Source organism: Brevundimonas sp. ABV4_179, from assembly GCF_056311945.1.
In genome coordinates, this window is the sequence record NZ_CM149976.1 from 3124454 (window position 1) to 3181067 (window position 56614).

Genomic DNA, 56614 nt, shown 5'->3' on the forward strand with positions numbered 1-56614 from the left:
CCAGCAGCACCGTCGGAAAGATGGCGAAGTCCAGCGGCCGCTTCATCATCACGGCCGTCATCAGGATCAGCACGGACGAGACCAGCGAGATCGCCAGCAGCAGGTCCAGCAGCATCTTCGGGACCGGCAGGATCAGCAGCATGATCACGCCGATCACGCCGACCGCCATCAGCACTTCGCCGCGGTTGACCCAGCCCAAGACATCGCGCCCGGTGGGGCGCGCCATCCCGTCCTTCATCATCACGGGCGTATCAGTCACGGCCCAACGCCTTGAAGGCGCGACGGGTCGCCTCGGCGATCACGGCGTCGCGTTGATCGTCGCTCGCCTGCGTCGCCCCGGTGAAATAGGTGGCCAGGATCACCGGCGCGCCAGACAGGGGGAAGGCTACACCGATATCGTTGGCGGTTCCATTCGCGCCCGTGCCGGTCTTGTGGGCGACGGTCCAGCCCTGCGGCGCGCCAGCCTTGATGCGGTTCGGGCCGGTCGGCGAGGCCGTCATCCAGCCCTGGATCATCTGATCGTGGGTCGGGATCAGCCGGTCGCCAAAGGCCAACTCGCGAATATTGGCGATGCTCTGATCCGGCAGGCAGGTGTCGCGCGGGTCGTCAGGCAGGGCGGTGTTCAGGTCCGGCTCCAGGCGCGAGATCAGGGTTGTGGTGTCGCCGAACGTGGGCCACCACGAACGCCATACTGCGATTCCACCCATTTCACGGATCAGGATATTGGCGGCCGGATTGTCGCTGACCTCCACGGCGGCCTGAATCAGCTCGCGGATGGTCAGGGTGCGGCCGATGGCCTTTTCGGTCACGGGGGCATGGGGGATCATGTCGGTGCGAACGATAGGCACGGCGCGGTCCAGCTGCTCCTCGTCGCGCTGCACCCGTTCCAGAATAGCGACAGCCAGAAAGGCCTTGAAGGTCGAGCAGAAGGGGAACCGCTCCTGCCCGCGCCAGGACACGCGGCGCTGGCTGCCCACGTCGAGCGCCGCGACGCCCAGCCGACCGCCGTGGCGCGCTTCCAGATCGGCCAGCAGAAACTCCGGCTGGTCGTCCTCGGCCTGAGGCTTCTCGCGCTTCGGATAGCAGCCGACGAGCGTCATCGCGCCCACGCCGCCGATCAACGTCCTGCGATCGAAACCCCGGCCCATCCGTCAGGCCGCATAGCCCGAGGCGGAAATCCCGCTCTGAGGCGCCGGGATGGCCGCGCCCTCGTCGGCGTATTCGTTCAGCTTGTTGCGCAGGGTGCGGATGGATATCCCCAGGATGTTGGCCGCATGGGTGCGGTTGCCCAGACAGTGGGTCAGGGTGTCCAGGATCAGGGTCTTCTCCATCGCCGCCACCGTCTGTCCGACGAAGCTGCGGGTCACCGCGTCGGCGGCCTGGGCCGCGCGGGCGGCCACCCCGCCCAGCGGCGCCTCATAGGCCTGGCCCGCCGTCATGGCGGCGCCCATGCCGCCCAAGGGCTGACCGTCCGGCAGGCGGATGGCGTCAACGTCGATCTCGGGCCCGACCGCCAGCAGCACCGCCCGGTGCATGGCGTTTTCCAGTTCGCGAACGTTGCCAGGCCAGCGATGGGCGACGATGGCCTGTCGCGCGGCGGCCGACATGGGGCGCACCGGAACGCCGTTGGCGGCGGCGTATTTCTTGATGAAGTGATCGGCCAGCACGCCGATGTCGCCGGGCCGTTCGCGCAGGGACGGCAGGCGCAGGTTCACCACGTTCAGCCGATAGAGCAGGTCTTCGCGGAACACGCCCTCCGCCACGGCCTTGGACAGGTCGCGGTTCGAGGTGGCGATGATGCGGATGTTGACGGAGACGGGCTTGGAGCCGCCGACACGGTCGATGACCCGCTCCTGGATGGCGCGCAGCAGCTTGGCCTGCAGCCGGGCGTCCATCTCCGAGATTTCGTCCAGCAGCAGGGTGCCGCCGTCGGCCTCTTCGAACTTGCCGATCCGGCGCGCGACGGCGCCGGTGAAGGCGCCCTTCTCATGGCCGAACAGTTCGGATTCCAGCAGATTGTCGGGGATGGCGGCGCAGTTGACGCTGATGAAGGGGCGTTCCGATCGGCGCGAATGCTCGTGCAGATACCGCGCCATCACCTCCTTGCCGACGCCGCTTTCGCCGGTGATCAGGATGGAGGCTTCCGAGCGGGCGACCTGATCGGCCAGTTGAAGCACCGCCTTCATCGACGGATCGGCCGAGATCATCGGCTTTTCGTCGTCGGCGACGGCCGACAGGACGGCGGCGATCAGTTCGGCGTCGGGCGGAAGCGGAATGAACTCCTTGGCCCCGGCCTTGATGGCGGCGGCGGCCTCACGCGCGTCGGCGTCGACGCCAAAGGCCACCACCGGAATGGTGATCCGCTCCGCTTCGTTGGCGGCGATCAGGGCGGCGATGTCGAGCTGATAATCGACCATGAGCAGGTCGGCGCCCTGCCCGCGCCGCAACTGTTCGGTCGCCTGATCGGCGCGCTCGACGTGATTGACCTTGGCGCCGTGCGCCATGGCCATCTTGACCGCCGAAGCCAGCTGGCCGCTCAGTCTGCCTACCACCAGAAGACGCATCGTTCTTCTCCTCTAATTCCTGTTTCGAGCGCGTCGCCGATCAGGCGCCGCTGTCCTCGCTCTTGATGATTTCCGTCATGGTCACGCCCAGCCGGTCATCGACAACGACGACCTCGCCGCGCGCGATCAGGCGATTGTTGACGAAGATGTCGATGGCCTCGCCGACCTTGCGGTCCAGCTCCAGCACCGACCCCTTGTTCAGCTTCAGCAACTGGGCCACCGACATGTGCGACTTGCCCAGCACCGCCGAGATGTTGACTGGCACGTCGAAGACGGTGGCCAGATCGGCGGCCGTCTTTTCGCCCGCATCTTCCACCGGCGGCAGATCGGACAGGGCGGAGAATTCCTCAAGGGCCAGGTCGTCGGACGCCATCAGAACATACTCCGGTCGACGGAAAGGGTTTCGGCGTGTCCGGCCTCGGCCGCCAGAGCGGCGGTCAGGGCCTCGGCGACGCGCTGGGCGGACATTTGCGGATCATGGTCGGCGCGACCGTCCGCCCATTCCAGCTGGAAGGCGGCGGCGTGCAAGCCCGGCTCTTCACGGAAGGCGACAGCCCCGGTGAAGCCGCTGTCGGCGCAGGCCTGTTCGATCAGGCCACGCGACGTCTCGTCCAGCCCCGAGGCGCGGACCACCAGACGGGGCGAGGCGTCGATCTCCTGCGCCAGCATTTCCAGCGCGGCCTTCAACGGCGCCTGGGGAAAGCGATCCAGCGCCGCGCCGGCGATGGCGCGGGCGGCGGCCAGGGCCAGGTCGGCCGACTGTTCGCGATGCGCCTGGGCCGCAGCCCGCAGGGTCGGCACGGCCGACGCGGCCGCCTGGGCGATGTTGGTCAGGGCCATGGCGCGGATGTTCTCGATCTCGTTCAACGCCTGCTGGCGGGCCTCCAGCCGCGCCTGCGCCACCAGGGCGTCCACCTCGGCGGGCAGATAGGCGCGCTTGGTCGGCGTCCAGGCGCTGGGGCGCACGACGGCGCCGTCTGCGTCGAACTCGGTGTCGAAGACGAAGGGGCGCCGATCTTGGGCGGAGGCGTTCATGTCAGTAGATCAACTCGTCGTCGGCGCCCTGACCGGCCAGCATGATGTCGCCCTTGGCGGCCAGGTCCTTGGCGACCTGGACCATGGCCATCTGTGCGGTGTCCACGTCCTTCAAACGCACGGGGCCCATGGACTCCATATCCTCGCGCATGATCTTGGAGGCGCGCTCGGACATGTTGGAGAAGAACATCTCGCGCAGCCCTTCGGACGCCCCTTTCAGCGCTAGACCCAGCGAATCCTTGTCCACACTGCGCAACAGGGTCTGCACCCCGCCGGGATCCAGCTTGGACAGGTCCTCGAACACGAACATCAGGGCGCGGATGCGTTCGGCGGATTCGCGGTTTCGTTCCTCGAGCGCGCCGATGAAGCGCGCCTCGGTCTGACGGTCGAAGCTGTTGAAGATGTCGGCCATCATCTCATGGCTGTCGCGCTTGGATGTGCGCGCCAGGTTGGACATGAACTCGGTGCGCAGGGTGGCCTCGATCTTGTCCAGGATTTCCCGCTGCACCGGCTCCATGCGCAGCATCCGCTGCACGCATTCCAGGGCGAAGTCCTCGGGCAGGCTGGTCAGGACGCGGGCGGCGTGATCGGTGCGAACCTTTGACAGAATCACCGCCACGGTCTGCGGGTATTCGTTCTTCAGATAGTTGGCGAGCACCGCCTCGTTCACATTGCCCAGCTTGTCCCACATGGTGCGACCGGCCGGACCCCGGATTTCCTCCATCAGCCCATCGACGCGCTCCTTTGGCAGGAAGGCGCTGAGCAGTCGCTGCGTCTGCTCATAGCTGCCCATCACAGAACCGGAGCCGGACAGACCCGACACGAACTCGATCAACAGCGCCTCGACCGCTTCGGCCGTGACATTGCCCAGGGTCGCCATGGCCTGGGAGATTTCCTTGACCTCGTCGTCGTCCAGCCGCTCCCAAAGGGCGGTGTGCTCCTCGCCAAGGGCCAGCAGGATGACAGCCGCCTTTTCGGGGCCCGACAGCTTGTTGGCGTCTTCGATCGAGGCCTTCTTGTTGACCAGCTTCGCCATCAGCCTTCCGCCACCCAGGACCGCAGGATGCCGGCCGCGTCGTCAGGATGCGACTGGACGAAGTCGGCGACCTTCTTGACCGAGGAGGCCTTCACCTGGCCTTCGATGCGGGCGATGTCGATCTTCTGCTCCATCTCGCTGGGCGACGGCAGCTGGACCAGTTGCGGCTGACCGTCCGGGCCGATCACCGTCGTCGTCACCGCCGTCACCGGCACGCCAGCCGGGGACGCCACCGCCGGCAGGTTCGTTCCGCCCGCCGCCGTCTTCAGCAGCGGCCGCAGGACGAAGAAGATCAGCAGGACGCCGGTGATCAGCAGGACCAGCAGTTCGACGCCCCGCATGATGTCGTCCTTGGAGAAGTCGAACATCGAGGAGGCGCCCTCCAGACCGCCGGCGATGCCGGTGTCGTGGTTGAAGCGGACGTTGATCACCTCGATCTTATCGCCCCGGCTTTCGTCGATGCCGGCGGCGGCGGCGACCAGGGACTTGATCTGGTTGATCTCCTCGGCCGAGCGCGGGGCGTAGGTCGCCTCGCCCTTGCCGTCCTTGGCGGGCGTCCACTTGCCGTCCACGGCGACGGCGACAGCCAGCTTCCTGACCTCGCCCGGCTCCTTGGTCGTGGTCGTGGTGGTGTTGGAGATTTCGTAGTTTGTAGTCTCGGCGTTCTGGGCGTTGGTCGAACCGGCCGGGGTCGTGGCGGGCGCGGCGCCGCCAGGGATGTTGTTGGTCGCCGTCACCCCGCCGTCCGGCTGGCCCGTCGTGTCGCTGGACTGGGAGCCGTTGGTGGTGGTCGAACGCACCACCTGACCGTCGGGATCGAATTTCTGCTCCTGGGTGGTCGAGCGGCTGTGGTCGATGTCGGCTGTCACCTGGACGCGGGCGGCGCCGACGCCGACGACGCCTTCCACGATGTCCTTGATGCGGGACTGAAGCTGGGCCTCCGTATTGCCCTTAGCCTCTTCGGCCGAGGCGGAGGTGAAGCCGTCTTCGCCGCCCGCCGCCAGAGTGCGGTTGTTCTGATCGGCGACGGTTACGCGGTCGGGCTTCAGGTTCGGCACCGAAGAGGCCACCAGGTTGCGGATCGCCCGCACCTGATCGCCGCTCAGATCACGCCCGCCCACGCCCACCAGAACGGCGGCGGTCGGCTCTCCGGCGGCGGAGGTGAACATTTCGCGGCGCGGCAGGGTGATGTGGACGCGGGCGGCGGTGATGCCGCGCATCGACATGATGGTGCGCGACAGTTCACCCTGCAGGGCGCGCTGTTCGTTCAGCTGCTGCTGGAACTCGGTCTGGCCCAGGACCGACTGGTTGTCGAACAGCTCGTAACCGACCGAGCCCGACGTCACCAATCCCTTGCCGGCGACCAGCATCCGCGCCGTGCCCACCTCGTCGCGGTTGACCATGATGGTCGAGCCGTCGCCCTTGGACGAATATTTGATGTTGGCCTGGTCCAGGGCGGCCGTGATTTCGCCGGCCTCGCGCAAATCCAGGTTGGAATAGAGCAGAGCGTCGGGCGCCTGGCCCATGCGCAGCATGACGGCGACCAGCACGGCGGTCACGCCGGCGGCGACGCCGAGGACCGCCGCCAGACGGCCGATCCCGAACTTCTGCAACGCCGCCGTAAAGCCGCCCACGCGATCCCGCCCCAAACTCACGGGAGATGCCTACGCCCCGCTAGGCAGAAAATGCCGCCTGGATGGTAAACGTCGCGTTAAGAGTGGCGGCCGGGCCGGCTGGACTGCGCCTCCAACTGGGGCAGAACCGCAGGCGCGCCGGACGGAAGCGGCCCCTTGGGATCGCGCAGCCAGGCGACCACGTCCCGATAGACGATCTCCGCATCCAGATCGCGATCCAGCAGATGCCAGCTGTGGGGATACCAGGCGGTCTGCAACGTCCCGCCTTCCGACTGGGCGCGCCGCAGGGCCGCGCGCATTTGGTTGCGTTTCACCACCTCGTCGTTGGCGCCGTACATCAGGAGGGCGTCGCCGCGAATGCGGCCCAGGTTCTGCGCCGAGGTCTCCATCAGATCGACCAGGCCGTAGATGGTGTCGAACCGCGTCGCCAGTATGCTGCGGGGATCGCGGCCGTTTCGCACCAGCTCCAGCGTGTTGGACGAGGCGTGTATGCCGCGCGTGATGAAGGACGGCGGCTCCAGCGCCACGTCGCCCAGCGCCCGCGCCGCCAGGATGATCGCCGCGCTGTTGAACGGCCCCTGCGACGACCAGCCCCAGACGCCGGGCGACAGCAGCACGACCCGGTCCGCATCCGGCGGATTGTCGGAGGCGAAGGCGGCCGCCGCGACCGAGCCGCCCATGCTCTCGCCCACCACGGCGATGACGGCGTTGGGATAGCGGGCGCGCGCCATGGCCACCGCCTCGCGCACGTCATCGGTCATGCGCTGCTGACCGGCCCAGACGCCGCGTCCCGGCGCGCCGCCGAAGCCGCGCTGGTCGAAGGCCCAGGTCTCGATCCCCTGCTCGGCCCACCACGGCCCGGCCAGGCGGAAGCTGGCCCCATGATCGTTCATGCCGTGCAGGGCGACGATCACCGCCCAGGGCTTCCTATCCTTAGGCCCCCATTGCAGAAGCGGAAGGCTGGCGCCGTCCGACATGACCAGGGCCTTGTCCTCGACATGCGGCCCGACAAACCCGGGTGGCGGGGTCAAGGGCGGCTGGATATGAGGCGTGGCGCAGGCCGACAGCGCCAGGACGGCGGCCAGCGGGATCAGCGTGCACGCCTTCGCCGCCGTTCGTTTCAGGCCCTGTTTCATCGAACACCCTGTTGCGCGCTGTCGACGCGACCAGCGAAAGCCAGAATTCCCCGCACTCGTTCCCGCAGATAGGGAACGACCTCGGCCTCGAACCACGGGTTCTTCCTCAGCCAGGCCGTATTACGCCACGACGGATGCGGCAGGACCAGAAGGTCCGGCGCATAGTCGCGCCAAGCGCGCACCGTCTCGGTCATGTTGCGCCCGGCCCGCTGGCCCAACGCCCAGGCCTGCGCATAGCCCCCGACCAGCAGGGTCAGCTCCATGCGCGGCAAGGCGTCAATCAGTTGCGGCCGCCACAGGTCGGCGCACCGCGTCGGCGGGGGATAGTCGCCGCCCTTCGGCGCCGTTCCGGGATAGCAGAAGGCCTGCGCCGCCACGCCGATCCGGCGGTCGGCGTAGAAGGTCTCGTAATCCACGCCCATCCAGTCGCGCAGCCGGTCGCCGGACGGATCGGTGAACGGCAGGCCGCTTTCATGCACCCGCCGTCCCGGCGCCTGGCCGCAGATCAGCAACCGCGTCTCGGGAAACACCCGCACCACCGGGCGCGGCGTGTGCGGCAGCACGCCGGCGCAGGCGCGACAGGCGCGAATGTCGGTAAGGATCTCTTCGAGATCAGTCGTCATCGTCCTGATCGACGACGGGCGGACGGCGGCTCAGCGCCAGGGCGGCCTCTTCTGGCGTGGCCTGACGCAGGCGCGTGACTCCCTTGAAATCGTCGGGATCGACGGCCTTGCCCTTCTTGGTGATGGTCAGCTTGCCCTGACGCATCAGGCCAAGAGCGGCGGCCCGCACCTTGGGCAGCATCCGCTGCCACTGTTCGGGCTGTAGCGTCTTGGCCACTTCGGCGGGCTCGATGCTCTTGCCCGGCTCAAGGGAGGCGATTTTATTCAGGATTGCGGTTTCGATCGGATCGCTCATTGCGCCTATATGCTGCACCGCACGCCCAGAAGTAAGGCCGAGTCTGCATGCCGAAGAAAATCACAATCACCGAGGGCGAGTTCGCCGGGTGGCAGACCTATGATCTGCACGACACCTTCGACACCGTGGTCGGCCCCTTCTATGGCCGGCCGGACCCCGACGGACACATGCGCTGCGCCTTCCGCGCCGAGCAGAAGCACATGAACGCGGGCGGGCGGATGCACGGCGGTTGCCTGATGACCTTCGCCGACATCGCCATGTTCCAGATCGCCTATCAGGAGATGGAGGGCGCCTCCGGCGTCACGGTGCAACTGGACTCGACCTTCATTGACGGCGGCTATGTCGGCGAACTGATCGAGGCGACGGGCCAGGTGACCAAGGCGGGCAAGAGCCTGATCTTCGTGCGGGGCCAGATCAACACGGGCGAGCGGCTGCTGATGACTTTCTCGGGCGTGATCCGAAAATTCACGCCGCGCGGCTGAACCGGGCCGCGACGGCCAGGGCGAAGGCGAAGGCCGCCGCCGGCCACAGCGCGGCCAGCCCCAACCGCCCGAACGTCAGGGCGCCCACGACCGCCCCGCCCGTCAGCCCGCCCCACAGGCCCAGATAGGGTGCGAAGGCCCAGCGCTCGCCGCCCGTCATGGCGGCGGCCAGACTCTGGCCCAGCTTGACCAGGGTTCCGGTCATATAGGTCAGGCTGACGGCCGCCTCGCCGTTTCGCAGGAAGACCGAGTTCTCGGCCGCCATCGCCATGACCATCAGGCCAATGGCGACAGGCTTGTACCCCATTCCAGCCGCCAGAGCCGCCAGCGTCAGCAGCACGCCCTCGAACGCCAGAACGCGGCTGCGCGATCGCTTCTCCTGTCCCCGCGCGATCAGGGCGCCGCAGAACGACCCCATGACGAACAGGATCAGAATGCCGGCCAGACCGCCCGCCGCCGCCCATCGCCCCTCAGCCAGGCTGGCCGCCAGGCGCGTGGAGTTGCCGCTCATGAAGGAGACGAACACCCCACCCAACTGCAGAAAGCCCAGGCTGTCGACGTATCCGGCCAGCACCGCCAGCGACAGGGCCAGCGCCTGATGCGACGGGGCCAAGGCGCGCATGATCGGCTCAGACGCCAGCCTTGGCCGCCGGGCGCGCCCGGCAGGTCTCCAGCCAGCGCGCCAGATGCGCGAACTCAGCCGGCGGGCTGTATTTGACCAGTCGCGCGAAATCCAGACCCACCACGCCCACGATGTCGGCGATGGTGAAACGGTCCAGCGCCAGGAAGGTGCGCGTCGCCAGATGGTCGTCCAGCGTCTTCATGAATCGCTCGGCGGACAGGCGGTTGTATTCTGCGATCTGGGGGGTCTGCGTCGCCTCGAGGGCCGCCAGAGCCGGATGGGTGTGGCGCACGTTCAGCATGATCGGCGTGGCCAGATAGAATTCGCACCGCCGCGTCCACATCTCGACCTCGGCCTGTTCCAGCGGATCGCGCCCGAACAGATTCGGCTCAGGGTGCAGCGCCTCCAGATAGCGGCAGATGGCGATGGATTCCGACAGGATCGTCCCGTCGTCCAACTCCAGCGCCGGCAGATGAGGCACGCCGACGCGGTCGCGGAAGGCTGGCTTCTTGTGCTCGCCCGCCATGATGTCGATCTCGACCATCTCGACGTCGGCGACGCCCTTCTCGGCCATCACCCAACGGACCCGGCGCGGGTTGGGCGCGCGATTGGAGGTGTACAGTTTCATTGCGCGACCCTCGCGGTCGAAGACGATGGGACCGAGAGGCTAGCTTCCGAACACCGCGGCGGGCAAGGCGCCCACGATTGCGGCGGTCATCAGGGTGGCCAGGAAGCCAGCGAACAGCCCCTTCCAGATCATGCCCAGGACCTCTTCGCGTCGCTCGGGCATCAGAACCGACAGGCCCGTCACCGTGATGCCGACCGAGCCGATATTGGCGAAGCCGCACAGAGCGTACGTCATCAGCATCCGCGTCCGCTCCGTCATCTCGCCGGCCGGCACCTTGCCCAGGTCGATGAAGGCGACAAACTCCGTCAGGGTCAGTTTGACGCCCAACAGCCAGCCGGCGACGTCGGCGTCCTTCCACTCCACCCCGATCAGCCAGGCGACGGGGGCGAAGATCCAGCCCAGCATCCGCTCGACAGTCAGCGGCGCATCGAACACCACGAAGCCGCCCAGCATGACGTTGACCAGGGCGACCAGGGCCACGAACACGATCAGCACCGCCGAGATGTTCAGCACCACCATCAGGCCGTCCGACGTACCCTTCACGATGGCGTCGATGGCGCTGTCGTACTTCAACGCGGAATCGTAGTCGGCGACCGCGCCGCCCATGCCTTCCTTCTCGGGAATGATGATCCGCGCCAGCAGCACCCCGGCCGGCGCCGAGACGATGGAGGCGACCAGAACGTGGCCCGCCGCATTGGGCAGAACCGGCGACAGGATGGTCGCATAGGCCACCATGGTCGAACCGGCGACGGTGGCCAGGCCCACGACCATCATCAGGAAGATTTCCGACCGGGTCAGCTTGTCCAGATAGGCGCGGATGACGATCGGGCTTTCGATCATGCCCAGGAAGATGTTGGCCGCGACGGCCAGGGCCGAGGCGCCGCCCAATCCCATCGTCTTCTGAAACAGGAAGCCGAAGCCCAGAGTGATCCACTTCAGAATCTTCCAGTGCCACAGCAGGGCCGACAGGGCCGAGATCACCAGGATCAGCGGCAGCACCTGGAAGGCGAAGGTGAACAGGGCGCCCTGATTCTGCACCGCATAGGGCTGGTCCCCGCCGGCCAAATAGCCGAACACGAACTTCGTCCCTTCGGTGGTCGCGACCGCCAGGCCGTCCACCGCCCCCGTCACCGCCGCCAGGACCCCTTGCGAACCTGGGATTGCGAACAGCGCCAGCACCAGCCCGGCCTGCACCGCGATGGCCCCGAGCGTCAGCCGCCAAGGAAAGGCGCGCCGGTTTTCCGAGATCGCCCAGCAGACCGCGACAATGACGACCAGGCCCAGCAGGCTCTGGAGGTTCAGAAGGCTGAACATGAAAGACGATCCCCGTACCCGGCGCGCCTGGCCGGTCTTCCTTCGCTTCAAGGACAAAGTGACGCGGCTGGCAAGCGAAACGAAAAAGGGCGATCCCTTAAGGGACCGCCCTCATCATGCCGTCGCGCGTCGACTTACAGTTGGCCGCGCACCAGCTTGCCGTAGTGATCCATCAGGTCCAGCGACAGGGCGCCGGGGGTGAAGCGATAGTCGCCCACCTCGGCGACCGGCGTCACCTCGACGGCCGTGCCGGTCAGGAAGCATTCCGAAAACTCGGACAGTTCTTCCGGCAGGATGTCGCGCACCGCCACCTCGATGCCCTTGGCGTGGGCGATCTCGATGACGGTCTGGCGGGTGATGCCGTCCAGGATATGATCAACCTTGGGCGTGTGGATGACGCCGTCCTTGACGAAGAAGACGTTGGCGCCGGTCGCCTCGGCGACATAGCCGCGCCAGTCCAGCATCAGGGCGTCGGCGAATCCACGACGCTCGGCGGCGTTCTTGGACATGGTGCAGATCATGTACAGGCCCGCCGCCTTGGCCGTCGTCGGGGCCGTCGCCGGATCGGGGCGGCGCCATTTGGACCATTCCAGCTTCAGGCCGCGCGCCTTGACCTCGGGGTCGAAATAGCTGGGCCAATCCCACACGGCGATGGCTAGGTGGACCTTGTTGTTCAGGGCCGAGACGCTGGTCTGCTCCGGCCCCAGATAGGCCACCGGACGCACATAGCAATCGGTCAGACCGTTCTTGGCGCAGGTTTCGTTACACAGGGCGTCGATTTCGGCGACGCTGTAGGGTATCTCGAAATCGAGCAGGTTGGCGGACCGCTTCAGGCGCTCCGAATGCTGGGTGAGCTTGAAGATTTCGCCGCCATACATACGCTCACCCTCGAATACCGACGAGCCATAGTGCAGAGCGTGGGTCAGAACGTGCGTTTTCGCTTCCCTCCAGGGAACGAAATCGCCATTCACCCAGATCCAGCCGTCACGATCGTCGAAAGGAACGAAGGCCATTGAAATACGTCTCCCGCGAAACTGACGGTCTTAGAGCCTCACGAATCGTTCAGGTCAACGCCCAGGGCGGGGGAAACGTCGCATGAGCATGACGGAATCGCGCCCCCATGGCCGATCCGGCCCCATCGCCGGCCCCGGCGTGGGCCGACATCTGCTGATCGTCGATGACGACGATCGCATCCGCGAACTGCTGAAGGAATTCCTGGCGCGCGAGGGCTATCGCGTCACCGGCGCCGCCCACGCCGCCGCCGCCAAGCGGATGATGGAGTTGATCGAGTTCGACCTGGTCGTGCTGGATGTCATGATGCCGGGCGAGAGCGGACTGGACCTGACGTCCTGGGTCCGCAACAAGGCCGAACTGTCCAAGACGCCGGTCCTTTTGTTGACCGCCAGGGGCGACGCGGAAGACCGCATCGAGGGTCTGTCGCGCGGCGCCGACGACTATATGTCCAAGCCGTTCGAGCCACGCGAATTGATGCTCCGCATCGACGCCATCCTGCGCCGCACGGGTGGCAAGCCCATCGGCCCCAAGGAGATCAAGCTGGGCGCCGCCGTCTTCGACATGGAGCGGCTGGAGCTGACGCGCGACGGCGCCCCCCAGCGCCTGACCGAGGCCGAGGCGCAACTGCTGAAAACTCTGGCCCTTCACGCCCACGCCCCGGTCGAGCGGATGAGCCTGTCGCCCGACACCGCCGACATCACCGGCCGGGCGGTGGACGTGCAGGTGACACGCCTGCGTCGCAAGCTGGAGGTCGACCCCAAGAACCCACGCTATCTGCAGACCGTGCGCGGCGTCGGCTATATGCTGGCCCCCGACTGAGGCGCGACGCGACGCCATGCGGCTTCTGCCTGCCTATCTGTGGCCGCGATTTTTGAAGCGGCGCCTGCCGACCTCGCTTTGGGGTCGGTCGCTGCTGATCATCGTCCTGCCGGTGCTGGTCATGCAGATGGCGGTGACGTGGGTCTTCTTCGACGCCCATTGGCAGACCGTGACCGCGCGCCTGTCCGAAGGGCTGGCCGGCGACATCGCCTGGGCGGTCCAAAGCTATGAGGACGACCCCACCCAGGCCAATCTGGACAAGCTGGCCGACCGGGCCGAACGTTCCATGTCCCTGTCCATCGTGCTGCAGGAAGGCCGCACCTTGCCGACCGAGACGCGGCGCGGCGCCATCGGCGTGGTGGACCGGGTGCTGGACCGGGCGCTGGATGCGCGGCTGGACCGGCCCTACTGGTTCGACACCACCCGCTATCCCGCCTATGTCGACATTCAGGTGCAGGAGCCGCAGGGCGTGCTGCGCATCATCGCCCCGCGCGAGCGGGCGGTGGCGACCCAGGCCCATATCTTCGTGCTGTGGCTGACCATCGCGACAGTCTTGCTGATGGGCGTGGCCATCCTGTTCATCCGCAATCAGGTTCGGGCCATCGAGCGGCTGGCCGACGCGGCCGAGGCCTTCGGGCGCGGCGAGACGGTGCCGCGGTTCAAGCCGCACGGCGCGCGCGAGGTCCGCGCCGCCGCCGTCGCCTTCATGGCCATGCGCGACCGCATCCAGCGCCACATCGACCAGCGCACCGCTCTGCTCGCCTCAGTCAGCCACGACCTGAGGACGCCCTTGACCCGTCTGCGCCTCGAACTGGCGCTGGCTCCGCCGTTCAAGCGTCAGGCCGCCATGCGCGGCGACCTGGACGAGATGGAGCATATGATCGACGAATACCTCGATTTCGCGCGCGGCGAGGCGGGCGAGCCGCCCAAACCCGTCTCCATCTCCGACCTGCTGAAGGCGGCGGCCGACGATGCGCGACGCGCCGGGGCCGTTGTCGATGTGTCCGTGCCGGAAGGCATGACCGCCTCGCTGCGCCCCCTGGCCTTCAAGCGGGCGGTGGTCAACCTGGCCGGCAACGCCGCCTCGCATGGCGAACACGTGCGGCTGTCGGCGCGCCCCCTGGCTTCAGGCGGCCTGGAGGTGGTGGTCGAGGACGACGGCCCCGGCATCCCCGAAGCCATGTACGACGAGGCGTTCCGCCCCTTCTCGCGACTGGACGAGTCGCGCAATCAGAACCGCAAGGGCGTCGGCCTGGGCCTGGCCATCGCCCGCGACGTGGCGCGCGCCCACGGCGGCGACGTCACGCTGGACCGCAGCGACCTGGGCGGCTTGAAGGCGACCGTACGGGTCCCCGGCGCGGTGTCCATTGTCGGAAACCTATAGGTCGCGCCGATTCCTGAGCGCCGCCCCTAGCGAAACAAGCGGTTCGGGATCATCTTAGGCGGGACAGGGCCAGGAGATCATAGTGATGCGTAAACTCGCCTTCTTCGCGCCGCTGGCGGCCACCCTCGCCGCCGCCGCCATCGCCCAGGCGCAAGCCCCCGCCCCTACCGTCAACGTCACGATCGGCCCCGAACTTCGGCGCGAGGTCGAAAAGCTGGGCGACCGCGACGTCAGCCAGCAGATCGCCGGTCTGCAATCCGAGGTCGGCAAGGCCCTGGCCCAGCGCTATCCGGGTGCGACGGCCAATCTGGTGCTGGTGGATCTGAAGCCCAACCGCCCGACCATCGAACAGGTTCGCCGCACCCCGGGCCTGGATCCCATCCGCAGCGTCTCCATCGGCGGGGCCGCCATCAAGGGCGAGATCGTCCTGGCGGACGGTCAGACCCGGCCGGTCGACTATTCCTATTTCACGCCCGATCTTCGCGATGTCTGGGGCTACAGCGTCTGGCGCGACGCCGACCGCGCCTTCGAGCGGTTCGGCGACCAGATCGAGCGCGGCCGCTTCTAGAGCCCTGATCTAACCGCCCATCTCGCGGTTGCGGCGGACCGCCGCCGCAACCGTGTCGTCCAGCATGGTCTGCAGCCGACCGTCCCGATCCAGGGCGTCCAGGCCCGCACGGGTCGAACCGCCCGGCGAGGCGATACGGCCGATCAGCGCGTCCAGCGCGTCGTCGGCCATTGAATCTGCGGCCGAACGTAGGGTGGCGCGCGCCAGGACATCGGCGGTCATCGCGTCCAGCCCCGCCGCCTCTCCCGCCCTCGCAAGAGCCTCGGTGAAGGCGTAGAAATAGGCTGCGCCCGATCCAGCCACCGCCGTCGCCGCGTCCATCAGGGCCTCGTCGGCCAAGACGACCGTCTCGGCCATCGCCGAGAACAGATCGCGCCCGAGCGTTTCCGCCTTCGGGTCGGCAGACCATACAGAGGCCACGCCGCGCCCGCGCGATACGCCCGTCGTCGGCATGACCCGCACGATGGGCCGGCCGCCGATCCCTTCAGCCAAACCAGGCGCCGTGACGCCCGCCATCACCGACAGGATCACCGCCTCATCGCTCAGGAAGGGGGCCAACGGGGCCATCACCGCGCGCCAGATCGCCGGCTTGACGGCCACAACGATCACCGCGGCTTCCGTCAGCGCCTCCAGCGGCGGATTGACCCGCGCTCCATTGGCCCGCGCGGCCTCGGCGGCTGGCTTCTCCGACGGGCTGAGAATGATCAGGTCCTGAGCCGCGACCGTGTCGGTCAGCAGCCAGCCTTCCAAAATGGCCGATCCCAACCGGCCGCAGCCGACCAGAACGACAGGTCCCGGAACGGTCATCAGGCGGTGCCGACGGTCTCGAACAGGCAGGCGTCGATGGCCTCCTGCGGTTTCTTGTTCCCGCGCACCATGAAGTCGAACGCGGGATAATAGCGGTCCGACGCCTCAATGGCCGCATCGATCATGGACGCCGCCTGGGCCAGGGTCGGGCGTTCGCCCATCGGCAGGGCCAGAGAGTGTCGGAAGACGATCTCGCCGTCCTCGGCCCAGACCTCGAAATGGCCCATCCAGGTGCGCTGATTGATCAGACCGACCAGTTCATAGGCCGCCGTCTTGCGGCTCTTGGCCACCTTCAGGTCCAGGGCGCAGCAAAGCTGGAGGCAGTCGCCCTCGGGCCGCCAGGCGAACCACAGTTCATAGTCCTTCCAGTCGCCGGCCAGGGCGAAGGCCAGGTCGCCGTCGTCGGTGCGGTCGAACGGCAGGTTCTCGGCCGTCAGGACATGCTCGACGACCTCAAGCGGGTCGAACGGCACGTCCATTTCCTCTGGCCGGGCGATATCCATCAAAAGTCTCGATTCGAGCTGCGTCCGCGAGAATCGCGGGCGTTAACAGAACGGTAAGCCTGTTCGCAGATTCGGCTCAACCGGCTGCGTCCCCGGGTTGAGTTCCATCTGTGGACGTTCCCTTCACAGGCTTCGCGGCCGGCGTCTTCGCGGCTTTCAGCTCCGCGATCTCGGCGCGCAGGGCGGCGATCTCGTCCTTCAGCACATCGAACTCGTCGCGGCGGACCAGGTCCATCTCGGCGGCGATCCGGTCGGCCTGCGCCCGCCAGGCGGTCCTGGCCTCTTCGCCCGCCGCCTGGGCCAGGCCCATGGCGCCGGTCGTCAGCTTGGCGAACTCGTCCAGGATGGGATTGCGGGTCTGCATGGCGGCCTCCGACCTCGACGTCGTTAACGAAGGTTCACCGACTATGGTGAACGAAACCTTTCTTTCTGCTGCTTCGGGTCCGCCATCAAGGCGTCGTGATGCGTCTTCACAGGCGACGCAGCCAGCGACCCTTGCTAAACCGCCTTCAGATCGCCCCTCACAGGAACGCCCCTTGCCCTTTCCCGAATTCGATCCGGTTCTGATCCACCTCGGGCCGCTGCCGATCCGCTGGTACGCCCTGGCCTATGTCGCCGGCATCGTGCTGGGCTGGTGGTACGCGGCGCGCCTGGCCAAGACGCCGCGTCTGTGGGCGCCGGGCAAGGCGCCGATCACCTCCAACCAGTTGGACGATCTGGTGCTGTGGATCGTGCTGGGCATTATCCTGGGCGGACGGTTGGGCTACGCCCTGTTCTACAAGCCAGTCATGTACGGCCAGCTGTTCACCGGCCAGACGCTGGGCGAACGGTTCGAGCTGTTCCAGCTGTGGACCGGCGGCATGAGCTTCCACGGCGGCTTCCTGGGCGTCTGCCTGGCCATCGTCCTTTACGCCCGCAGCCAGAAGATCGACATGCTGCGCCTGGGCGATCTGGTCGCGCCCGTCGTGCCGATCGGCCTGATGTTCGGGCGGTTGGCCAACTTCATAAACGGCGAGTTGTGGGGTCGCGAGACGACCGTCCCTTGGGCCATCCGCTTCTGCAACGCCCGCATCGAACAGATGTACGGCTTCTGCCCCGCCGGAACCGCGCCACGTCATCCCAGCCAGCTATACGAGGCGGGGCTGGAGGGCGTGGTCCTGTTCTCCGTCCTGTCCATCGGCATCTGGAAATTCGATCTGCTGAAGAAGCCCGGCTACATCACCGGCCTGTTTCTGGTCGGCTACGGCGTCTGCCGTGCGGCGCTGGAGAATGTGCGCGAGCCTGACTTCGGCATGCCGAACTTCCCGCTGGGCCTGACCATGGGGATGATGCTGTCGATCCCGATGATCCTGGTCGGCGCCTGGCTGATCTGGCGCGCCTGGAAGCGTCCTGCGGCCGTCGCCGAGGCATGAGCCAGGTCGAAACCCTGAAGACCCGCCTGGCGCGCGAGATCGCCCTGACGGGTCCGATGACGGTCGCCGACTACGTCACCCGCTGCCTGCACGATCCCAAGGGGGGCTACTATGCGTCGCGCCCGGCCCTTGGCGAAGGCGGCGACTTCATCACCGCCCCGCTGGTCAGCCAGATGTTCGGCGAACTGATCGGATTGTGGGCGGTCGAGACCTGGAACCGGCTGGGTGCGCCCGAGCGGTTCCGCCTGGTGGAGGTCGGTCCCGGCGACGGCACGCTGATGAGCGACGCGCTGCGAGCCGCCCGTCTGGCCCCCGGCTTTCTGGAAGCCTGCGACCTGATCCTGATCGAACCCAGCGCTCCTTTGCGCGATCTGCAGGCCAGGGCCCTGGCCGGCGCCGACCTGTCGCCGCGCTGGGTGAAGGATCTGACGCGGATCGACACCGACGCCCCCGTCATCCTGATCGCCAACGAGGTGCTGGACTGCCTGCCCGCGCGCCAGTTCGTGTGCACGGACGACGGTTGGGCCGAGCGTCGCATCGGCGTGGACGACCGGGGCGACCTGATCTTCGGCCTAACCGCCATCACCAGTGGTTTCAGAAAGCCGGCCTTCGACGTTCCGCCCGGCGGCGTGATCGAGATTTCGGGCCAGCAGGCGATCTTCGGCCGCGACCTGGGCCTGGTGATGAAGGCCGCGTCGGGCGCCGCCCTGCTGATCGACTATGGCCGCGCCCGGTCCGAGGCGGGCGATACGCTCCAGGCCCTCTATCGTCATCGGAAGGTCGATCCCCTGGCCGATCCCGGCGCGGCGGACCTGACGCAATGGGCCGACTTCCCCGCCGTGCTGGAGGCCGCCGTCCACACCGGGGCAGATGTCACCGGCTGCCTGCCTCAGGGCGAGTTCCTGCGCCGCCTGGGGATTCACGCCCGCGCAGAAGCCTTGAAGACCTCCCGTCCCGCCGCCGCGTCGGTGATCGACCGCCAGCTTCATCGTCTGACCGCCGACGACCAGATGGGCGTCCTGTTCAAGGCCGCCGCCATCTTCGCGCCCCGCGCCCTGGTCGTGCCCGGCTGGGACGTCTGATAGAAGGGCGGACATGACCGACCTGGCCCCCATCACCCATCCGCTGCTGACCGCCGCCGGCGTCGCCCACGGCTTCTTCACCCGCGCGGGCGGCGTCTCGACCGGCATCTACGAAGGGCTGAACGCCGGCGTCGGCTCGCACGACGATCCCGCCGCAGTCGCGGAAAACCGCCGTCGCGTCGCAGCCCATTTCGGCGCCGAGTCCGGCCATCTGAACGGCTGCTATCAGATCCATTCCGCCGTCGCGCGCGTGGCGGAAGCTCCCTGGAACGGTGATCGACCCGAGGGCGACGCTGTCGTTTCGGCCGAGCCTGGCCTGCTCTGTTCCGTCCTGACCGCCGACTGCGCCCCGATCCTGATGGCCGATCCCGAAACCCGCGTCGTCGCCGCCGTCCACGCCGGTTGGAAGGGTGCCTTGGGCGGGGTGGTCCATTCCGCCGTCTCGGCCATGCAAGCTCTAGGCGCCGACCCCCGCCGCATCCTGGCTGTGGTCGGCCCCTGCATCGGCCAAACCAGCTATGAGGTCGGCGTCGATTTCGAGGACCGTTTCGTCCATCACGATCCCGGCAGCGACCGCTTCTTCCAGCCTGGCGAGGCCGACGACAAGCGCCAGTTCGACCTGCCCGGCTTCGTCCTGTGGCGACTGCAGCAGGCCGGCGTCGGTCAGGCCGTCTGGACCGGCCACGACACCTGTGCGGACGCCGAACGGTTCTTCTCCAACCGCCGCGCCTTCCAGCAGAACGAGCCGGATTTCGGCCGATTGGTTTCGGTGATCGGCGCCTAGCCGGCCTGCGCCAGTTCCGGCACGCGCGTCACTTCGCGCCAGGCCTGGGGCGCGGCCAGAAGCGCGCGCACCAGTTTGTTGTTCAGGGCGTGTCCGGCTTTGTAGCCCTCGTAACGGCCCAGCAGCGGCGCGCCCAGCACATACAGGTCGCCGATGGCGTCCAGCGCCTTATGCCGCACGAACTCGCGCTCCATACGCAGGCCGCCGGGGTTCAGAATATCGTCGCCGTCGATGACCACAGCGTTTTCCAGCGAACCGCCACGCGCCAGGCCGGCCTTGCGCAACGCCTCGACCTCGTGGGCGAAACCGAAGGTGCGGCAGGCCATGATCTCGCGCCGGAAGGTCGCCTCGTCCACGACGAAGTCGATGACCTGATTGCCGATGACCTTGGACGGGAAATCGATCTCGAACCGCATCTCGAAACGGTCGCACGGCATCAGGGCGGCGTGCTTGTCGCCCTCGACCACATGGACCGTTTCCAGGATTTCGATATAGCGCTGCGGCTGCGGTTGCGGACGGAAGCCCGCCCTGTCCAACAGCTTGACGAACTCCAGCGCCGACCCATCGAGGATAGGCAGCTCCGGCCCATCCACCTCGACCACGGCGTTGGACACGCCCAGGGCCGAGAAGGCCGCCATCAGATGCTCGATGGTCGACAGGCGCACGTCTTCGCCATTGGCGATCATTGTGTTCAGGCGCGCATCCACCACCGCCTCGCCCGAGACCGGAATGCGGTTGTCGCGGTCGGTCACGTCGGTGCGCACGAAGATGATGCCCGTGCCAGAAGGCGCCGGACGAACCGCCAGCCGAACCCGGCGGCCGGTATGCACCCCCACGCCGGCGATGATGGCCGGCGCGACAATGGTGCGTTCGTGATGGTCGTTCCTGACCGACAAACCGAAAACTCGCTTCTTTCAATGCGTCCCGCACGTCGTGCGGACTACGCCCCGCCTTCCGTTTAGCGGTCGCGCCGCAACGACAAAACCAAAGTCCGGTTTCGGATTGTTTCGCTCTGAAACACCGACAGCTCGGCCTGAAACGTCGAACGCCCCGAGGCTTGCGGCCTCGGGGCGCCCTGACCGACCCTGGGTTCAGGATCGCGGGGTCTTAGTTCGCCAGCCGGCGGAGAAAGGATGGGATTTCCAGGTCGTCATCGGCCTGTCCCGCCTCCGGTTCCGGCTGATGCGCGGCCTGGGCCGAACCGCGCGTCTGAGGATTGTGCTGGGGCGCATAGCCCATGTCGGTCTGAGGCTGTGTGCGCTTGCCGCGGCCGAACAGGCTCCAGCCGCTGCGACGATGGTCGCGGTCGTCATAACCGTCGTCGGCTTGCGGCTGCTGCTGCGGATAAGATGCGGCCCGCTCGCCGTACAGGTCGCCTTGCGGCGCGCGGGTCGCGGCTGGGGCGCGGGTTTCGTATTCCTCCACCCAAGGATCAACGATGGGGTCCAGGGTGCGTGCCTGCGGCTCGGCGACGCGGATCACCGGCTCGGGGCGCGGTTCCGGCTCCCGGGCGGGTTGGGCCTGAAAGGTCGGCACGACCGGCGCCGGTTCGATGCGCGGTTCGGGCGCGCGCGGCGCCTCGGCGCGAACCGGCTCGCGATAGCTTTCGCGCGTCGGCTCGGGCGCGCGCGACATCTGGGCGCCGTACTGGCCGCCGGCCGAACGACGCGCTTCATGGCTGGCCAGGGGCGCGGAGGCGGGAGTCTGCGGGGCGATAGGCTCGATGCGGCGCACCTCCCCCTCGTCCATGCCGGTGGCGACCACGGAGACGCGGATCTTGCCATCCAGCGCCGGATCGAAGGCCGCGCCGAAGATGATGTTGGCGTCGCCGTCCACCTCGGCCGAAATGGCGTTGGCGGCCTCGTCGACCTCCAGCAGGGTCATGTCCAGTCCGCCGGTGATGTTGACCAGCACGGCCTTGGCGCCCTTCAGGCTGGTTTCGTCCAGCAGAGGGTTGGCGATGGCGTTCTGGGCGGCCAGCAGGGCGCGGTCGTCGCCGGTCGCCTCGCCGGTGCCCATCATCGCCTTGCCCATCTCGGACATGACGGCGCGCACGTCGGCGAAGTCCAGGTTGATCAGACCGGGCAGGATCATCAGGTCGGTGATCGAGCGCACGCCAGAGTGCAGCACCTGGTCGGCCATGCCGAAGGCGTCGGCGAAGGTGGTGCGCTCGTTGGCGACCCGGAACAGGTTCTGGTTCGGGATGACGATCAGGGTGTCGACATAGCGTTGCAGCTCGGCGACGCCCGCGTCGGCCAAGCGCATCCGGTGACGGCCTTCGAAAGTGAAGGGCTTGGTCACGACGCCGACGGTCAGGATGCCGCGATCACGCGCGCATTTGGCGATGACAGGTGCGGCGCCCGTGCCGGTGCCGCCGCCCATGCCGCAGGTGATGAAGACCATGTGCGCACCTTCCAGGTGCTGATGGATTTCGTCGGCGGATTCCTCGGCGGCGTTCATGCCGACTTCGGGGTGGGCGCCGGCGCCCAGGCCTTGAGTGATGGTCTCGCCCAGTTGAATGCGGCGGTCCGTCTTGGCGAAGCTGAGGTGTTGCGCGTCGGTGTTGGCCACGACGAACTCGACGCCCTCAAGACCGGCGTCGATCATGTTGTTCACGGCGTTCCCGCCGGCCCCGCCGACGCCGAACACGACGATGCGGGGCTTCAGTTCAGTGTGTTGCGGCTTGACCAATGAGAGCGACATTTTCGTGTTTCCGACCTGCTGACCCGCCCCTTCCAACCAACCGACCGCCCCGCCGAATCGCTTTGGTTATGAGCGCGTTAAGGATTGCGCCCACGAAGGTTAAGAGAAGGTTACGGCGATAATGTGAGTCGGCCCCGACGCCACCCCTCGTCAAAAAGCTTGGCCGCAGTTTTCCTTGGACAAATGAAAAGGGCGGCCCCGAAGGACCGCCCTTTCCGCATTGTTGAAGGCCGGATTTACCAGGGACGGTAGTTCAGGCTCACGTTGAATCGACGACCGTAGGGATCGAAGTTAGAATATAGCGTATTGCCCAACCACGGAGCCGGCTCTTCCGCAAAGATATTCGTGACCTTGGCCCGCACTGTGACGGTGTCGTTCACATTGTAGCGCACGCCGAAGTCGTTACGGACGAAGTTTCCTGTACGAAGATATTCGATGGGACGGTCATCGATATTCGATACCTGAGTGCGGTACTGGTAGATGTCCTGCGAGGTTTGGAAGTCTGTGGTCCAGGTCAGCGCAAGTGCATCGTTCGGCATCCAAGTGAGCGTGTTTGCAAACCGCACGCGAGGGAACGAACCCCCCGTCTGCAGAAGGCTTGCATACTCTGTGAAATCACCTGGGTCGGCGATGTTGTTGAACTGCTTCTGTTCAATCAACCACGACCCTTGGATCGAGTTGGTGAAGGTGCCCAGGTTCCAGTTAAACGTTTCACGGGTGTCGATTGCGTAGTTCGCCGTGAAATCGACCCCTCGGGCCGTTCTCTTAGCATAGTTGATGGCACCCTGGATAAAGCCGCCAAACTGACCACCCGATCCCACCTTGAACGCTTCCGACCGATCAATGTTGTTGCCCGGATTGGCGACCGGGGTGTTCTGACGGAAGATCGTCGAGCAGGCCGCAGCATTCAGCGAAGGCCCGTTCACGCAGACATTCGCTGCAGTTTGGGGTGTCACAGATGCGATAACATTCGAAATTTCGATTTCATAGTAGTCCAACACCACGCTCAACCGAGGCGCGAAGCGAGGTTGGAAGACTGTCGAGAATGTGAAAGACTCTGACTCTTCCGGCTGAAGGAACGGGTTGCCGCCGCTCACACCCGGAATGCCACTGGTGTAGAGCGGCGTGTAATCGTCATCGCGGGATTCGGTTGCGCCCGCGAAGTCATATGTCAGGTTTTTGGCCGCGGCCAAAGCCGTGCAGTTTGCGATGCGATTTGCGCGGTATTCCGAGTTTGATGCGCTGTTGATCGACGTTGTTGCGCAAGGATCAGTGAAGTTGTTCGCGAACGTCTGAGTATAGGGCGAATAAAGTTCACCAAGATTGGGGACACGAACTGACGTATTGAAACTGGTCTTGAACGAAATGTCCCGAATGGGACGATAGACCAGGTTCACACCATAGACGTCCACATTTCCGACATTGCTATAATCGGAATAGCGATAGGATCCGCTAAGCTCAGCGTATTCCCCCAGCATGCTGTCCCGGAAGAGCGGCAGCGACACTTCCGAGAAGAACTCTTTGCTCTCATAAGACGCCGGCGCAAAATCGGGGCCGGTGTTCAAGAACAGTTGGCGATCACCGGTGTCAGCGCTGCGCCCGATGCCTTGCGTGAATTCTTTACGCCATTCAGCGCCGATGGCTACGCCAATTGGGCCGGCGCCCCAGAAGTCCCAGAACTGCCCGGAGAGCGAGCCAACGGCATCTTGCTGTTCGTTACGTTGGCGGACGTTCACAGACGCGTCGACGTACTTGAGAGCCTCAGCGCTTTGGTTGCCCTTGCCGAAGATGTTGAGCGGAACGCACTCATTGATGGCCGCGCGCCCTTCCGCGCGTGCACGGACATCGCCATAGGTGCCTGCCGTTTGTCCCGCCCGGTTGGAATAATCGCGAATTCCGCCCGCGCCGGTCTGCGCATTGGTTAGCGCGGGGTTCTGCGCATTCAGCAGCTTCACTCGGCAGACCACCTCGCCGGCCCGGCCATTGACGAGGCCGAGCGTGTCGATAACGGAGTCCGCAGCGAACACCAAGCGCTGCACATCTACGCCGCGCTCATTGTTCAGATTATCCATTCGACCATAGGTATAGCCGAGGTCCCACGAGACATTCTTGACGAAACCGATGTCGCCGTGATCGCCCTTGAAGCCAATGACATAGCGCTGCAACTCGCGCTCGTTAGTTTGATCGCGATTGGGACCAAACATTGTGTGGCGAGCCCATGGCGCAGCCGTGGCGGCCTGGGCTTGCCCGGGAGCGTTCAGCGTGGGCGCGCCGTAGTTTGTGACAGTATTCCCCGCAATCGCCGCCTTCAGCGCAGCAGGTATGAATGCGTTGTCGGAAACACGTAGACCATGGCTTTGATTGCTGGGAGCGCCGCTAGACAGATATGTGACCGGCGCGGCGCCAGCTCCATAAATAGAGTCGCTCAGATAGAAGTCGAAGAACGTCGGCTGTCCAACCGCATAGGTGTCCTCACGCGTGTACTTGGCCTCGGCATAGGCCGAGATCTCGTTGGTAACCTTGAAGTTTGAACCGACTTGGAAACGGTAGGCGTCTGTACGTGGCAGACGGTCGTCCTGACTGAACGTACCGATCGGCTCACCATCACCGCCGATATTGAGTGGGCGGTTTGACCCGGTGTTGCCAATCCGTTGACCGAAGTTGGCCAAACGTGCGGTCGTCCCGTCAAACCACCAAGTCTTTGCCGGATCGACACTATAGCACGCCGCTGCCGTTACGCCGGTGCAGTTGGCTTGAGGCACATTCGGGTTGCTCGTGGGGCTGGGCTGCTGTGCGTTCGCAAGCGTGGTCGATCCCCACCGCGGGCGATCCAGGCGGTATAGACCGGAAAACAGCATGTTGTCGTAAACGCCGTCGATCGCCGGGCCGATGGAGGCAGTGATCGGATCCGCGTCCACGCCCACCAGCGCCGTGCCGCGCGCGATCCACTTGAGGTCCATGCTGTCGACCTGCGGGATACGCTCGTATTCGCCGAAGCCGTACACATTCAATCGGTTGTCGAAGAAGTTCTGACCGATCAAGGCCGAGATGCGATACTGATCGTTACGGCCTTTTTCAGTGATCCGCGCATAGCTGGAGTCGATTTCCAGTCCTTCGAAATCTTTACGAAGCTGGAAGTTAACAACGCCGGCGACGGCGTCGGCGCCATATACCGAGGAGGCGCCGCCGGTGATGATCTCGATGTTCTGGATCAGCAGGCGGGGAATGGTGTTGACTGAAACGCTCAGCGTGCCTTGCTGAGAGCCCACATGGCGACGACCGTCAACCAGGGTAAGGGTCCGCGAGTTTCCGAGGGCGCGCAAGTTGGCGATCGCCAAGCCGCCTGCATTAAGGCTGGTGCCCGTGTTATCAGAGGGAACCTGCGAGTTCGAAAGCGCGGGAATCTGCGCCAGATAGTCGATGACCGTATTCTGTCCTGCACTCAGGAGCTCTTCGCGCGCGACCTGAATCAGCGGCGTCGGCGCGGTCGTGGGGTCACGACGGATACGCGACCCCGTGACGACGATTTCATCAACCTGCGTCGCGCTCGTCTGTTCGGCGTTCTGAGCCTGAGCCCATGCTGGAGCCGATATGGCCACGACCCCCGCCAGGATCGTCGACCCGAATAGATAATTACGCTTCAGCTTCATCATGGATAGCCCCCACTAAATACAAAACTTGCCCCGCCGAGTCGCAACGTTCGACGGCTTAGAACCCATCCGTCTAGCGAATTATGGCTCTGAAGCAACCATTGTGTCTCAAATCGGGCCGACCCAAGTCATTTATGTTACGGCCAGGACACAGTTATTTAAGCTGCAGGCGAGCAGAGTTAGCGCTCTAAGTGAGGCGCTGGCCTGTGCCCAAACGGGAAATCTGAGTTTTTAAAGATTATCCCGCAACCAGCCAGCCACACGCCCGACGACGTTGCCACGGTGGATTTTCGGGGCGTCCGCCGCCGTGATCTGGCGCGCCATTAGCTTGCGAGCCGAGACCGCTTCGCGAGGACCGTAGGCGGCGCGGAGGAGGACGCCGGCGGTGGCGCAGAAGGCGGGGCCGGAGGCGGCGTCGGCCAAATGTGGCGCCCGTTGGGGTTTTCCGAGGCGGACGGGGCGGTCGAAGACGCGGACGGCCAGCTCGCGCACGCCGTTCAACTGGCTGGCGCCGCCGGTCAGGACCAGGCCCGCGCCGGGCTCCAGGCCGACGCCGGCGTTTTTCAGACGATCACGGAGCAGTTCGAGGGTTTCCTCGACGCGCGGGGCGATCACGGTCTTCAGCATGGCGCGGGGCACGATGACGGGGCCGGCGGAGGCTTCCTCGCCGCGCGGCGGGGCCTCCAGCATTTCGCGGTCCTCGTTGGCGCTGGCCATGGCCGAGCCGTGCAGGGTCTTCAGCCGCTCTGCGCCGGCCTTGGACGTCGACAGGCCGCGCGCGATGTCGGAGGTGACATGGTCGCCGCCAACATTGAGGCTTTCGATATGCAGCAGGGAGCGGCCGCCCCAGACCGCGGCGCTGGTGGAACCGCCGCCCATGTCGATGCAGACGGCGCCCAGATCCATCTCGTCCTCTTCCAGCGCGGCCAGGGACGAGACGACGGGGGCGGCGGCGACGCCTTGCAGGTCCAGATGCGCCAATTCCAGGCAATGGCTCAGGGTCGTGAAGACGTTCTCGGCCATCGACACCACCAGGAGGTCCAGTCCCAACGAGCCCCCACGCATCGAGCGCGGATCATGCACCCCGCGTGCGCCGTCGACCGACCAACCGATCGGCAGCACATGGATCGGGCGGCGGTTGGGCAGGCGAATCTGCGCCAGGGCCATGCCGATGGCGCGCGCCAGATCGGCGTCCCCGACCGGATTGGCGCCCAGGGATACGCGGGCCTGGACCCGGTGGCTGGCCATCTGGCCGATGGCGGTTGTCACGACCACGCCGGAGACCGGGCTCTGGGCCGCGCGTTCGGCGCGTTCGACGGCGTGGCCGATGGCCTGTGCGGCCTCGTCCATATTGATGATGGCCCCGCCCCTGACGCCCTTGGACTGGACGTGGCTGGCGCCCGCGACACGGATGGTGCGGTCGGCGTGACGCACGCCGTCGGGCTTCATGATGAAGCATGAGACCTTGGACTGACCGATATCCAAAGCGGCGATAACGGGCGCGCGTCCGGCGCGGGGGTCCATGCCCCGACCCTGGTCATTGGCTGCGCGCGGCTTTCCCGACATCTGGTCCCGGTCCTTAAGCATCGCCGGTCGGTCGCACCGCGACCTCGTCCGGGGTTCTGAGGTCGACCCGGGCGAAACCCAGGTCGAGCAGGCGTTCGCGCTGATCCAGCGCATCGAGGCGGATCAGCGCCGCCTCCTGTTCCGTAGCGGGCAGCTGGATCAGGCTGCCGTCCTTGAGCCGAAGGTCCCAGCGGCGCTCGTCCACGCGGACGAGGGCGTCGATCTTGTTCATCAGGCGCGGGCGCTGGGCCAGAAGCGGCAAAATTTCCCCCGCCGCGACATCGGCCCCCTTGCCCACCACCAGCGGAAGGGTGGGATAGCGTCGGGCGTCGGCGCCCGTGATCACCTGGCCTCGCGCGTCGATGACCTTGATCTGTCCCGCTTCCTGCCAGACGGCCAGGCGGTCATGCTCCTTGACCTCGACGATCAGGGTGTCGGGCAGCAGGCGCACGATGCGCGCCGACTTGACCCATCCCACGCCCTGAACGCGGTCGCGGATGGCTTCGAGCTTCAGACTGGTGATCGGCTGGCCGGAATACAGACCCAGCGCCTGCCGGATGGCCGGCTCAGCTTCGGCCGAGGCGCCGGTGACATGCACGCGCTTCAGCGTCAGCCCCATGCCGGAGGTCAGACTGTCGACGCCATGCGAGACAGAGGCGCCGATCCGTTCGGCGCGCGCCCCGGTCGCCAGCACCCCGACCAGCAACAGGGCGCCAGCCCCCAGGGCGATGACCGCGGTGCGGGGAGAGATATCGACACGGCCGATGGCGGCCATCTTGCCCGGAATGGCCGAGGCGTTCTGGGCGCCGCCGCGCGAGCGCCCGCCGTTCCTGGGCGCCGCGCCGCGTCCTGGCGCTTGGCCCGAACCCTGTCGCCGACCGCCGCGAACTACCGCGGGCATGAGGCGTCCTCCACCATCCACCGAACCAGATCGTCATAGGTCATTCCGGCATAGGCGGCCTGCTCGGGCGCGAGCGAGGTCGGGGTCATGCCGGGCTGAGTGTTGACCTCCAACAGGACCAGATCGTCCTTAACATCGTCATAACGGAAGTCGGACCGCGAAACGCCTCGGCAACCCATCGCCGTATGGGCCAGTTCGGCCTGACGCAGCGCCGCCTCGAACACATGGGCCGGCAAGACGGCCGGCAGGACGTGGACCGACCCTCCCGGCGCGTATTTGGCCTCGTAGTCATAGAAGCCCTTGGTCGGGGTTATGTCGGTCACGGTCAGGGCGCGCGGTCCGGCCGCCTCGCCGATCACGGTGACGCACAATTCCTTGCCCGGAATATAGGGTTCGACCACCACCTGCTCGCCATAGGCCCAGTCCGGCTCGCCCACCTCGGCGACCGGGCGGTTCGCCCCCTCGCGGACCAGAAACACGCCGACCGAAGACCCCTCGGCGTTCGGCTTGACCACATAGGGCGGCTCGATGACGTGGCGACTGGCGACCTCGTGGCGATCATACAGGCCGCCGCCTGGAACCTTGACGCCGGCCATCCGCAGCACGGCCTTGGACTTGTCCTTGTCCATCGCCAGGGCCGAGGCGAGCACGCCGGAATGGGTGTAGGGAATCTTCAGCGTCTCCAGCACGCCCTGGACGCAGCCGTCCTCGCCCCAGGCGCCGTGCAGGCAATTCAGCACCACGTCGGGTTTGATCAGGCCGGACAGCACATTGGCCAGGTCGCGCCCGGCGTCCACGCGGCTGACCCGCACGCCCTGCCGCTCCAGCGCCTGGGCGCACTGTTCCCCCGAAGACAGCGACACCTCGCGCTCGGCGGACAGACCGCCCATCAGGACGGCGACGTGAAGAGATTGGAAGGGGCGGGTCATGGGCGGCTCCAGAACAGTCTGGATGCCGCGCAGGTCGTTAACAGCCCGTCAACCAAACCCTCATGAGGTCATTGAAGTGTGGACGTCGGGACGGTTTCCGGGGCCGGTTCAACCTCCTTGACCGCGACGGCTTGCGTGGAAGGCGATGGCGTCACCTCGATCGACTCCGCAGCCGGAGCGGCAGGGCGCAGGTCCAGCGCATAGAGATAGGCGCCTTCGCACGGCTGCCGGTCGCCATAGGTCCAATCGGCGGCGCGGTGCCGCAGGCCGGCGACGGCGGCGGGCGACGTGGGCGCGAACAGGTCGTCGAGAAGGGTCATGTCGGGGCGCATCTGCTCGCCCGACAGGTCAAACGCCCCAGCATAGACCGCCTCCCCTTCCCGCGCCTCGAACCCTGACGCGCCCAGGCAGAAGTGGGTGATGTGCTGGCCGACATTGATAGCGCTCAGCCGCCAGCGGCCGGGCGGAACGGCGAAGGTCTGGGTCACGGCGCGGGTGCGATCGCCCCGGGCCGCGCCGCGCGTCGGCAGGGTGACGGCGAACAGCGCTGGGCGGCCGTCGTTCTCCCACGGCTGGATATCCGGCGCCGGTCCCTGGCGGCTGAAGATCAGGGTCCGTCCGCCCTGTTCGGCCATGCCGGTCAGACGCACCGTCACCAGGGCGTCGCCCGGTTTGATCGCAACCTCTTCCGGTTTCAGGGCGCGGGGCGGACGGGCGGTGCGCGGAGCCTGGGGGCCTCGGCGCGACGGCGCGGGCGCGGCGTCGGACGGCGGCAGGGCCTGCAGGCTCAAGGACACCTTGTCCAGATCGCCCGCCCGACCGATCACCACCGTATCGCCACGCACGGCGTCATTGTCATAAACGCGAACGATCTGGCCTGCCGGCGTAGCGGCGCCCACGCGATCGGTCAGGGCGTCGTGAAGGGCCGGCTGCTCCATCGCATCCAGCGTCTTGCCCTCGGCCTCGTCCAGCCGCACCACGCGCCAGCCGTTCACGACCATGCAGTTTTCCATATTGGCCGCGACGCCCCGGCGCTCCTGCATGCCGTTCACCGCGCCCTGGATGACGCCGACCACCAATGCGCCCAGCAATCCGCCGGCCGCCGCCGCACCGGCGGCGCCGTTGTCGTCCGGCTGGCGCATCCTTCCCGCCTCGACCATGCAGGCGCGCAGGGCCTCGTCGTGCTGCGCCAGATCGGCGCCCGAGCGGTTGAAATAGGTGTAGCCGGCGCTGGACCGCGTCAGGTCGATGCGCTCAGCCCCCATCGCGGCCGCGCGTGTGACGATCTGGGCCTGGACCGGCTCTGCGGCCATAACCAACAGGCCGGCTGCGATTGCGATACGCTTCATCTGGATTCTCCCCCGAGAATCCGCCTCTAGGACGCGGCGTTTTTTCGCGCAACCTCAGATTTACGACAGAGCGCGCCCAATCCGTTTGATCTCCCAGTCCAGTTGGACGCCGGTCTTTTTCAGCACGTCGGCGCGGACGGCCTCGCCCAGACTCTCGATGTCGGCCGCGGTGGCCTCGCCCGGGTTGATCATGAAGTTGGAGTGCAACTCGCTGAACTTGGCGCCGCCGCCTGTCACGGCGTGCAGCCTGCCGCGCCAGCCCGCCTCGTCCACCAGCTTCCACGACGAATGGCCTGGCGGGTTCTTGAAGGTGGAGCCGCCGGTCTTTTCGCGGATCGGCTGGGTCGTTTCGCGACGGCTGGTGATTTCGGCGATCCGGGCCGCCACGGCGTCGGGGGCATCGGCGGTGCCGCGATAGGTCGCCTCCACCCAGATGATGTCGATCGGCGCCTGGGAATGGCGATAGGTGTAGCCGAAGTCGGCCAGGGCGTAGTCGACCCGCTGCCCCTGGCGGTTCAGGCCCCAGGCCGAGACCAGCACGTCCTTGGTCTCCGCGCCGTAGCAACCCGCGTTCATCGTCAGGGCGCCGCCGACCGCGCCGGGAATGCCGGCATAGAACTCCAGCCCGGCGATCCCCGCCTTGGCCGCCGCACGCGCCACCATGGCGTCCAGCGCCCCGGCGCCGGCCGTGATCGTCAGGCCGTCGGTCGTCACCTGGCCCCAGGCGCGGCCGGCTAGACGGATCACCACCCCCTTAACCCCGCCGTCGCGCACGATGACGTTGGAGCCGACGCCCAGCACCGTCACCGGAACGGCGGGATTCAGCGCCTTCAGAAAGTCCGACAGATCGTCGGCGTCCGCCGGGATGAACAAGGCCTCGGCCGCGCCGCCGACGCGGAACCAGGTGTAGGGCGCCAGCGGTTCGTTCGGCAGCAGCTTGCCGCGAACCGGCGGAAGATCGTGTTGCAAGGTCATTCCGACCCGATAACGCCAGCGGGGACGATGCGGAAGACACCTGTCTTCAAATCCAACTGGTCACGTCGCTGGCGCGTCGCCTAGGGTGGCGTCATGAAGATCAGGAACGCCTTCGCCATCATCGCGCTCGGCATGGGCGTGACGGCGGTCATCCTGTTTGGCTGGATCGGTGTCGTCTTCGCGATCAACACCTATACGCCAGTCGCGATGACGGCTGAGGCGGCGCTGAACCTCATTTTGGTCGTCCTGCTGGCGACGGTCGGGCTGCCGATCCTGCACGCGGCCGTCTATCGCTGGTTCTGGCATATCCGCCGCCGACGCGAGACGGGCGCCTATTCGAGGGGCGAGCCGATCCCCGCCTTCGGATCGGAGCCGACCGCCCCTCCCCCGGCCGCCGCCAAGACGACGAAGCAGCGCCTTCTTTATGTTGCGCTCTATGCCGTCGGCGTTCTGTCGCTGATCGCCGCCTATGCGCCGATCGGGCGTCAGGAAGGGCTGACGGCCTTTCTGGACAGGTTCAGCGCAGGCCGCGCCTCTTTCACGAGCCTGGCGACCTTGATCGTGATATTCCTGCCGATGGCCATCAGCTTCGCCCTCCTCGCCCCCTTGGTGGAGCGTGACAGTCGGCGACTGAACGCCGGCCTTGCCGATGAGACCGAAGCGCTGAGGCTTCAGGCGAAACAGGAGTGGCTGTTCAGCTTCGCGACCGCCTACGTCATGACGGGCTTCCTGGCCTTCTTCGCCGGAAACCTGATCCTGAGCTTCCTTTAGCCGCCCAGGGCCTCCAACTGCGCCGGCAGGGCGTAGGCCCAACTGGTGATGTCGCCCGCGCCCAGCAGGACGACCACATCGCCGGCCACCGCCTCGTCCTTGATCAGGCGGGGCAGGACGGCGGCGTTCTCCAGCGCCTGGACCTGACGGTGGCCATAGCGCCGCACGCCGTCTGTCAAGGCGTGCTTGTCCACCCCGTCGATCGGCTGTTCGCCGGCCGGATAGACGTCGGCGACGATCACGCTGTCGGCGTCCGAGAAGCTGGTCGAAAACTCGTCCATCAGGTCGCGCAGGCGGGTGTAGCGGTGCGGCTGAACCACGGCGATCACGCGCCCCTCGGCCACCTGACGCGCGGCCTTCAGCACGGCGGCGATCTCGACCGGGTGGTGGCCATAGTCGTCCACGATGCGCACCCCATTCACGACGCCGGTGGTGGTGAAACGGCGCTTGACGCCGCCGAATCCGGCCAAGCCCGTGCGGATCGCGTCGTCCGAGACGTCCAGCTCACGCGCCACGGCGATGGCGGCCAGGGCGTTGGAGACATTGTGCCAGCCCGCCATGGGCAGATGCAGCCCTTCGATCCGGTGCGTTTCGCCATTCTGGATCACGACGTCAAACCGGGCGCCATCCGGTCCCATCTGGCAGTTGTCGGCCCGCACCATGGCCTGGGGGTTGGTCCCATAGGTCACGATCCGACGGTTATCGATCGACGCGACCAGCTTCTGGACCTCTGGATGGTCCAGGCAGACGGCGGCGAAACCGTAGAAGGGAATGTTCTCCACGAAGTCCACGAACGCCTTACGCACCGCGTCGAAGTCGCCGTAGTGATCCAGATGTTCGGGGTCGATGTTGGTTACGATGGCCACCGTCGACTTCAGGCGCAGGAAGCTGCCGTCAGACTCGTCCGCCTCGACCACGATCCAGTCGCCGTCGCCCACCTTGGCGTTCGTGCCATAGGCGTTGATGATGCCGCCGTTGACCACCGTGGGGTCCAGGCCCGCCGCGTCCAGCAGGGTCGCCACCATCGAGGTCGTCGTGGTTTTGCCGTGCGTGCCGCCGACCGCGATGGAGAACTGCAGCCGCATCAGCTCGGCCAGCATCTCGGCGCGGCGGACCAAGGGGATGCGACGCTCCCGGGCCGCCTTCATCTCGGGATTCTCGGCCTTGACCGCCGTGGAATAGACCACTGCCGACACGCCCTCGCCCACATGGGCGGCGTCGTGACCGATGAAAATCCTGGCGCCCAGATGTTCCAGCCGTTCGGTGTTGGCGCTGGCCTTGGCGTCCGAGCCCTGAACCGAATAGCCGATCTTCAGCATGATCTCGGCGATGCCGCTCATGCCGATGCCGCCTATGCCGACGAAGTGGACGGGACCGAGGTCGAACGGAACGGGGCGAAGGCGTGCGATCATCGTCGCGTCATAAACGCCGCCTTGCGTCCTGCGAAGGGTGCGCCGCGTGCGGAGATAACTTTTCTGCGGTCGGCCTGTGCGCTCTCGCACAGAACCATCCCAAACCCATAGCGTTAGCAGGGTGATGCGCGCCACGCCCCGTGGTCGCCGGCTTCCCAAAAGGTTTTCAGATGGCCAAGACCCCTGCGCGCGCGCCGACGTCCACGCTGGGCGCTGGTGGCGAGTTGCACCAGACCGCCGCCACGCCCGAGACCCGCACCACCACCAATCACGGCGCGCCGATCAGCGACAATCAGAACTCGCTCAAGGCCGGGCCGCGCGGCTCGACCCTGCTGGAGGACTTCATCCTCCGCGAGAAAATCCAGCATTTCGACCATGAGCGCATCCCCGAGCGGATCGTCCATGCGCGTGGCTCGGCCGCCCACGGCTTCTTCGAACTGACCGACAGCCTATCGGACTTCACCACCGCCAAGATCCTGACCGAGGTCGGCAAGAAGACCGAACTGTTCACCCGCTTCTCGACCGTCGCCGGCGGTGCGGGCTCGGTGGATACGCCGCGCGACGTGCGAGGGTTCGCCGTCAAATTCTATACGTCCGAAGGCAACTGGGATCTGGTCGGCAACAACATCCCGGTCTTCTTCATCCAGGACGCGATCAAGTTCCCGGACCTGATCCATTCGGTGAAGATGGAGGCGGACAAGGGCTATCCCCAGGCAGCCAGCGCGCACGACACATTCTGGGACTTCATCGGCCTGATGCCCGAGAGCATGCACATGGTCATGTGGGCCATGTCGGATCGGGGCATCCCCCGCAGTCTGAGGATGATGGAGGGGTTCGGCGTGAACACCTTCCGCCTGCTGAACGCCGAGGGCGAAGCGACGCTGGTCAAATTCCACTGGCGGCCCAAGCTGGGAACTCAGTCCACCTGCTGGGACGAGGCGGTCAAGATCGCCGGCGCCGACCCCGACTACCACCGTCGCGACCTGTATGAGGCCATCGAGCAAGGCGACTTCCCCGAATGGGAGTTCGGCGTGCAGTTGTTCAGCCAGGAACAGGCCGACGCCCTGCCCTTCGACATTCTGGACGCCACCAAACTGGTCCCGGAAGAAGACCATCCGATCCGCGTGATCGGCCGCATGGTGCTGGACCGCAACCCCGACAACTTCTTCGCCGAGACCGAACAGGCGGCCTTCCTGCCGACCAATATCGTGCCGGGCATCGACTTCTCCGAGGATCCGCTCCTGCAGGGGCGGCTGTTCTCCTATCAGGACACCCAGCTGTCGCGCCTGGGCACGGTCAACTTCCATCAGATCCCGATCAACCAGGCCAAGGGCTGCCCCTTCCAGAACTTCCAGCGCGACGGCCATATGCAGATGGCCGTGCCCAAGGGCCGCGCCAACTATGAGCCCAACAGCCTGGCCCAGGCGGGCGAGGACGGCGGCCCGCGCGAGGACCCGAAAGGCGGCTTCCGCACCGGCCGCGTTCCGGTCGAGGGCGAGAAGGTCCGGCTGCGCGCCGAGACCTTCGCCGACCACTACAGCCAGGCGCGGCTGTTCTTCCGCTCCCAAACCGAGATCGAACAGGCCCACCTGGCCAGCGCCATCGTGTTCGAACTGTCCAAGGTCTCCCTGCCCCACGTGCGCGAGCGTATTCTGGCCAATCTGCAGAATGTGGATCAGACCCTGGCCCGGCGTGTGGCGGACGGTCTGAACCTGCCGCTGCCAGAGGCGTCCGAGCCCGGCGTCGCGCCCATCGATCTGGACGCCTCGCCCGCGCTTCGCATCGTCGGCAAATATCCTGAAACCTTGAAGGGCCGGAAGGTCGCGATCCTGATCGCGGACGGCTCTGACGGCGCGGTGGTCGATGCGGTGCGGGCGGCGGTCGAGGGCGATGGCGGCTCGGTCTTCATCGTCGCGCCCAAGATCGGCGGCGCCGAGCTGAAGGGCGGAAAGACCCTGCCCGCCGATGGTCAACTGGCCGGCAGTCCGTCGGTCCTGTTCGACGCCGTGGCGGTCGTGTTGTCCGACGAAGGATGCGCGATGCTGATGAAGGAGGGCGGGGCGGTCGATTTCGTCAAGGACGCCTTCGGCCATCTGAAGGCGGTTGGATTCACGTCAGAGGCCCAGCCGCTGCTGGACAAGGCAGGGGTCGACCCGGACGCGGGCGTGATCGACCTGTCAGAGAACGCCGACGGCTTCCTCGCGCCCGCCCGCACCCGCCAATGGGATCGCGAACCGAAGGTCCGCATACTGGCGTGAAGCGCCGTCGCACCCGTCATCCTCTCTCGCAAGAGCGAGGATGACGGGTGCGGGCGGATTTCAACACTGCCTTAACCGTAAGGATTCACCATGACGGCTCTGTTTGTTCCGGGGCCGCGTTTCCATGTCCGATCCGAAGACCGACGTCATTCACCGTGGCGACTGCATCGAGGTGCTGAAGAGCCTGCCCGACGCCTCGGTCGACATGGTCTTCGCCGACCCGCCCTATAATCTGCAGCTAGGCGGCGACCTGCTGCGTCCCGACAATTCCAAGGTCGATGCGGTCGACGACGACTGGGACAAGTTCGCCAGCTTCGCCGAATACGACGCCTTCACCCGCGCCTGGCTGGCGGAATGCCGCCGCGTTCTGAAACCGGAAGGCTCGATCTGGGTGATCGGCAGCTATCACAATGTCTTCCGCCTGGGATCGGCGATCCAGGACCTGGGGTTCTGGGTGCTGAACGACATCATCTGGCGCAAGTCCAACCCGATGCCGAACTTCAAAGGCACGCGCTTCACCAACGCCCACGAGACCCTGATCTGGGCCGCCAAGTCGCGTGATCAGAAACGCTACACCTTCAACTACGACGCCCTGAAGGCCTTCAACGAAGACACCCAGATGCGGTCCGACTGGACCTTCGCCCTGTGCACGGGCGAGGAGCGGATCAAGGACGCGGACGGCAAGAAGGCCCATCCCACGCAAAAGCCCGAGGCCCTGCTGCATCGTGTCCTGCTATCGGCCACCCGCCCTGGCGACGTGATTCTGGACCCCTTCTTCGGCACAGGCACCACCGGCGCCGCCGCCAAACGTCTCGGCCGCCACTATATCGGCATTGAGCGCGACGAGACCTATGCCGACGTCGCCGCCACCCGCATCGCCGCCGTCATTCCCGCAAGCGCCGAGGATCTGGTCGTCACCGGCTCCAAGCGCGCCGAGCCGAAGGTGCCGTTCGGCGCCCTGGTCGAGGCCGGCCTGCTGCAGCCCGGCGACCGCCTGTATTGCCCCAAGGGCGAGCGTGAGGCGCGCGTGCGCGCCGACGGGTCGCTGGTCCACGGCTCATTGACCGGGTCGATCCACAAGCTGGGCGCCCTGTTGGAGAATGCGCCGGCTTGCAACGGCTGGACCTATTGGCGCTTCAAAACCGATCAGGGGCTGAAATCCATCGACGCCCTGAGGTCCGAGGTGCGCGCGGCGATGTGATCCCTGATGCGGCACGTCGTCGCGACAATCACATCAAGCACTTAGCGGACCGGGGTACGATTTCGCACAGAGATCAGAGTTCAGCTTCACCGTAACTGCCAGAAACCGTTGTGAAAATTCGCCAGTCAGGGCGGAACCTCGCAGTTGCGAGAACATTGATGTTCACGGCCCGCCGTTGCGGTGTCGGAGCATCCTCATGAAAATCGCGCAGATCACCCCGCTGTATGAAGCCGTCCCGCCCAGGCTTTATGGCGGGACAGAGCGCGTGGTCGCCCATCTGACCGACGCCTTGGTCGATCTGGGCCACGACGTCACTCTGTTCGCCAGCGCCGACGCCCAGACCAAGGCTCGTCTGGTGCCCGTGCGCGATCAGGCCATTCGTCTCGACCCCGCGCCGCTTAAGTCCGATCTTGCCGCCCACATGTCCATGTTGGGCGAGGTTCTGGACCGCGCCGAAGAGTTCGACGTGATCCACTTCCACACCGACATGATCCACTTCCCACTGTTCCAGAAGTATGCGGACAAGACCCTGACCACCCTGCACGGCCGGCTGGACATGAAAGATCTGCCCGGCGTCTATGCGCGCTGGAGCGAGTTCGGCCTAGTCTCCATCTCCGACGATCAGCGCAAGCCGCTGCATTTCGCCAATTGGAAGGCGACCGTGCATCACGGCATGCCGGGCGAACAATATATCTTCTCTCCGAAATCCGAGGGCTATCTGGCCTTCCTCGGCCGCATCTCGCCAGAGAAGCGGCCCGACCGCGCCATCGAGATCGCCACCAAACTGGGCAAGCGCCTGAAGATGGCCGCCAAGGTGGACGCCGCCGACAAACGCTATTGGGAAGAGACCATCAGGCCGCTGGTCGAGGGCAACCCCCTGATCGAGTTCATCGGCGAAATCGGCGATCATCAGAAGTCGGCCTTCCTGGGCGGCGCCGAGGCGCTGCTGTTCCCCATCGACTGGCCCGAGCCTTTCGGCCTGGTGATGATCGAGGCCATGGCCTGCGGCACGCCGGTCGTCGCCTTCCGCTGCGGCTCGACGCCCGAGGTGATCGAGGACGGCGCCACCGGCTTCCTTGTCGACACCATGGAACAGGCCATCGCCGCCGCCGGTCGCGCGCATCTGATGGATCGCGAAGCCGTGCGCGCCCGGTTCGACCTGCGCTTTTCGGCCACCGCCATGGCCCGGCGTTACCTGGACGTCTATGGCGATCTGCTGGCGCGCCGCCCCTTCGCCGAGGCGCCGATCGATACGGTCGTCACGCCTTTGCGTCCCCTGGCGGAAGATCGCAGCTTCGCGGCCATGGTCTGATCGTCTTCGCCCGACGGTGGGCGAGCGCCTCATGATCTTGCAATAAAATAGAGGCGACGGAGGTGAACCCTGCGTCGCCTTCATCAGTTGACCATCCAAGCGGCCCCTCAGCGCCGTATTCGGGTGTGACACGTTCGGCCAAGGCCTCACAACGACGGGGAAGAGACCGCATGGACGACGCCTATTCCACCCAGCTGACCGCTGGCGAATCCGTCGAGGCCTCGGGCCTCGAACAGCTGATGGCGCTGAAGGACGGCGACACCTTCCTGGTCGCCGACGGCTGGGGCGACATGAAGGGCGGCGCCGACGGCCTGTTCGCCAACGACACGCGCGTCCTTTCGCGCTGGACCATGACCGTGGGCCTGCTGAAGCCGTCGCGCCTGTCGTCGGGCGTCAGCCAGGACAACGTCTTCTTCTCGTGCCACACCACCAACCGTCCCCTGCCCCCGATGGGCGGCCGGTCGGCGCCGGCCGGCGTGCTGCATATCGAGCGTCGCCGCTTCCTGTGGGGCCGGCGGATGTTCGAACGGGTGCAGATGGTCAACCACGGGGTGGAGGACATCCTGCTGCCCCTGGCCTTCGATTTCGGCGCCGACTTCGCCGACATCTTCCAGGTGCGCGGCACGCCGCGAGCCAAGCGCGGCGCCATCCATACCCCCACCACAGACGGGCGGCGCGTCACCTTCCGCTATACCGGGCTGGATGACGTCGAACGCCTGTCTTGCCTGGCCTTTTCCGAGCCGCCGGCCCGGCTCACGCATCAGCGCGCCGAGTTCATGTTCAGCCTGCCCAAGGGCCGGACCCTGGATCTCTATATCGAGTGCGGCGTGGATTCCTGCGAGGCCCCGGACGAACGGCGCTGGCGGCTGAACGCCATCCAGGCGCGGCTGGCCATGCGCGCGAAACGTCGGCGCGGCGCCTCTGTGCGCGGCCCCCGCAGCCCGCGCTTCAACGACTGGCTGGATCAGTCGCGCGCCGACATGGCCCTGCTGACCACCGACCTGCCGACCGGCCCCTATCCCTACGCTGGCACCCCTTGGTTCTCGACCCCGTTCGGGCGCGACGGCATCATCGCCGCCTGGCAGATGCTGTGGCTGGACCCGTCGCTGGCCAGGGGGGTGCTGACCTATCTGGCCAGCCGGCAGGCGACCGAGACATCGCTCTATCAGGACAGCCAGCCCGGCAAGATCATGCACGAGACGCGCGGCGGCGAGATGAGCGCCCTGCACGAGGTGCCGTTCGGCCTCTACTACGGCGGGGTCGACACCACGTGCCTGTTCGTCGCCCTGGCCGGCGCCTACGCCAACCGGACCGGCGATCTGGACCTGATCCGCAAGCTCTGGCCCAATCTGATCGCCGCCGCGAACTGGATGCGCGACTATGGCGACAGCAACGGCGACGGCCTGATCGACTATCAACGCGGCGCCGACACCGGCCTGTCCAATCAGGGCTGGAAGGACTCGGAAGACTCCATCTTCCACGCCGACGGTCGCTTCCCGAAAGGCCCCATCGCGCTGCTGGAGGTCCAGGGCTACGCCTACGCCGCCTGGAAGGCGCTGGGCGACCTGGGCGAGCGGCTGCACGACGACCGCGCGCCCGAATGGCGGATGCGCGCCGAACAGGTCCGCGCCCTGGTCGAGGACAAATACTGGATGGAGGACGAGGGCTTCTACGCCGTCGCTTTGGACGGCGACGGGGAGCAATGCCGCGCCATCGCCTCGAACGCCGGCCATCTGCTGTTCACCGGCCTGCCGTCGCTGGAACGCGCGCGGCGCGTTAGCAAACGCCTGCTGACGGCAGAGTTCCGCACCGGCTGGGGCATCCGCACGCTGGAGGTCGGCCAGGCCCGGTTCAATCCAATGAGCTACCACAACGGCTCGGTCTGGCCCCATGACACGGCCATGGCCGCCGCCGGCATGGCCAACTATGGCGAGCGTGACGCGGTCGCCGAAATCCTGGCCGAGATCTACGCCGCCGCCGCCCACTTCCACCTGCGACTGCCGGAACTGTTCTGCGGCTTCCCGCGCACGCCGGGCGAGCCGCCCATCGCCTATCCGGTCGCCTGCCTTCCCCAGGCCTGGGCCGCTGGTTCGGTCTTCCTGATGCTTCAGGCGACGTTGGGCCTGTCCATCGACGCCTGGAACGAGACGGTCGATCTGGCCGATCCGGTGCTGCCCGCCGGTCTGGATCGTTTGAAGATCACCGGACTGGAAGTCGGCGCCTCCGTCGTCGATCTGAACATCCAGCACCTGGAAGGCCGCGCCGTCGTGATCCCCCATCACAAGACCGGCAAGGTCGCAATCCGCACCCTGCGTTAGACGATCAGCCCAACAGGTCCGGCGCACCGGCGCGGTCCAGCGCCTTGGCGAATACGGTGGGCAAGGCTGCACGCGCCGCCTCGACCGACATCCAGCGCCACGTCGCGTGTGGCGTCGCCCCTTGCGCCGTCATCACCGTCAAGGTCAGGCTGAAGTGGGTGAAGACGTGCTCCACCGCCCCGGCCGTGCGCCAGTCCGCCGGCACAGGCGGCGGACCGGACGGTTCGTCGGCCGCCCAGCCGCTTGTCGGCAGGCCCAGCATTCCGCCCAGCAGCCCCTTGTCCGGGCGCGTCTCCACCGCCACCCGGCCCTGGTCGTCGAACACGACATAGGCCATGCCCCGGCGGTGCGGGCGGTCCGCCTTCTTGGTCTTGACCGGAAACCGCGTCGGCTCGCCTGTCGCCCGACCCCGGCATTGGTCGGACACCGGGCAGACCTCGCACGACGGCGACTTGGGTCGGCAGACGGTCGCCCCCAGGTCCATCAAGGCTTGCGCCCAATCCCCCGGCCGTTCATCGGCGACGAACAGCCCCGCCAGCCGCCGCAGTTCAGGGCGCGCGGCCGGAACCGGGGTCTCGACGGCGAACAGCCGCCCCATGACCCGCTCGACATTGCCGTCCACCACATTGGCCGCCCTGTCGAAGGCGATGGCCGCGACGGCGGCGGCCGTATAGGCGCCCACCCCCGGCAGGGCCAGAAGCCGAGCCTCCGTGTCGGGGAAGACCCCGCCATGCTCGCCCGCCACCGCCCGCGCGCAGGCCAAGAGGTTGCGCGCACGAGCGTAGTAGCCCAGCCCGGCCCAAGCCCCCATCACCTGCGCATCGTCGGCCGCCGCCAGGTCCGCAACCGTGGGCCAGCGCGTGGTGAAGGCGTGGAAATAGGGCGTGGCGTGCGGCACCGTCGTCTGCTGCAGCATCACCTCCGACAGCCAGACGCGGTAAGGCGCTGTCCGCGCCGCGCCCACGGCCGCCCGCCACGGCAGGCTGCGCGCATTTGCGTCGTACCAGGCCAGGAGCCGGGCGCGGATCAACAAGATGTCGGGAGAGACGTCGGCCATGGGATCGCGCTATATAGGCCCATGCGCCGCGCCCTGCCCACAGACGCCGAGGTTCGCGAGATCCTTTCTCGCCGCCGCACCCGCCCGGCGCCGCGCCCCGCGCCCCGCGCGGGCAAGGCGCTGACCCCGCTGATCAAGAAGCTGGACGCCCAGTTCGGGCGCGGCGCGGGCGCCCTGGAGCCGCGCTGGCGCGAGATCGTCGGCGACCGCCTGGCCCGCGTCACCCGCCCCCAGAAGCTGACCACGGGCAAGGGCGGAGCGCCCGGCGTGCTGGAGTTGCGCGTCGCCGGCGCCGCCGCCTTGTTGGTGCAGCACCAGTCCCAGGACATATTGGCCCGCGTTAATCTGTTCCTGGGCGCCGGATCGGTGGATCGGCTTCGCATCGCCCAGGGTCCGGTCGCCCCGCTGAAGGAGGCCGCCGCCCGCCCGAAACGCAACGCCAAGCCCGCCCCCCTGCCCGCCCAGGCCGAGGCCGATTTAGCCGCCTCAATCGCCGCCGCGCCGGAAGAGTTGCGCGCCGCCCTGGCCCGCCTGGGCCGCGTCGCGCTCTCGCGCACCGACAGGCAGGATTGACAAAACTTCGCCGCACCTGTTCTCGACTAGTTCAGGGTTGCGCCATTCCGGGGAATCGCGCCGCCATTCGCCAATGATCCGACCGAGGAAATCCCATGGCCGACACTGAATCCCGTTTCGCCCGCATGAGCCGCCGAGCGGCCATCACCGGCGCCGCCCTGGCGACCATGGCCCTGGCGGCGTGCGGCGGGGCCAAGAGCGCAGCCGAGGGCGACATGAGCCTGGGCGCGCCGGACGGCGCCAAGGTCACGGTGGTCGAATACGCCTCTGTCACCTGCCCCCACTGCGCCCTGTGGCAGAAGAACACCTGGCCCGCATTCAAGGCCAAATATGTGGACACCAACAAGGTCCGCTATATCTTCCGCGAGCTGCCGACCCCGCCGGTCGACGCCGCCACCGCCGGCTTCCTGGTCGCGCGCTGCGCCGGCAAGGACAAGTATTTCGACGTGGTCCACCAGTTGATGGCGACCCAGCAGGAAATGCTGACCTCCTCGCCGCGCGACTGGCTGCTGCGGACCGCCCAGGCGGCCGGTCTATCCGAGCAGCAGTTCAACGACTGCGTGACCGACAAGGAGGCCGTCGCCGCCATGGAGAAGCGCGTCCAGTTCGCCCGCACCCAGGGCGTGACCGGCACCCCGGCCTTTTACGTCAACGACCAGCAGATCCTGACCCCCGGCGGCGAGGGCGCCAGCCTGGCCGATCTGTCCACCGCCATCGACGCCGCCTTGGCCAAGTAAGGCGACGCCGATGATCCGCCGCGCCGTATTGGCCCTGTCCTTCGCCGCCGCCCTGTCGATGGGCGCGGCGTCGGCGTCGTTCGCGGCTGAGGCGCCGCCTCCCGTCACGGCCCAGGATCACGTCCTGGGCCGGGCGGATGCGCCGGTGACGGTGATCGAATACGCCTCCTTCACCTGCTCGCATTGCGCGGACTTCCACAACACGGTGCTGCCGGCCTTCAAGGCCAAATACATCGACACGGGCAAGGTCCGGCTGGTTCATCGCAACCTGCCGACGCAGCCGGCCAATGTCGCGGCCGCAGCGGCCGCTGTCGCCTTGTGCGCCGCGCCGGGCAAGTATTTCGACGTCGCCTCGGTCTTCATGCGCGATCAGGCGAACCTGGCCACGACCGGGGCTCAACCCTGGTTCGCCGCCGGCGTCTCCGCCAGCGGCCGGACCCGCGCCGAAATCGAGACCTGTCTCCAGGCCCCCGCCACCCGCACGGCGCTGGAGACCCAAATCGCCGGCGCGGAGGCGGCGGGCGTGACCGGTACGCCGACCCTGTTCGTCAACGGGACGCTGGTCGCGGACCATTCGCTGGACGCCCTGTCGGCCGCCGTCGACCCGCTGCTGCGCCGGTGACGCTCTAGGCCGATGCAGTTCCAGCGGCTCCGGCTGGTCGGCTTCAAGTCCTTCGTCGACGCGGCGGAGGTCCAGATCGAATCCGGCCTGACCGGCGTGGTCGGACCAAACGGCTGCGGCAAGTCCAACGTCCTTGAAAGCCTGCGCTGGGTCATGGGCGCCAACTCGGCCAAGGCCATGCGCGGCCAAGGCATGGATGACGTCATCTTTGCGGGCGCGGCGGGCCGTCCCCCGCGCAGCCACGCCGAAGTCAGCCTGACCATCGACAACGCCCAACGCCGCGCGCCCCAGCCCTTCACCGACAGTCCCATTCTGGAGGTGTCGCGCCGTATCGACCGGGGCCAGGGTTCGACCTACCGCATCAACGGCAAGGAGGTGCGCGCGCGAGACGTGCAGCTTCTGTTCGCCGACGCCTCGACCGGCGCCAACTCCCCCGCCCTGGTGCGCCAGGGACAGATCAGCGAACTGATCGCCGCCAAGCCCCAGAACCGCCGCCGCATTCTGGAAGAGGCGGGCGGGGTCGCCGGTCTGCACACCCGTCGGCATGAGGCCGAGTTGCGCCTGAAGGCCGCCGAGACCAATCTGGAACGCCTCGACGACATCGGCCGCGAACTGGAAACCGCGCTGAACCGCCTGAAGCGCGAGGCCCGTCAGGCCGAGAAGTATAAGAAGATTAGCGCCGAGATCCGCGCCCTTCAGGCTGCCCTGCTGTTCGTCCGCTGGAACGACGCCCGGCTGGCGGCCGAGGCGGCGGCCGCCGAACTGCGCGCAGCGGATGCGACCGTGGCTGAGACGACGACCGCCGCCGCCGCCGCCCAGACCGCCGCCCTGGCCGCTCAGGAAGCCTTGAAACCCGCGCGCGAGGAGGACGCCGTCGCCTCGGCCTTGCTGCACCGCGCCAGTCTGGAGCGCGACCGGCTGGACATGGCCGAACAGGCCGCCCGCGCCGAGGTCGACCGACTGAAGGCCGAGGCCGCCCGTATCGCGGCCGACGCCGCGCGCGAAGAGGGCATGGCCGCCGACGCCAAACGCGAACTGGACCGGCTGGACAACGAACTGGCCCGGCTGAAGGCCGAGATCGCCGCCGCCCCGGAACGCGGTCCCGAACTGGACAAGACGCTGCTGGCTGCGGAGGACGCCCGCAAGGCCGCCGACGCCGAGGTCGAACGTCTGGCCGGCACGCTTGCCGCCGTCGAGGCCCGCGCCAACGCCGAGACGGCCAGAAAACGCGACGCCGAGGCCCGGCTGTCGCGCGTCAGCGGCCAGCACGATCAGGCCCGGCGCGAACGCGAGGCTCTGGGCCCGCTTGAAACACCTGAACTGGATACGGCGCGTCAGGCGCTGGAGACCGCCCAGGCCGATCTGGCCGCCGCCCGAGAAGCCGTCGAAACGGCAGAGACCAAACGCGGCGAACTGGCCCGCGCCGAACAGGAATCCCGCACCGCCGCTCGCGCGGCGGAGGATCGTCTGGGCCGTCTGCAGACCGAGGCGCGGGGTCTGGCCCAACTGCTGGTGACGGGCAAGCGCGACCATCCGCCAGCCTTGGACAAGGTGCGCGCCGACAAGGGCTATGAGGCCGCTCTGGCCGCCGCTCTGGGCGATGATCTGGACGCCGCGCTGGACGCTCGCGCCGCCGTCTATTGGCGAGGCGCAGAGGCTCCCTCCCCGACATGGCCTACGGACGTCACGCCCCTGTCGGCCTATGTGCAGGCGCCGAATCAACTGACCGCGCGCCTCGCCCTGTGCGGCGTTGCGCCCAAGGCCGATGCGGCGAAACTGGCTGAGACCCTGCCGCCCGGCGCGCGTCTGGTGACGACCGAGGGCGACCTCTACCGCTGGGACGGCTTCGTCAGCCGCGCCGAGGCGCCGCGCCCCGCCGCCGTGCGTCTGGCCCAGCGCACCCGACTGGCCGAACTGGAGGCCGAGATCGACAAGGGCAAGCCCGCGCTGGAACAGGCGCAAGGCCAGCAGAAGTCCGCCACCGACGCCTTCCGCGCCGCCGAGGAGGCGGTCAAGGCCGCCCGGCTCAAACCCTTCGCCGCCGACAAGGCCGTGACCGGAGCCCGCGACCGGGTCGAAACCCTGGCCCGCGATCAGGCCCGACGCGAGGCGCGGGCGCAGGCCCTGGACGACACCGTGACCCGGCTGGCCGCCGAGGTCGCGGAGGCCCAAACTGCTCTGGACGCCGCCCAGACCACCGACGCCCCGTCCGAGACGATCGCCGGTCTGCGGAACGAACTGACCGCCGCCCGCGCCGCCGCGGACACCGCCCGCACCGCCGCCCAGACCGCTCGTTCCGACCGCGACGCGGAGGCCCGTGACCGTCAGGGCCGCGAACAGAGGCTGGGCGGCCTGACCCGCGCCCGCGACGGCTGGGTGAGCCGGTCAAAGGACAGCGCCGTCCGTATCGCCGCCCTGACGAAGGACGCCGACAAGACCGCAGCCCTGTTGAAACAGGCCGAAATCGCGCCTCAGGGCTTCGCCGAACAGCGGGGCAAACTGCTGGACGCGCTGACCGCCGCCGAACAGCGCAAACAGGCGGCGTCCGACGCCATGGCTCTGGCCGATGCGGCGGCGGGCGACGCCGACCGCGCCAGCCGCGCCGCAGACGCCGCCGCCGCGCAAGCCCGCGAGGCCCGCGCCGGTCTGGCCGCCCGCGCCGAGGCCGCCGCCGAGAAGCTGACCGAGGCCGAGACCACCCTGCGCGAAACGGCGCAGATGTCGCCGCAGGAGCTGGGCCAGAAGCTGACCGACGACGCCATCGCCCGTCCGCCCGACGCGGCCGGGGCCGAGAACCTGTTGTACGGGCTGGAGCGCGAGCGCGAGGCCCTGGGCGCCGTCAACCTGCGCGCCGAAGACGAGGCGGTGGAATATGGCGACCGGCTGAACAGCATGAAGTCCGAACGCATCGACCTGACCCAGGCGATCGCCAAGCTGCGCGACGGCATCGACGAACTGAACGCCGAGGGCCGCGAGCGTCTGGTGGCGGCGTTCGACGTCATCAACACCAACTTCAAGACCCTGTTCGAGGCCCTGTTCGGCGGCGGTCAGGCCGAGCTGAAGCTGGTCGAGAGCGACGATCCGCTGGAGGCGGGACTTGAGATCTACGCCTGCCCGCCCGGCAAGCGGCTGTCGGTCATGTCGCTGATGAGCGGCGGCGAACAGGCCCTGACGGCGGCGGCCCTGATCTTCGGCGTCTTCCTGGCCAACCCGGCGCCCGTCTGCGTGCTGGACGAGGTGGACGCCCCGCTGGACGACGCCAACGTCGACCGCTTCTGCCGGATGCTGCACGAGATGCGGTCGCGCACCGACACCCGCTTCATCGTCATCACCCACAACCCCGTCACCATGAGCCGAATGGACCGCCTGTACGGCGTCACCATGCCCGAACGCGGCATGAGCCAACTGGTCAGCGTGGACCTGCATCAAGCCGAGACCCTGGTCGCATGATCGCCCTGATACTGGCCCTGCTGGCCGATCCCGCCCCCGCTCTCGCGCCTGTCGGCGTCGGTCGTTTCGCCATCTACGCCGATGTGACCTCCATGGAGCGCGAAGGCGACATCGCCCGTATGCGCGAACTTCAGGTCGCCGAGACCGGCTTCAAGGTCGGCGACGTCGTCTATGTCGGCGGCTGGTCGCGCTGGGCCTTCGATTGCCGGGCGATGACGGCGGATCGGCTGGACTTCGCCTCGCTGCGCGCCGACGAAACCGAAGGCCCCGCCACGCCTGACCCGGCCCCCGCCTATCCCGCCGCTCCCGGCGGCGACGCCGCCGAACTGCTGGCCGCGGCCTGCGCGCCTAATAAGCCCGCCGAGACCCTGACGTTGGACGAGGCGATCAGGCGAGGCCAGGCGGCTCTGGCGGACTAAGGCCCTTTTCGGCGCCCTGTGGCCATTCGAGACGATCGCGCGGCAGGGCCTCGCGGCAGTGATCGCGCATATAGGCCATCAGTTTCTCGCGGATTTCGCAGCGCAGGTCGAACGCCACCCCGGCGGAGCGGGCGCTGGCCAGGCAACGGACCTGGAGCACGCGCTCGGTGATGTCGGTGACCTGCATCACCTGAACGTCGCCATCCCAGTGCTGGGACGCCTTGACGATACCCTCGAAGGCGGTGCGCAGCCGGTCGATCGGGGCTTCATAGTCGACGTAGAAGAAGGCCACGCCGATCAGGCGGGCGTTCTCGCGTGTCCAGTTCTGGAAGGGCGTAGTGATGAAGTAGGACAGGGGCAGCACCATCCGGCGCCAGTCCCACAGCTTGACCACCACATAGGTGGCGGTGATCTCCTCCACATTGCCCCACTCCTTCTCCACGATGACGGCGTCGTCGATGCGGATGGGCTGGGTAAGGGCGATCTGGATGCCGGCGACCATGTTGGTCAGGATGGGCTGGAGCGCCAGGCCGGCGATGATGCCGACGACCCCGGCCGAGGCCAGCAGGCTGACGCCCCACTGACGGAAGCCGGCGATGGTCATCAGGGCCAGGCCGACCGTGACGATGAACAGGATCACCTTTGCCACCCGCTGCAGGATGCGGGTCTGGGTCAGGTGCTTCCGGGCCAGCAGATTGTCCTCGACGGCGATATTGTACCGCTTCAGGTGCATGACGGACCACATGTCCAGCACCCCCGACGCCAGCCAGCCCAGCGTCAGGATGAACAGGAACAGCAGCACCGAACGAATGTCGGCCGAGGGCACGGGGTCCATCGGCGAAACGGTCACGCCCAACCCCACGCCCATGATGATGATCAGGACCCGCAGCTTGATCCGCGCCCGCTCGACCACGCCGCGCCAGAAGACGTCCTTCTTCCTGACCATGCGGCGCAGGATGGCGAAGGCGATCTTGTGCGTCAGCCAGCCCCCGCCGACGAAGACCAGCAGGACCAGGCTAGTCACCGCCCATTCGGGCAGCCAGTCGAACCGATGCCACAGGGCGCGGACTTGGCGGGTCAGGGCGATGATCTCGGGGGGCATGGGGAAGCTAACGCGCCACAAGCTGAACGGTTGACCTTTAGCGCGAGGCGGCAGTCGCCTCGGTCAGGTCGGCCAGGCGTTGGGCGGCGTCGGGGATGGCGACGGATCGGGCAGCGGCGGACATGGCCGACAGCCGCTGCGGATCGGACAGCACGGCGGCCAGGGTCGAAGACAGGCGTTCGACGGTCAGGTCGTCTTCCAAAATGACCTCGGCCGCGCCGGCGTCAGTCAGGGCCTTGGCGTTCAGGCGCTGATGGTCGTCGGTGGCGATCTTCAGCGGAATCAGGACCGACGGCAGGGCGGCGACGGCCAGTTCGGCGCAGGTCGAGGCGCCGGAGCGGCCCACGACCAGATGGGCCTTGGCCAGCCGTTCGGCCATGTCGCGGAAGAAGGGCGCGACCTCGGCCTCGATCCCGGCCTCCAGATAGATCTGACGGGCGGCCTCCAGCGTCTCGGGGCGCGACTGCTGCTGCACCTTCAGGCGACGACGCAGGGCTTCCGGCAGGGCCGCCAGGGCGCGTGGGGTGGTCTCGGAGAGGATGCGCGCGCCCTGGCTGCCGCCCGTCACCAGCACATGGATCGGGCCGTCATTGGCTGGGGCCAGATAGGGACGGTCGAAAAGGGCGCGAATCTCTGCGCGCACCGGCGAGCCGACGACATGCGAACGGCCCTGCACCTTGGGGGGCGCCCGCTCCAGCGTCGGGAAGGACGAGGCGACCTGGTTCACATAGGGGGCCAGGATGCGGTTGGTGCGGCCCAGCACGGCGTTCTGCTCATGGATCACCGTCGGGCGCTGAGCGGTGACGGCGGCGACCAGGGCGGGGGCGGACGGATAGCCGCCGAAGCCCACCACCACATCGGCGCCCAGCCGGTCGAAGGCGTCACGCGCCTGAATCACCCCCTTGAAGATGGCCACGCCCGCCTTGACCAGACCCAGCGGGCCGGAGCCTGTGGCCGCGTCCAGCGCCAGCCGTTCCTCGGCGGGAAAAGCGTGGGCGTATTGTTCGCCGCGATGATCGGTCGCCAGCACCACGCGCCAGCCGCGCGCCGCCATCTCGCGCGCCAGGGCCTCGGCCGGGAACATATGGCCGCCGGTTCCGCCGGCTGCGACGACGCAGAGCTTGGACATGGGGTCTCCATTCATGGGATCGCTTTCGACCCTGTCTCGCATTTACTCTTTCTCGTCATCCCCGGCCTTATGCTTGGGATCCATATGCCCGGCATCAGCAGTCGTGCGTGCAAGGTGAAGCCCGAGTTTATGGACCCAGGCACAAGGCCTAGGGTGACGGTCTCTTTATGGCGCCTACAGCAACCGTCGGCCCATCGTCAGGCTGGCCCCCGGCTCGTAGGCGCCGGGGCGGCGGCGCGTCAGGGCCAGGGCGAAGCCCATGGTAAGTCCCATGGCCAGCATCGACGAGCCGCCGTAGCTGATGAACGGCAGGGTCATGCCCTTGGTCGGGATCAGGTTCAGGTTCACCGCCACATTGATGCAGGCCTGAAGCCCGATCAGCATGAACAGGCCCGCCGCCGCCGTCTGTTCGAACGGATCAGTCAGCTTCATCGCCCGGCGCATCCCGCGCACGACGATGAAGGCGTAAAGGCCGATCATGATCAGGCTGAGGACCAGGCCGAATTCCTCGGCGCCGACGGAATAGATGAAGTCGGTATGCAGGTCGGGCACGTGACGCTTCATCACCCCCTCGCCCACCCCGCGACCCAGCAGGCCGCCGGCGCGGATGGCCTCGGACGCGCTGTCGATCTGGTGGGTGTCGGTGGTCTCGGGCGAGAAGAAGCGGCTGAGGCGGTCGCGCATATGGCCGAAGACGAAATAGAGCGAGACCAGCCCCGCCATACCCGCGCTAGCCAGGACCGCCATCCATTTGAACGGCACACCCGCCATGAAGAAGACCGCCATGAAGGTGGTGGTGATCAGCAGAGTCTGGCCGATATCCGGCTGGATCAGCAAGAGACAAACGGTCAGGGCGTAGAAGCCGAAGGCGATGGTGACGCCGGGCACCCCCTGTCCCTTCTGCGCCTCGGCGAACATCCAGGCGGCGAAGACGATCAGGCCGGGCTTGGCGAACTCGGACGGTTGCAGGCTGAACGGCCCCAGGTTCACCCAGCGCGCGGCGCCTTTCACCGTGTCGCCGATGAACGGCAGGGCGGCCATGACGACGATGGCGCCGAACAGGGCCAGAACCGCGATCCGTCGCACCCCGCGCGGCGACATCAGCGAGGTGGTCAGCATGACCGTCAGGCCGACGCCGGCGAAGACCATCATCCGCCAGGAATAATGGAACGGATCTGTGATCGATTCGTCGGCCAGGATGGCGGCGGGGCTGGACGCGAAGCTAAGCGAGACCCCCAGCGCCATCAGGGCCAAAGCCGCGCCCAGAAGCCCGCGATCCACGGTCCAGAACCAGCGCGCGATCAGGCTCTGATCGTTGCGGGAGAAGGCGGGGGTGTAATGGGCGCTCATGCCGCGCTCTCCGGGACGGAGGTCAGGTTCAGCACGGCGGCGCGGAAGGCCTCGCCCCGCGCCTCGAAGTCGGCGAACTGGTCGAAACTGGCGCAGGCGGGCGACAGCAGGACGAACTGGTCTCCCCCCGCTGCGGCAGCGTCGGCGGCCGCGGCGGCGACGGCGGCGTCCAGGGTCTGGGTGATGACGTGAGGCGTGTCGCCAAGGGTCTTGGCGAAGGCGGGCGCCGCCTGGCCGATCAGATAGGCTTTGGTTATGCGCGGGAAGAGGTCGGCCAAATCTTCGATGCCGCCGGCCTTGGGCACGCCGCCGGCGATCCAGAAAACGGATGGATAGCTGGCCAGGGCCTGACGCGCGGCGTCGGCGTTGGTGGCCTTGGAGTCGTTGATAAAGCGCACGGCGCCGACCTGAGCCACCGTCTCCATACGGTGAGCCAGGCCAGGGAAGGTCAACAGGCCCTTGACGGCGGCGGCATGGGAGACGCCCAGCGCCCGGCCGGCGGCATAGGCGAAGGCGGCGTTCTGGGCGTTGTGCCGGCCGGGCAAGGAACGGGCGGGCGCGAGGTCGGCGAGGGTTCGGCCCTCGGCTCGGATCGCGCCCGGCACAGCCTCGATACCGCTCATCCCCGCGAAAGCGGGGACCCAGTTCTGTGGGCTTTCCGGCGTGTCTAGGGAGGTCCGCTCGTGATCCGCGGCGCCCTGCCCGTGCGAAAGGACTGGGTCCCCGCTTTCGCGGGGATGAGCGGCGGAGGAAATCGTGATGACGCGGGAATTCAGGCCGGACGCGATCGCCTGCCCCCAATCCTCGTCCACGCCGATCAGCGCCACCGCGTCAGGCGCTTGGGCCGCGAAGATGCGCGCCTTGGCGGCGACATAGCCCTCCATGCCGCCGTGGCGGTCCAGGTGGTCGGGGCTGATGTTGGTCAGGATCGCAACGTCGGGGGCGAAGGTCGTGGTCAGGTCCAGCTGGTAGCTGGAGACCTCGATGACATAGACCGCGTCCGGCGTCGGCTCGGGCAGGGCCAGAACGCCGATTCCGATATTGCCGCCGACATGGACCGTCAGGCCGGCGGACTTCAGCACCCAGCCGATCAGGGCGGTGGTGGTGGACTTGCCGTTGGTGCCGGTTATGGCGACGACGCGGGCGCGCTGATCTGCAGGCCGGGCGGCCAGGGCGCGGGCGAACAGTTCGATATCGCCGATCACCGGCACGCTGGCCTCGCGCGCGCGATCGACGGTCCAGTGCGGCTTCGGGTGCGTCAGGGGCGCGCCAGGCGACAGGATCAGGGCGGCGAAACCGGACCAGTCGGCGGCGGTCAGGTCCTCGACCTGGAAGCCTTCCGCCTCGGCCTGCGTCCGGCCCGAAACGCCGTCGTCCCACAGGATGGGGATGGCGCCCCCCGCCTGGAGCGCGCGCGCGGCCGTGATCCCCGACCGTCCCAGGCCGAAGACCGCGACCCGCCTGCCCTCGAAACCGGGAACGGCGATCATCGGATCAACGCAGTTTCAGCGTCGACAGGCCGATCAGGGCCAGGGCGCCGGCGATGATCCAGAAGCGGATGACCACGGTGGACTCCGGCCAGCCCATCTTCTCGAAATGGTGGTGGACCGGCGCCATCAGGAAGATGCGCTTCTTGGTCAGCTTGTAATAGCCGACCTGGATCATGACCGAGGCGGCCTCGGCGACGAACAGGCCGCCGACGATGCCCAGGACCAGCTCGTGCTTGGTCATGACGGCGATGGCGCCCAGCGCCCCGCCCAGGGCCAGCGAGCCGGTGTCGCCCATGAAGATCTTGGCCGGGGGGGCGTTGTACCACAGGAAGCCCGCGCCCCCGCCGATCATGGCGGCGCAGAAGATGGCCAGTTCGCCGGCGCCGGGGACGTGGTGGATCTGCAGATACTGGGCGAAGACGAAGTTGCCGGCGAGATACGAGATCACCCCGAACGCGCCCGCCGCCATCATCACCGGCACGGTGGCCAGACCGTCCAGACCGTCCGTCAGGTTCACGGCGTTGGAGAAGCCCACGATGGTGAAGGCGGCGAAGGCCACATAGAACCAGCCGATGTTCAGCAGCACCGCCTTGAAAAAGGGGAATGCGATGGACGTCTCAAGCCCCGGCGAGGTGGGCGAGACGGTCATCCACAGAACGGTCAGGACGCCGGCGACCACGGCGACGACGGTCTGGGCCAGCAACTTCTGCTTTGACGTCAGGCCGGCCGAGGTCTGTTTGGTGACCTTGGCGTAGTCGTCGATGAAGCCCAGCACGCCGAAGGCGGCGGTGACCAGGCTGACGATCCAGATATAGGGGTTGGTCAGGTCGCCCCACAGCAGCACGGCCACGCCGATGCCGGCCAGGATCATCAGCCCGCCCATGGTGGGGGTGCCGACCTTGGACAGGTGGCTGACGGGGCCGTCGTCGCGGATCGGCTGGCCCCGGCCCTGTTTGGCGCGGATCCAGTTGATGAAGCGGCTGCCCATGGCGACGGCCACGATCATGGCCGTCGCCAGGGCCAGGGCCATCCGCACCGTCTGATACTGGACCAGGTTCAGCAGCGGATACTGGTGCGCGATGTCGGCGTAATAGAGGTAGAGCAGGTAAAACATGGGTGTCCCCTATCGCGTCGCGGGCGCCGTGTCGCGGCCTTGCAGATCCGCCAGGGCCTTGGCGACCAGCGAAGCCTTGGAGCCGTTCGATCCCTTGACCATGACGACATCGCCGGGCGCGACCAGAATGGCGGCTTCGGCGGCCAGTTCGGCGGCGGTCTCGCGCCAAAGGCCGCGACGCGACACCGGCAGGGCGTCGTAGAGCCAACGCATTTGCGGCCCGGCGGCGTGGACCAGATCAAGGCCAGCCGCGTCGATGGAACCGGCCAGGCCCTCGTGCAGGCTGCGGCTCTGGTCGCCCAGTTCGAGCATGTCGGTCAGAACCACGACGCGGCGGCCCGACACGGCGCGGGCGCCCAGGCTCTTGAACCCTGCGGTCATCGACAGGGGATTGGCGTTGTAGCTTTCGTCGATCAGGGTGAAGGCGCCGTCGACCAGGGCGACCTGGCGTGTCTGACCCCGGCCTGCCAGCGGCTGGAAGTCGGCCAGGGCCTTGAGACCCGTCTCCAGCGGCACGTCCAGCGCGTCCAGCATGGCCAAGACGCACACGCTGTTCAGGCCCCAGTGGGCGCCCGACTGAGCCAGGCGGTATTGCAGCGGCCGGCCGAACAGTTCCGCGGTGACGGTCGCGCCCTCCGCGTCCGGGCGGAAGTCCATCAAGCGGGCGTCGCAGCCAGCCTGGGTTCCGAAGACGACGAGACGGGCGTTCACAGCACGGGCGGCCTCGGCCAGCACGCCGGCGAAGGCGACATCGCCATTGGCCACCGCAGTCCCGCCGGGCACCAGGCCCTGGAAGATGGCCGCCTTCTCGCGCGCGACCCCGGCTTCGCCATCGGCGAAGGCCTCGATATGGACTGGGCCGACGGTGGTGACGCAGGCCGCGTGCGGCGCCACGAATCTGGACAGCGGCGCGATTTCGCCCGGCGCATTCATGCCGATTTCGAACACGGCGCGCTGGGTCTCGACCGGCATCCGCGCCAGCGTCAGCGGCACGCCGATATGGTTGTTGTAGCTCTTGATCGAGCCATGCGCCGGGCCCGCCAGATCAAGTCCCGCCTTGATCGCCTGGGTCACGCTGGTCTTGCCGACGCTGCCGGTGACGGCGCCGCGCTTCACCTGGGGCGCGCGTTGGCGGGCGGCGACGCCCAGCGCTTCGAGGCCGTGCAGCGTATCGGGGACGACGATGCAGGGCCCGCCCTCGACCGGATGTTGGACCAGGGCGGCGGCTGCCCCGGCGGCGAAGGCGTCAGCGGCGAACTCATGCCCGTCGCGGGCGCCCTTCAGCGCCAGGAACAGGTCGCCGCGCGCGATCTCGCGGCTGTTGTAGGTGACGCCCATGATCGGGCGGTTGTCGCCGTGCAGCACGCCGCCCGTGGCGGCGGCGACTTCGGCGGCCGTCCAGAGCGGGCGGGCGATGGCGTCAGGCATAAAGGGACAGGGCCTCGGAGACGACGGTGGCGTCGTCGAAGGGGTGGGTCACGCCCGCGACGATCTGCCCCTGTTCATGCCCTTTTCCGGCGATGACCACCACATCCCCTTCGCGCATCATTTCGACGGCGGCGGCGATGGCGGCGCGGCGGTCGCCGATCTCCAGCGCGTCGGGGCAGGCGGCGCGCACCTCGGCGCGGATGGCGGCGGGGTCTTCGGAGCGGGGATTGTCGTCGGTGACGATGGCGACGTCCGCCAGACGGCCGGCGATGGCGCCCATCAGGGGCCGCTTGCCGCGATCCCGGTCGCCCCCCGCGCCGAATACCGCGATCAGACGGCCGGTCGCATGGGGCCGCAGAGCGTTCAGCACCGTCTCCAGCCCGTCTGGCGTGTGCGCGTAATCGACATAGACCTCGCCCCGCCCAGTCTCGGCGCCGATGCGTTGCAGTCGGCCCTGCGCGCCCGTCAGCCCCTCCAGCGCGCCGATAACAGCGTCGGGGTCGTCGCCCGCCGCGATGCACAGCCCCGCCGCCACCAGGGCGTTGGAGGCCTGGAAGGCGCCGGCGAGAGGCAGCAGGATGTCGCGGACCTGGCCGCGCACGTCCAGGGTCAGGCGCTGCCCCTCCGGCGTCGCCTGGCGCCCGATCAGGGTCAGGTCGCGGCCCCGCTCGCCCACCGCCATCACGCCCAGACCCGCCATTATGGAGGCCGAGGCGAAGGCGGAATAGGCGTCGGAATCGGCATTCAGGACGGCGGTGCGGCCGCGCGGCAGCAGGGTCTCGAACAAACGCATCTTGGCGGCGCGATAATCCTGCATCGTGCCGTGATAATCGAGGTGATCCTGGGTCAGGTTGGTGAAGGCGGCGGCCTTCAGCGCCACACCGTCCAGCCGGCGCTGGTCGATGCCGTGGGACGAGGCCTCCAGCGCGACATGGGTCACGTCCTTCCTGGCCAGTTCGGCCATCAGGCGGGCGGCCTCGGCGGCGTCGGGGCTGGTCAGGCCGGGGCCGGTCAGGGCGTAGGTCTTGTCGCCCTTCTGACCGACGACGCCCAGGG

Annotated in this window: 51 protein-coding genes (2 of these 51 cut by a window edge); 17 read left to right on the forward strand and 34 right to left on the reverse strand. The window is 67.3% G+C overall.

Annotated features, from left to right (window positions below):
- The 10 genes from flhA to ACYX4P_RS15420 form a co-directional block, all read right to left on the reverse strand.
- Positions 1–241, reverse strand: partial view of a flagellar biosynthesis protein FlhA gene (gene flhA, locus ACYX4P_RS15375; protein WP_248119135.1) — the 5' end (the start) only. It extends 1859 nt beyond the left edge of the window; the window shows 241 of its 2100 coding nt (coding positions 1–241); its start codon is at positions 239–241; the stop codon falls past the left edge of the window.
- A gap of 10 nt (positions 242–251) precedes the next feature.
- Positions 252–1148, reverse strand: a complete 897-nt coding sequence (gene bla, locus ACYX4P_RS15380; RefSeq protein ID WP_248118750.1) for a class A beta-lactamase — start codon at positions 1146–1148, stop codon at positions 252–254.
- Between the two features lie 3 nt (positions 1149–1151).
- Positions 1152–2564, reverse strand: coding sequence for a sigma-54-dependent transcriptional regulator FlbD (gene flbD, locus ACYX4P_RS15385; protein ID WP_248118749.1), 1413 nt, complete (start codon positions 2562–2564; stop codon positions 1152–1154).
- A gap of 40 nt (positions 2565–2604) precedes the next feature.
- Positions 2605–2937 (reverse strand): flagellar motor switch protein FliN, encoded by a 333-nt coding sequence (gene fliN, locus ACYX4P_RS15390; protein WP_248118748.1) that lies wholly within the window; start codon positions 2935–2937, stop codon positions 2605–2607.
- The gene (locus tag ACYX4P_RS15395; protein WP_248118747.1) at positions 2937–3599 is read right to left on the reverse strand and encodes a FliH/SctL family protein; all 663 of its coding nucleotides are present in this window, start codon (positions 3597–3599) and stop codon (positions 2937–2939) included. Before ACYX4P_RS15395 ends, fliN begins: the two co-directional genes overlap by 1 nt.
- 1 nt (position 3600) lies before the next feature.
- Entirely contained in the window at positions 3601–4635 is a 1035-nt protein-coding gene (gene fliG / locus ACYX4P_RS15400) for a flagellar motor switch protein FliG (protein WP_248118746.1), read from the reverse strand.
- Positions 4635–6269 (reverse strand): flagellar basal-body MS-ring/collar protein FliF, encoded by a 1635-nt coding sequence (gene fliF / locus ACYX4P_RS15405; RefSeq protein WP_248119134.1) that lies wholly within the window; start codon positions 6267–6269, stop codon positions 4635–4637. Before fliF ends, fliG begins: the two co-directional genes overlap by 1 nt.
- A gap of 77 nt (positions 6270–6346) precedes the next feature.
- Positions 6347–7405: an alpha/beta fold hydrolase gene (locus ACYX4P_RS15410; protein WP_248118745.1), complete on the reverse strand. Its 1059-nt coding sequence runs from the start codon at positions 7403–7405 to the stop codon at positions 6347–6349.
- Positions 7402–8028 carry a uracil-DNA glycosylase family protein gene (locus ACYX4P_RS15415; RefSeq protein WP_248118744.1) on the reverse strand — a complete coding sequence of 209 codons (627 nt, stop codon included), beginning with the start codon at positions 8026–8028 and terminating at the stop codon, positions 7402–7404. Before ACYX4P_RS15415 ends, ACYX4P_RS15410 begins: the two co-directional genes overlap by 4 nt.
- Positions 8018–8323 carry a DUF3253 domain-containing protein gene (locus ACYX4P_RS15420; protein ID WP_248118743.1) on the reverse strand — a complete coding sequence of 102 codons (306 nt, stop codon included), beginning with the start codon at positions 8321–8323 and terminating at the stop codon, positions 8018–8020. Before ACYX4P_RS15420 ends, ACYX4P_RS15415 begins: the two co-directional genes overlap by 11 nt.
- Before the next feature lie 47 nt (positions 8324–8370).
- Here ACYX4P_RS15420 and ACYX4P_RS15425 point away from each other — a divergent pair, with 47 nt between their 5' ends.
- Complete coding sequence (locus ACYX4P_RS15425; RefSeq protein ID WP_087119729.1) at positions 8371–8805, forward strand: PaaI family thioesterase; 435 nt, start codon at positions 8371–8373, stop codon at positions 8803–8805.
- Here the strand turns inward: ACYX4P_RS15425 and ACYX4P_RS15430 are convergent.
- The 4 genes from ACYX4P_RS15430 to ACYX4P_RS15445 all read right to left on the reverse strand — a co-directional run bounded on the left by ACYX4P_RS15430 (position 8789) and on the right by ACYX4P_RS15445 (position 12382).
- Positions 8789–9427, reverse strand: coding sequence for a YoaK family protein (locus tag ACYX4P_RS15430; protein WP_248118742.1), 639 nt, complete (start codon positions 9425–9427; stop codon positions 8789–8791). The genes ACYX4P_RS15425 and ACYX4P_RS15430 overlap by 17 nt on opposite strands.
- A 7-nt stretch (positions 9428–9434) precedes the next feature.
- Complete coding sequence (locus ACYX4P_RS15435; protein ID WP_248118741.1) at positions 9435–10055, reverse strand: glutathione S-transferase family protein; 621 nt, start codon at positions 10053–10055, stop codon at positions 9435–9437.
- A gap of 39 nt (positions 10056–10094) precedes the next feature.
- Positions 10095–11369, reverse strand: a complete 1275-nt coding sequence (locus ACYX4P_RS15440) for a NupC/NupG family nucleoside CNT transporter (RefSeq protein ID WP_248118740.1) — start codon at positions 11367–11369, stop codon at positions 10095–10097.
- 134 nt (positions 11370–11503) lie between these two features.
- A complete protein-coding gene (locus tag ACYX4P_RS15445; protein WP_248118739.1) occupies positions 11504–12382 on the reverse strand; it encodes a branched-chain amino acid aminotransferase in 879 nt (292 codons plus the stop codon).
- Between the two features lie 88 nt (positions 12383–12470).
- Between ACYX4P_RS15445 and ACYX4P_RS15450 the strand changes: the two genes are divergently transcribed.
- The 3 genes from ACYX4P_RS15450 to ACYX4P_RS15460 all read left to right on the forward strand — a co-directional run bounded on the left by ACYX4P_RS15450 (position 12471) and on the right by ACYX4P_RS15460 (position 15154).
- Entirely contained in the window at positions 12471–13202 is a 732-nt protein-coding gene (locus ACYX4P_RS15450) for a response regulator (protein WP_476070260.1), read from the forward strand.
- A gap of 16 nt (positions 13203–13218) precedes the next feature.
- Positions 13219–14586: an ATP-binding protein gene (locus ACYX4P_RS15455; protein WP_248118738.1), complete on the forward strand. Its 1368-nt coding sequence runs from the start codon at positions 13219–13221 to the stop codon at positions 14584–14586.
- Positions 14587–14671: 85 nt separating this feature from the next.
- Positions 14672–15154: a hypothetical protein gene (locus ACYX4P_RS15460; RefSeq protein ID WP_248118737.1), complete on the forward strand. Its 483-nt coding sequence runs from the start codon at positions 14672–14674 to the stop codon at positions 15152–15154.
- Between the two features lie 9 nt (positions 15155–15163).
- Here the strand turns inward: ACYX4P_RS15460 and ACYX4P_RS15465 are convergent, their stop codons facing one another.
- From ACYX4P_RS15465 to ACYX4P_RS15475, 3 genes are all read right to left on the reverse strand, one after another.
- Complete coding sequence (locus ACYX4P_RS15465) at positions 15164–15961, reverse strand: pyrroline-5-carboxylate reductase family protein (RefSeq protein WP_248118736.1); 798 nt, start codon at positions 15959–15961, stop codon at positions 15164–15166.
- The gene (locus tag ACYX4P_RS15470) at positions 15961–16464 is read right to left on the reverse strand and encodes a type III secretion system chaperone family protein (RefSeq protein WP_087119719.1); all 504 of its coding nucleotides are present in this window, start codon (positions 16462–16464) and stop codon (positions 15961–15963) included. Before ACYX4P_RS15470 ends, ACYX4P_RS15465 begins: the two co-directional genes overlap by 1 nt.
- Positions 16465–16540: 76 nt before the next feature.
- Positions 16541–16828, reverse strand: a complete 288-nt coding sequence (locus ACYX4P_RS15475) for an accessory factor UbiK family protein (RefSeq protein ID WP_248118735.1) — start codon at positions 16826–16828, stop codon at positions 16541–16543.
- Between the two features lie 172 nt (positions 16829–17000).
- Here ACYX4P_RS15475 and lgt point away from each other — a divergent pair, with 172 nt between their 5' ends.
- The 3 genes from lgt to pgeF are packed head-to-tail and all read left to right on the forward strand — an operon-like array spanning position 17001 to position 19742.
- Entirely contained in the window at positions 17001–17876 is an 876-nt protein-coding gene (gene lgt / locus ACYX4P_RS15480) for a prolipoprotein diacylglyceryl transferase (protein ID WP_248118734.1), read from the forward strand.
- Complete coding sequence (locus tag ACYX4P_RS15485; RefSeq protein ID WP_248118733.1) at positions 17873–18958, forward strand: class I SAM-dependent methyltransferase; 1086 nt, start codon at positions 17873–17875, stop codon at positions 18956–18958. The genes lgt and ACYX4P_RS15485 overlap by 4 nt, the downstream gene beginning before the upstream one ends.
- 13 nt (positions 18959–18971) lie before the next feature.
- Positions 18972–19742, forward strand: coding sequence for a peptidoglycan editing factor PgeF (pgeF, locus tag ACYX4P_RS15490; RefSeq protein WP_248118732.1), 771 nt, complete (start codon positions 18972–18974; stop codon positions 19740–19742).
- Here the strand turns inward: pgeF and lpxC are convergent.
- The 8 genes from lpxC to murB form a co-directional block, all read right to left on the reverse strand.
- Positions 19739–20638 (reverse strand): UDP-3-O-acyl-N-acetylglucosamine deacetylase, encoded by a 900-nt coding sequence (lpxC, locus tag ACYX4P_RS15495; protein ID WP_248118731.1) that lies wholly within the window; start codon positions 20636–20638, stop codon positions 19739–19741. The two genes, pgeF and lpxC, sit on opposite strands and share 4 nt — an antisense overlap.
- A 211-nt stretch (positions 20639–20849) precedes the next feature.
- Positions 20850–22445 (reverse strand): cell division protein FtsZ, encoded by a 1596-nt coding sequence (ftsZ, locus tag ACYX4P_RS15500; RefSeq protein ID WP_248118730.1) that lies wholly within the window; start codon positions 22443–22445, stop codon positions 20850–20852.
- Between the two features lie 236 nt (positions 22446–22681).
- The gene (locus ACYX4P_RS15505; RefSeq protein WP_292048892.1) at positions 22682–26098 is read right to left on the reverse strand and encodes a TonB-dependent receptor domain-containing protein; all 3417 of its coding nucleotides are present in this window, start codon (positions 26096–26098) and stop codon (positions 22682–22684) included.
- A gap of 228 nt (positions 26099–26326) precedes the next feature.
- A complete protein-coding gene (gene ftsA, locus ACYX4P_RS15510; RefSeq protein ID WP_476069963.1) occupies positions 26327–27619 on the reverse strand; it encodes a cell division protein FtsA in 1293 nt (430 codons plus the stop codon).
- Positions 27620–27674: 55 nt separating this feature from the next.
- Entirely contained in the window at positions 27675–28562 is an 888-nt protein-coding gene (locus tag ACYX4P_RS15515; RefSeq protein WP_248120248.1) for a cell division protein FtsQ/DivIB, read from the reverse strand.
- On the reverse strand, positions 28550–29491 hold the full coding sequence (locus ACYX4P_RS15520) for a D-alanine--D-alanine ligase (protein ID WP_248120250.1): 942 nt from the start codon (positions 29489–29491) through the stop codon (positions 28550–28552). Before ACYX4P_RS15520 ends, ACYX4P_RS15515 begins: the two co-directional genes overlap by 13 nt.
- A 68-nt stretch (positions 29492–29559) precedes the next feature.
- Positions 29560–30840, reverse strand: coding sequence for a hypothetical protein (locus tag ACYX4P_RS15525; RefSeq protein ID WP_248120252.1), 1281 nt, complete (start codon positions 30838–30840; stop codon positions 29560–29562).
- Positions 30841–30900: 60 nt separating this feature from the next.
- Positions 30901–31815 carry a UDP-N-acetylmuramate dehydrogenase gene (murB, locus tag ACYX4P_RS15530; protein WP_248120254.1) on the reverse strand — a complete coding sequence of 305 codons (915 nt, stop codon included), beginning with the start codon at positions 31813–31815 and terminating at the stop codon, positions 30901–30903.
- A gap of 93 nt (positions 31816–31908) precedes the next feature.
- On the opposite strand from murB, the gene ACYX4P_RS15535 reads away from it, so the two are divergent.
- Positions 31909–32586, forward strand: coding sequence for a hypothetical protein (locus ACYX4P_RS15535; protein WP_248120256.1), 678 nt, complete (start codon positions 31909–31911; stop codon positions 32584–32586).
- Here the strand turns inward: ACYX4P_RS15535 and murC are convergent.
- Positions 32583–33998, reverse strand: a complete 1416-nt coding sequence (gene murC / locus ACYX4P_RS15540; RefSeq protein ID WP_248120258.1) for a UDP-N-acetylmuramate--L-alanine ligase — start codon at positions 33996–33998, stop codon at positions 32583–32585. The two genes, ACYX4P_RS15535 and murC, sit on opposite strands and share 4 nt — an antisense overlap.
- 170 nt (positions 33999–34168) lie before the next feature.
- Here murC and ACYX4P_RS15545 point away from each other — a divergent pair, with 170 nt between their 5' ends.
- The 4 genes from ACYX4P_RS15545 to ACYX4P_RS15560 all read left to right on the forward strand — a co-directional run bounded on the left by ACYX4P_RS15545 (position 34169) and on the right by ACYX4P_RS15560 (position 41087).
- Positions 34169–36256 (forward strand): catalase, encoded by a 2088-nt coding sequence (locus ACYX4P_RS15545; RefSeq protein ID WP_292048867.1) that lies wholly within the window; start codon positions 34169–34171, stop codon positions 36254–36256.
- Positions 36257–36380: 124 nt separating this feature from the next.
- Positions 36381–37457 (forward strand): site-specific DNA-methyltransferase, encoded by a 1077-nt coding sequence (locus ACYX4P_RS15550; protein ID WP_248120262.1) that lies wholly within the window; start codon positions 36381–36383, stop codon positions 37455–37457.
- 196 nt (positions 37458–37653) lie between these two features.
- Positions 37654–38769, forward strand: a complete 1116-nt coding sequence (locus ACYX4P_RS15555) for a glycosyltransferase family 4 protein (protein ID WP_248120264.1) — start codon at positions 37654–37656, stop codon at positions 38767–38769.
- A 170-nt stretch (positions 38770–38939) separates the two neighbouring features.
- Positions 38940–41087, forward strand: coding sequence for an amylo-alpha-1,6-glucosidase (locus ACYX4P_RS15560; RefSeq protein WP_248120266.1), 2148 nt, complete (start codon positions 38940–38942; stop codon positions 41085–41087).
- A 4-nt stretch (positions 41088–41091) separates the two neighbouring features.
- Here the strand turns inward: ACYX4P_RS15560 and mutY are convergent, their stop codons facing one another.
- A complete protein-coding gene (mutY, locus tag ACYX4P_RS15565) occupies positions 41092–42144 on the reverse strand; it encodes an A/G-specific adenine glycosylase (protein WP_248120268.1) in 1053 nt (350 codons plus the stop codon).
- 21 nt (positions 42145–42165) lie between these two features.
- Between mutY and ACYX4P_RS15570 the strand changes: the two genes are divergently transcribed.
- The 5 genes from ACYX4P_RS15570 (at position 42166) to ACYX4P_RS15590 (ending at position 47945) form a co-directional block, all read left to right on the forward strand.
- Positions 42166–42717 (forward strand): DUF721 domain-containing protein, encoded by a 552-nt coding sequence (locus tag ACYX4P_RS15570; protein WP_248120270.1) that lies wholly within the window; start codon positions 42166–42168, stop codon positions 42715–42717.
- Between the two features lie 95 nt (positions 42718–42812).
- Positions 42813–43454 carry a DsbA family protein gene (locus ACYX4P_RS15575; protein WP_248120272.1) on the forward strand — a complete coding sequence of 214 codons (642 nt, stop codon included), beginning with the start codon at positions 42813–42815 and terminating at the stop codon, positions 43452–43454.
- Between the two features lie 10 nt (positions 43455–43464).
- Positions 43465–44076 carry a thioredoxin domain-containing protein gene (locus ACYX4P_RS15580; protein ID WP_248120274.1) on the forward strand — a complete coding sequence of 204 codons (612 nt, stop codon included), beginning with the start codon at positions 43465–43467 and terminating at the stop codon, positions 44074–44076.
- A gap of 12 nt (positions 44077–44088) precedes the next feature.
- Entirely contained in the window at positions 44089–47526 is a 3438-nt protein-coding gene (smc, locus tag ACYX4P_RS15585) for a chromosome segregation protein SMC (RefSeq protein ID WP_248120276.1), read from the forward strand.
- Entirely contained in the window at positions 47523–47945 is a 423-nt protein-coding gene (locus tag ACYX4P_RS15590; RefSeq protein WP_248120278.1) for a hypothetical protein, read from the forward strand. Before smc ends, ACYX4P_RS15590 begins: the two co-directional genes overlap by 4 nt.
- Here ACYX4P_RS15590 and ACYX4P_RS15595 read toward each other — a convergent pair.
- From ACYX4P_RS15595 to ACYX4P_RS15625, 7 genes are all read right to left on the reverse strand, one after another.
- Entirely contained in the window at positions 47914–49047 is a 1134-nt protein-coding gene (locus tag ACYX4P_RS15595; protein ID WP_248120279.1) for a mechanosensitive ion channel family protein, read from the reverse strand. The two genes, ACYX4P_RS15590 and ACYX4P_RS15595, sit on opposite strands and share 32 nt — an antisense overlap.
- Before the next feature lie 37 nt (positions 49048–49084).
- A complete protein-coding gene (gene murG / locus ACYX4P_RS15600) occupies positions 49085–50176 on the reverse strand; it encodes an undecaprenyldiphospho-muramoylpentapeptide beta-N-acetylglucosaminyltransferase (RefSeq protein WP_248120280.1) in 1092 nt (363 codons plus the stop codon).
- A gap of 174 nt (positions 50177–50350) precedes the next feature.
- Positions 50351–51526, reverse strand: coding sequence for a peptidoglycan glycosyltransferase FtsW (locus tag ACYX4P_RS15605; protein ID WP_248120281.1), 1176 nt, complete (start codon positions 51524–51526; stop codon positions 50351–50353).
- Complete coding sequence (murD, locus tag ACYX4P_RS15610) at positions 51523–53016, reverse strand: UDP-N-acetylmuramoyl-L-alanine--D-glutamate ligase (protein WP_248120288.1); 1494 nt, start codon at positions 53014–53016, stop codon at positions 51523–51525. Before murD ends, ACYX4P_RS15605 begins: the two co-directional genes overlap by 4 nt.
- 4 nt (positions 53017–53020) lie before the next feature.
- Positions 53021–54130, reverse strand: coding sequence for a phospho-N-acetylmuramoyl-pentapeptide-transferase (gene mraY / locus ACYX4P_RS15615; RefSeq protein WP_248120290.1), 1110 nt, complete (start codon positions 54128–54130; stop codon positions 53021–53023).
- A gap of 9 nt (positions 54131–54139) precedes the next feature.
- Positions 54140–55558, reverse strand: coding sequence for a UDP-N-acetylmuramoyl-tripeptide--D-alanyl-D-alanine ligase (locus tag ACYX4P_RS15620; RefSeq protein WP_312570768.1), 1419 nt, complete (start codon positions 55556–55558; stop codon positions 54140–54142).
- A protein-coding gene (locus tag ACYX4P_RS15625) for a UDP-N-acetylmuramoyl-L-alanyl-D-glutamate--2,6-diaminopimelate ligase (RefSeq protein WP_248120294.1) crosses the window boundary here: on the reverse strand, positions 55551–56614 show its 3' portion. It continues 394 nt past the right edge of the window; the window shows 1064 of its 1458 coding nt (coding positions 395–1458); the start codon falls outside the window, past its right edge — the gene reads right to left on this strand; its stop codon occupies positions 55551–55553. The genes ACYX4P_RS15620 and ACYX4P_RS15625 overlap by 8 nt, the downstream gene beginning before the upstream one ends.

Bases quoted from the DNA above. Each gene is read 5' to 3' on its own strand.
- bla (WP_248118750.1), bottom strand. From the start codon at position 1,148: ATGGGCCGGGGTTTCGATCGCAGGACGTTGATCGGCGGCGTGGGCGCG.
- flbD (WP_248118749.1), bottom strand. From the start codon at position 2,564: ATGCGTCTTCTGGTGGTAGGCAGACTGAGCGGCCAGCTGGCTTCGGCG.
- fliN (WP_248118748.1), bottom strand. From the start codon at position 2,937: ATGGCGTCCGACGACCTGGCCCTTGAGGAATTCTCCGCCCTGTCCGAT.
- ACYX4P_RS15395 (WP_248118747.1), bottom strand. From the start codon at position 3,599: ATGAACGCCTCCGCCCAAGATCGGCGCCCCTTCGTCTTCGACACCGAG.
- fliG (WP_248118746.1), bottom strand. From the start codon at position 4,635: ATGGCGAAGCTGGTCAACAAGAAGGCCTCGATCGAAGACGCCAACAAG.
- ACYX4P_RS15410 (WP_248118745.1), bottom strand. From the start codon at position 7,405: ATGAAACAGGGCCTGAAACGAACGGCGGCGAAGGCGTGCACGCTGATC.
- ACYX4P_RS15415 (WP_248118744.1), bottom strand. From the start codon at position 8,028: ATGACGACTGATCTCGAAGAGATCCTTACCGACATTCGCGCCTGTCGC.
- ACYX4P_RS15420 (WP_248118743.1), bottom strand. From the start codon at position 8,323: ATGAGCGATCCGATCGAAACCGCAATCCTGAATAAAATCGCCTCCCTT.
- ACYX4P_RS15425 (WP_087119729.1), top strand. From the start codon at position 8,371: ATGCCGAAGAAAATCACAATCACCGAGGGCGAGTTCGCCGGGTGGCAG.
- ACYX4P_RS15430 (WP_248118742.1), bottom strand. From the start codon at position 9,427: ATGCGCGCCTTGGCCCCGTCGCATCAGGCGCTGGCCCTGTCGCTGGCG.
- ACYX4P_RS15435 (WP_248118741.1), bottom strand. From the start codon at position 10,055: ATGAAACTGTACACCTCCAATCGCGCGCCCAACCCGCGCCGGGTCCGT.
- ACYX4P_RS15440 (WP_248118740.1), bottom strand. From the start codon at position 11,369: ATGTTCAGCCTTCTGAACCTCCAGAGCCTGCTGGGCCTGGTCGTCATT.
- ACYX4P_RS15445 (WP_248118739.1), bottom strand. From the start codon at position 12,382: ATGGCCTTCGTTCCTTTCGACGATCGTGACGGCTGGATCTGGGTGAAT.
- ACYX4P_RS15450 (WP_476070260.1), top strand. From the start codon at position 12,471: ATGACGGAATCGCGCCCCCATGGCCGATCCGGCCCCATCGCCGGCCCC.
- ACYX4P_RS15455 (WP_248118738.1), top strand. From the start codon at position 13,219: ATGCGGCTTCTGCCTGCCTATCTGTGGCCGCGATTTTTGAAGCGGCGC.
- ACYX4P_RS15460 (WP_248118737.1), top strand. From the start codon at position 14,672: ATGCGTAAACTCGCCTTCTTCGCGCCGCTGGCGGCCACCCTCGCCGCC.
- ACYX4P_RS15465 (WP_248118736.1), bottom strand. From the start codon at position 15,961: ATGACCGTTCCGGGACCTGTCGTTCTGGTCGGCTGCGGCCGGTTGGGA.
- ACYX4P_RS15470 (WP_087119719.1), bottom strand. From the start codon at position 16,464: ATGGATATCGCCCGGCCAGAGGAAATGGACGTGCCGTTCGACCCGCTT.
- ACYX4P_RS15475 (WP_248118735.1), bottom strand. From the start codon at position 16,828: ATGCAGACCCGCAATCCCATCCTGGACGAGTTCGCCAAGCTGACGACC.
- ACYX4P_RS15485 (WP_248118733.1), top strand. From the start codon at position 17,873: ATGAGCCAGGTCGAAACCCTGAAGACCCGCCTGGCGCGCGAGATCGCC.
- pgeF (WP_248118732.1), top strand. From the start codon at position 18,972: ATGACCGACCTGGCCCCCATCACCCATCCGCTGCTGACCGCCGCCGGC.
- ftsZ (WP_248118730.1), bottom strand. From the start codon at position 22,445: ATGTCGCTCTCATTGGTCAAGCCGCAACACACTGAACTGAAGCCCCGC.
- ACYX4P_RS15505 (WP_292048892.1), bottom strand. From the start codon at position 26,098: ATGATGAAGCTGAAGCGTAATTATCTATTCGGGTCGACGATCCTGGCG.
- ftsA (WP_476069963.1), bottom strand. From the start codon at position 27,619: ATGGACCCCCGCGCCGGACGCGCGCCCGTTATCGCCGCTTTGGATATC.
- ACYX4P_RS15515 (WP_248120248.1), bottom strand. From the start codon at position 28,562: ATGCCCGCGGTAGTTCGCGGCGGTCGGCGACAGGGTTCGGGCCAAGCG.
- ACYX4P_RS15520 (WP_248120250.1), bottom strand. From the start codon at position 29,491: ATGACCCGCCCCTTCCAATCTCTTCACGTCGCCGTCCTGATGGGCGGT.
- ACYX4P_RS15525 (WP_248120252.1), bottom strand. From the start codon at position 30,840: ATGAAGCGTATCGCAATCGCAGCCGGCCTGTTGGTTATGGCCGCAGAG.
- murB (WP_248120254.1), bottom strand. From the start codon at position 31,815: ATGACCTTGCAACACGATCTTCCGCCGGTTCGCGGCAAGCTGCTGCCG.
- ACYX4P_RS15535 (WP_248120256.1), top strand. From the start codon at position 31,909: ATGAAGATCAGGAACGCCTTCGCCATCATCGCGCTCGGCATGGGCGTG.
- murC (WP_248120258.1), bottom strand. From the start codon at position 33,998: ATGATCGCACGCCTTCGCCCCGTTCCGTTCGACCTCGGTCCCGTCCAC.
- ACYX4P_RS15545 (WP_292048867.1), top strand. From the start codon at position 34,169: ATGGCCAAGACCCCTGCGCGCGCGCCGACGTCCACGCTGGGCGCTGGT.
- ACYX4P_RS15550 (WP_248120262.1), top strand. From the start codon at position 36,381: ATGTCCGATCCGAAGACCGACGTCATTCACCGTGGCGACTGCATCGAG.
- ACYX4P_RS15555 (WP_248120264.1), top strand. From the start codon at position 37,654: ATGAAAATCGCGCAGATCACCCCGCTGTATGAAGCCGTCCCGCCCAGG.
- ACYX4P_RS15560 (WP_248120266.1), top strand. From the start codon at position 38,940: ATGGACGACGCCTATTCCACCCAGCTGACCGCTGGCGAATCCGTCGAG.
- mutY (WP_248120268.1), bottom strand. From the start codon at position 42,144: ATGGCCGACGTCTCTCCCGACATCTTGTTGATCCGCGCCCGGCTCCTG.
- ACYX4P_RS15570 (WP_248120270.1), top strand. From the start codon at position 42,166: ATGCGCCGCGCCCTGCCCACAGACGCCGAGGTTCGCGAGATCCTTTCT.
- ACYX4P_RS15575 (WP_248120272.1), top strand. From the start codon at position 42,813: ATGGCCGACACTGAATCCCGTTTCGCCCGCATGAGCCGCCGAGCGGCC.
- ACYX4P_RS15580 (WP_248120274.1), top strand. From the start codon at position 43,465: ATGATCCGCCGCGCCGTATTGGCCCTGTCCTTCGCCGCCGCCCTGTCG.
- smc (WP_248120276.1), top strand. From the start codon at position 44,089: ATGCAGTTCCAGCGGCTCCGGCTGGTCGGCTTCAAGTCCTTCGTCGAC.
- ACYX4P_RS15590 (WP_248120278.1), top strand. From the start codon at position 47,523: ATGATCGCCCTGATACTGGCCCTGCTGGCCGATCCCGCCCCCGCTCTC.
- ACYX4P_RS15595 (WP_248120279.1), bottom strand. From the start codon at position 49,047: ATGCCCCCCGAGATCATCGCCCTGACCCGCCAAGTCCGCGCCCTGTGG.
- murG (WP_248120280.1), bottom strand. From the start codon at position 50,176: ATGTCCAAGCTCTGCGTCGTCGCAGCCGGCGGAACCGGCGGCCATATG.
- ACYX4P_RS15605 (WP_248120281.1), bottom strand. From the start codon at position 51,526: ATGAGCGCCCATTACACCCCCGCCTTCTCCCGCAACGATCAGAGCCTG.
- murD (WP_248120288.1), bottom strand. From the start codon at position 53,016: ATGATCGCCGTTCCCGGTTTCGAGGGCAGGCGGGTCGCGGTCTTCGGC.
- mraY (WP_248120290.1), bottom strand. From the start codon at position 54,130: ATGTTTTACCTGCTCTACCTCTATTACGCCGACATCGCGCACCAGTAT.
- ACYX4P_RS15620 (WP_312570768.1), bottom strand. From the start codon at position 55,558: ATGCCTGACGCCATCGCCCGCCCGCTCTGGACGGCCGCCGAAGTCGCC.